The sequence below is a fragment of the Pseudodesulfovibrio sp. lm2024 genome, assembly GCF_051175575.1.
In the GTDB taxonomy this organism is placed as follows: domain Bacteria; phylum Desulfobacterota; class Desulfovibrionia; order Desulfovibrionales; family Desulfovibrionaceae; genus Pseudodesulfovibrio; species Pseudodesulfovibrio caledoniensis.
On record NZ_CP195092.1, the window covers coordinates 2,766,471 to 2,823,462 of the forward strand.

General features: G+C 64.4%; 50 protein-coding genes and 1 tRNA gene (1 of these 51 running past the window's edge). 20 read left to right on the forward strand and 31 right to left on the reverse strand.

What is annotated here, in order from left to right:
• Positions 1–45: 45 nt before the first annotated feature.
• From ACR42D_RS13135 to ACR42D_RS13155, 5 genes are all read right to left on the reverse strand, one after another.
• Positions 46–525, reverse strand: coding sequence for a GNAT family N-acetyltransferase (locus ACR42D_RS13135; RefSeq protein ID WP_484567240.1), 480 nt, complete (start codon positions 523–525; stop codon positions 46–48).
• Between the two features lie 3 nt (positions 526–528).
• The gene (locus tag ACR42D_RS13140; protein WP_484567241.1) at positions 529–1,368 is read right to left on the reverse strand and encodes a DNA polymerase III subunit delta'; all 840 of its coding nucleotides are present in this window, start codon (positions 1,366–1,368) and stop codon (positions 529–531) included.
• 12 nt (positions 1,369–1,380) lie between these two features.
• Positions 1,381–2,643: an adenylosuccinate synthase gene (locus ACR42D_RS13145; RefSeq protein ID WP_484567242.1), complete on the reverse strand. Its 1,263-nt coding sequence runs from the start codon at positions 2,641–2,643 to the stop codon at positions 1,381–1,383.
• Positions 2,644–2,754: 111 nt separating this feature from the next.
• A complete protein-coding gene (locus tag ACR42D_RS13150; protein WP_484567243.1) occupies positions 2,755–3,150 on the reverse strand; it encodes a hypothetical protein in 396 nt (131 codons plus the stop codon).
• Between the two features lie 153 nt (positions 3,151–3,303).
• Positions 3,304–4,989, reverse strand: a complete 1,686-nt coding sequence (locus ACR42D_RS13155; protein WP_484567244.1) for a methyl-accepting chemotaxis protein — start codon at positions 4,987–4,989, stop codon at positions 3,304–3,306.
• 243 nt (positions 4,990–5,232) lie between these two features.
• Between ACR42D_RS13155 and ACR42D_RS13160 the strand changes: the two genes are divergently transcribed.
• On the forward strand, positions 5,233–6,507 hold the full coding sequence (locus tag ACR42D_RS13160; protein WP_484567245.1) for an IMP cyclohydrolase: 1,275 nt from the start codon (positions 5,233–5,235) through the stop codon (positions 6,505–6,507).
• A 55-nt stretch (positions 6,508–6,562) separates the two neighbouring features.
• Here the strand turns inward: ACR42D_RS13160 and ACR42D_RS13165 are convergent, their stop codons facing one another.
• On the reverse strand, positions 6,563–6,859 hold the full coding sequence (locus ACR42D_RS13165; RefSeq protein ID WP_484567246.1) for a SemiSWEET family sugar transporter: 297 nt from the start codon (positions 6,857–6,859) through the stop codon (positions 6,563–6,565).
• An 87-nt stretch (positions 6,860–6,946) separates the two neighbouring features.
• Between ACR42D_RS13165 and ACR42D_RS13170 the strand changes: the two genes are divergently transcribed.
• The 4 genes from ACR42D_RS13170 to ACR42D_RS13185 all read left to right on the forward strand — a co-directional run bounded on the left by ACR42D_RS13170 (position 6,947) and on the right by ACR42D_RS13185 (position 11,300).
• Positions 6,947–9,001 carry a ribonuclease catalytic domain-containing protein gene (locus tag ACR42D_RS13170; RefSeq protein ID WP_484567247.1) on the forward strand — a complete coding sequence of 685 codons (2,055 nt, stop codon included), beginning with the start codon at positions 6,947–6,949 and terminating at the stop codon, positions 8,999–9,001.
• 70 nt (positions 9,002–9,071) lie between these two features.
• Positions 9,072–9,659: a glycerol-3-phosphate 1-O-acyltransferase PlsY gene (gene plsY / locus ACR42D_RS13175; protein ID WP_484567248.1), complete on the forward strand. Its 588-nt coding sequence runs from the start codon at positions 9,072–9,074 to the stop codon at positions 9,657–9,659.
• 4 nt (positions 9,660–9,663) lie between these two features.
• The gene (locus ACR42D_RS13180; protein ID WP_484567249.1) at positions 9,664–10,635 is read left to right on the forward strand and encodes a cation diffusion facilitator family transporter; all 972 of its coding nucleotides are present in this window, start codon (positions 9,664–9,666) and stop codon (positions 10,633–10,635) included.
• Between the two features lie 95 nt (positions 10,636–10,730).
• Positions 10,731–11,300 carry a hypothetical protein gene (locus ACR42D_RS13185; protein ID WP_484567250.1) on the forward strand — a complete coding sequence of 190 codons (570 nt, stop codon included), beginning with the start codon at positions 10,731–10,733 and terminating at the stop codon, positions 11,298–11,300.
• A gap of 15 nt (positions 11,301–11,315) precedes the next feature.
• Here the strand turns inward: ACR42D_RS13185 and hflX are convergent, their stop codons facing one another.
• The 3 genes from hflX to ACR42D_RS13200 all read right to left on the reverse strand — a co-directional run bounded on the left by hflX (position 11,316) and on the right by ACR42D_RS13200 (position 14,922).
• Entirely contained in the window at positions 11,316–12,923 is a 1,608-nt protein-coding gene (hflX, locus tag ACR42D_RS13190; protein ID WP_484568467.1) for a GTPase HflX, read from the reverse strand.
• A gap of 380 nt (positions 12,924–13,303) precedes the next feature.
• A complete protein-coding gene (locus ACR42D_RS13195; protein ID WP_484567251.1) occupies positions 13,304–13,900 on the reverse strand; it encodes an IMP cyclohydrolase in 597 nt (198 codons plus the stop codon).
• 458 nt (positions 13,901–14,358) lie between these two features.
• Positions 14,359–14,922, reverse strand: a complete 564-nt coding sequence (locus ACR42D_RS13200) for a tetratricopeptide repeat protein (RefSeq protein ID WP_484567252.1) — start codon at positions 14,920–14,922, stop codon at positions 14,359–14,361.
• Between the two features lie 434 nt (positions 14,923–15,356).
• Between ACR42D_RS13200 and flgB the strand changes: the two genes are divergently transcribed.
• The 7 genes from flgB to ACR42D_RS13235 are packed head-to-tail and all read left to right on the forward strand — an operon-like array spanning position 15,357 to position 21,357.
• The gene (flgB, locus tag ACR42D_RS13205; protein ID WP_484567253.1) at positions 15,357–15,767 is read left to right on the forward strand and encodes a flagellar basal body rod protein FlgB; all 411 of its coding nucleotides are present in this window, start codon (positions 15,357–15,359) and stop codon (positions 15,765–15,767) included.
• On the forward strand, positions 15,768–16,208 hold the full coding sequence (gene flgC / locus ACR42D_RS13210; protein WP_484567254.1) for a flagellar basal body rod protein FlgC: 441 nt from the start codon (positions 15,768–15,770) through the stop codon (positions 16,206–16,208).
• Positions 16,209–16,225: 17 nt separating this feature from the next.
• Entirely contained in the window at positions 16,226–16,555 is a 330-nt protein-coding gene (gene fliE, locus ACR42D_RS13215) for a flagellar hook-basal body complex protein FliE (protein ID WP_484567255.1), read from the forward strand.
• Positions 16,556–16,605: 50 nt separating this feature from the next.
• Positions 16,606–18,198 carry a flagellar basal-body MS-ring/collar protein FliF gene (gene fliF, locus ACR42D_RS13220; protein ID WP_484567256.1) on the forward strand — a complete coding sequence of 531 codons (1,593 nt, stop codon included), beginning with the start codon at positions 16,606–16,608 and terminating at the stop codon, positions 18,196–18,198.
• 3 nt (positions 18,199–18,201) lie between these two features.
• Positions 18,202–19,200 (forward strand): flagellar motor switch protein FliG, encoded by a 999-nt coding sequence (gene fliG, locus ACR42D_RS13225; RefSeq protein ID WP_484567257.1) that lies wholly within the window; start codon positions 18,202–18,204, stop codon positions 19,198–19,200.
• On the forward strand, positions 19,187–19,936 hold the full coding sequence (locus ACR42D_RS13230; protein ID WP_484567258.1) for a FliH/SctL family protein: 750 nt from the start codon (positions 19,187–19,189) through the stop codon (positions 19,934–19,936). The genes fliG and ACR42D_RS13230 overlap by 14 nt, the downstream gene beginning before the upstream one ends.
• 2 nt (positions 19,937–19,938) lie before the next feature.
• A complete protein-coding gene (locus ACR42D_RS13235; protein ID WP_484567259.1) occupies positions 19,939–21,357 on the forward strand; it encodes a FliI/YscN family ATPase in 1,419 nt (472 codons plus the stop codon).
• On the opposite strand, the gene ACR42D_RS13240 is transcribed toward ACR42D_RS13235, so the two are convergent.
• From ACR42D_RS13240 to ACR42D_RS13280, 9 genes are all read right to left on the reverse strand, one after another.
• Positions 21,354–23,507 carry an AsmA family protein gene (locus ACR42D_RS13240; RefSeq protein WP_484567260.1) on the reverse strand — a complete coding sequence of 718 codons (2,154 nt, stop codon included), beginning with the start codon at positions 23,505–23,507 and terminating at the stop codon, positions 21,354–21,356. The two genes, ACR42D_RS13235 and ACR42D_RS13240, sit on opposite strands and share 4 nt — an antisense overlap.
• A 26-nt stretch (positions 23,508–23,533) precedes the next feature.
• The gene (locus ACR42D_RS13245; protein WP_484567261.1) at positions 23,534–23,842 is read right to left on the reverse strand and encodes a MerR family transcriptional regulator; all 309 of its coding nucleotides are present in this window, start codon (positions 23,840–23,842) and stop codon (positions 23,534–23,536) included.
• Positions 23,843–24,183: 341 nt separating this feature from the next.
• A complete protein-coding gene (gene pheT / locus ACR42D_RS13250) occupies positions 24,184–26,586 on the reverse strand; it encodes a phenylalanine--tRNA ligase subunit beta (protein ID WP_484567262.1) in 2,403 nt (800 codons plus the stop codon).
• Between the two features lie 235 nt (positions 26,587–26,821).
• Entirely contained in the window at positions 26,822–27,874 is a 1,053-nt protein-coding gene (gene pheS, locus ACR42D_RS13255) for a phenylalanine--tRNA ligase subunit alpha (RefSeq protein WP_484567263.1), read from the reverse strand.
• Positions 27,875–27,877: 3 nt separating this feature from the next.
• Entirely contained in the window at positions 27,878–28,231 is a 354-nt protein-coding gene (rplT, locus tag ACR42D_RS13260; protein ID WP_484567264.1) for a 50S ribosomal protein L20, read from the reverse strand.
• Positions 28,232–28,411: 180 nt separating this feature from the next.
• A complete protein-coding gene (rpmI, locus tag ACR42D_RS13265) occupies positions 28,412–28,609 on the reverse strand; it encodes a 50S ribosomal protein L35 (RefSeq protein WP_163810283.1) in 198 nt (65 codons plus the stop codon).
• A gap of 41 nt (positions 28,610–28,650) precedes the next feature.
• The gene (gene infC, locus ACR42D_RS13270; protein WP_484567265.1) at positions 28,651–29,181 is read right to left on the reverse strand and encodes a translation initiation factor IF-3; all 531 of its coding nucleotides are present in this window, start codon (positions 29,179–29,181) and stop codon (positions 28,651–28,653) included.
• A gap of 1 nt (position 29,182) precedes the next feature.
• Positions 29,183–31,120: a threonine--tRNA ligase gene (gene thrS / locus ACR42D_RS13275; RefSeq protein WP_484567266.1), complete on the reverse strand. Its 1,938-nt coding sequence runs from the start codon at positions 31,118–31,120 to the stop codon at positions 29,183–29,185.
• A 219-nt stretch (positions 31,121–31,339) separates the two neighbouring features.
• Positions 31,340–31,414, reverse strand: a tRNA-Val gene (locus tag ACR42D_RS13280).
• A 198-nt stretch (positions 31,415–31,612) separates the two neighbouring features.
• Between ACR42D_RS13280 and ACR42D_RS13285 the strand changes: the two genes are divergently transcribed.
• Entirely contained in the window at positions 31,613–32,014 is a 402-nt protein-coding gene (locus ACR42D_RS13285) for a VOC family protein (RefSeq protein WP_484567267.1), read from the forward strand.
• 135 nt (positions 32,015–32,149) lie between these two features.
• Here ACR42D_RS13285 and ACR42D_RS13290 read toward each other — a convergent pair whose 3' ends face one another.
• The 5 genes from ACR42D_RS13290 to ACR42D_RS13310 all read right to left on the reverse strand — a co-directional run bounded on the left by ACR42D_RS13290 (position 32,150) and on the right by ACR42D_RS13310 (position 35,226).
• On the reverse strand, positions 32,150–32,839 hold the full coding sequence (locus ACR42D_RS13290) for a DVU0298 family protein (RefSeq protein WP_484567268.1): 690 nt from the start codon (positions 32,837–32,839) through the stop codon (positions 32,150–32,152).
• Between the two features lie 85 nt (positions 32,840–32,924).
• Positions 32,925–33,551 (reverse strand): tetratricopeptide repeat protein, encoded by a 627-nt coding sequence (locus tag ACR42D_RS13295; RefSeq protein ID WP_484567269.1) that lies wholly within the window; start codon positions 33,549–33,551, stop codon positions 32,925–32,927.
• Between the two features lie 15 nt (positions 33,552–33,566).
• Complete coding sequence (locus ACR42D_RS13300; RefSeq protein WP_484567270.1) at positions 33,567–33,932, reverse strand: hypothetical protein; 366 nt, start codon at positions 33,930–33,932, stop codon at positions 33,567–33,569.
• A 2-nt stretch (positions 33,933–33,934) separates the two neighbouring features.
• Positions 33,935–34,753, reverse strand: a complete 819-nt coding sequence (locus ACR42D_RS13305; RefSeq protein ID WP_484567271.1) for a YkgJ family cysteine cluster protein — start codon at positions 34,751–34,753, stop codon at positions 33,935–33,937.
• A gap of 284 nt (positions 34,754–35,037) precedes the next feature.
• A complete protein-coding gene (locus ACR42D_RS13310; RefSeq protein ID WP_066802455.1) occupies positions 35,038–35,226 on the reverse strand; it encodes a ferredoxin in 189 nt (62 codons plus the stop codon).
• Positions 35,227–35,509: 283 nt separating this feature from the next.
• Here ACR42D_RS13310 and ACR42D_RS13315 point away from each other — a divergent pair, with 283 nt between their 5' ends.
• On the forward strand, positions 35,510–36,712 hold the full coding sequence (locus ACR42D_RS13315) for an aminopeptidase (RefSeq protein ID WP_484567272.1): 1,203 nt from the start codon (positions 35,510–35,512) through the stop codon (positions 36,710–36,712).
• Between the two features lie 295 nt (positions 36,713–37,007).
• Positions 37,008–38,969: a molybdopterin biosynthesis protein gene (locus ACR42D_RS13320; RefSeq protein ID WP_484567273.1), complete on the forward strand. Its 1,962-nt coding sequence runs from the start codon at positions 37,008–37,010 to the stop codon at positions 38,967–38,969.
• Here ACR42D_RS13320 and ACR42D_RS13325 read toward each other — a convergent pair.
• From ACR42D_RS13325 to ACR42D_RS13340, 4 genes are all read right to left on the reverse strand, one after another.
• Positions 38,966–39,196, reverse strand: a complete 231-nt coding sequence (locus tag ACR42D_RS13325; RefSeq protein ID WP_484567274.1) for a cold shock domain-containing protein — start codon at positions 39,194–39,196, stop codon at positions 38,966–38,968. The genes ACR42D_RS13320 and ACR42D_RS13325 overlap by 4 nt on opposite strands.
• A gap of 95 nt (positions 39,197–39,291) precedes the next feature.
• On the reverse strand, positions 39,292–39,450 hold the full coding sequence (locus ACR42D_RS13330; protein ID WP_484567275.1) for a hypothetical protein: 159 nt from the start codon (positions 39,448–39,450) through the stop codon (positions 39,292–39,294).
• A 103-nt stretch (positions 39,451–39,553) separates the two neighbouring features.
• Positions 39,554–39,820: an RNA recognition motif domain-containing protein gene (locus tag ACR42D_RS13335; protein WP_071544271.1), complete on the reverse strand. Its 267-nt coding sequence runs from the start codon at positions 39,818–39,820 to the stop codon at positions 39,554–39,556.
• Positions 39,821–40,066: 246 nt separating this feature from the next.
• On the reverse strand, positions 40,067–41,563 hold the full coding sequence (locus tag ACR42D_RS13340) for an ATP-binding cassette domain-containing protein (protein ID WP_484567276.1): 1,497 nt from the start codon (positions 41,561–41,563) through the stop codon (positions 40,067–40,069).
• Between the two features lie 78 nt (positions 41,564–41,641).
• On the opposite strand from ACR42D_RS13340, the gene ACR42D_RS13345 reads away from it, so the two are divergent.
• Genes ACR42D_RS13345 through ACR42D_RS13355 form a run of 3 tightly spaced genes read left to right on the forward strand, consistent with a single transcriptional unit; the run spans position 41,642 to position 45,641 of the window.
• Positions 41,642–42,565, forward strand: coding sequence for a DUF362 domain-containing protein (locus ACR42D_RS13345; protein WP_484567277.1), 924 nt, complete (start codon positions 41,642–41,644; stop codon positions 42,563–42,565).
• 40 nt (positions 42,566–42,605) lie between these two features.
• Positions 42,606–44,924 carry a carbamoyltransferase HypF gene (gene hypF, locus ACR42D_RS13350; RefSeq protein ID WP_484567278.1) on the forward strand — a complete coding sequence of 773 codons (2,319 nt, stop codon included), beginning with the start codon at positions 42,606–42,608 and terminating at the stop codon, positions 44,922–44,924.
• Between the two features lie 9 nt (positions 44,925–44,933).
• Positions 44,934–45,641, forward strand: coding sequence for a DUF3298 and DUF4163 domain-containing protein (locus ACR42D_RS13355; protein WP_484567279.1), 708 nt, complete (start codon positions 44,934–44,936; stop codon positions 45,639–45,641).
• A 56-nt stretch (positions 45,642–45,697) separates the two neighbouring features.
• On the opposite strand, the gene ACR42D_RS13360 is transcribed toward ACR42D_RS13355, so the two are convergent.
• From ACR42D_RS13360 to ACR42D_RS13370, 3 genes are all read right to left on the reverse strand, one after another.
• On the reverse strand, positions 45,698–47,854 hold the full coding sequence (locus ACR42D_RS13360) for a methyl-accepting chemotaxis protein (RefSeq protein ID WP_484567280.1): 2,157 nt from the start codon (positions 47,852–47,854) through the stop codon (positions 45,698–45,700).
• A 164-nt stretch (positions 47,855–48,018) separates the two neighbouring features.
• Positions 48,019–49,203: a phosphoglycerate dehydrogenase gene (locus tag ACR42D_RS13365; protein WP_484567281.1), complete on the reverse strand. Its 1,185-nt coding sequence runs from the start codon at positions 49,201–49,203 to the stop codon at positions 48,019–48,021.
• A gap of 123 nt (positions 49,204–49,326) precedes the next feature.
• Positions 49,327–50,466, reverse strand: coding sequence for a pyridoxal-phosphate-dependent aminotransferase family protein (locus ACR42D_RS13370; RefSeq protein ID WP_484567282.1), 1,140 nt, complete (start codon positions 50,464–50,466; stop codon positions 49,327–49,329).
• 268 nt (positions 50,467–50,734) lie between these two features.
• On the opposite strand from ACR42D_RS13370, the gene ACR42D_RS13375 reads away from it, so the two are divergent.
• Both ACR42D_RS13375 and ACR42D_RS13380 read left to right on the forward strand, forming a co-directional pair.
• Positions 50,735–52,675 (forward strand): methyl-accepting chemotaxis protein, encoded by a 1,941-nt coding sequence (locus ACR42D_RS13375; protein ID WP_484567283.1) that lies wholly within the window; start codon positions 50,735–50,737, stop codon positions 52,673–52,675.
• A gap of 136 nt (positions 52,676–52,811) precedes the next feature.
• Positions 52,812–56,333 (forward strand): FAD-binding and (Fe-S)-binding domain-containing protein, encoded by a 3,522-nt coding sequence (locus ACR42D_RS13380; RefSeq protein ID WP_484567284.1) that lies wholly within the window; start codon positions 52,812–52,814, stop codon positions 56,331–56,333.
• A 9-nt stretch (positions 56,334–56,342) separates the two neighbouring features.
• Here ACR42D_RS13380 and ACR42D_RS13385 read toward each other — a convergent pair whose 3' ends face one another.
• A protein-coding gene (locus ACR42D_RS13385) for a DUF2235 domain-containing protein (RefSeq protein WP_484567285.1) crosses the window boundary here: on the reverse strand, positions 56,343–56,992 show its 3' portion. Its footprint extends 388 nt past the window's final position; only the last 650 of its 1,038 coding nucleotides appear in the window; its start codon lies beyond the right edge, outside the window; it ends in the stop codon at positions 56,343–56,345.

Here is a 56,992-nt window from a genome sequence, read left to right on the forward strand (position 1 = left end):
TAGAGTTCAACCACCTATGCGTCCATACCATGCGGGGGATAAAAATCAAAAGCGGAAGCGGTAGTATTTGACGTCCACGTCCATGAGCGGGACCGAGTCCGGGACCTCATGCCGGGCGATCTCGACGAAGCCGGATTTCTCGTAGAAGCGGTGCGCCGCGTGGTATACGTCCACGGTACCGAGGTATATGTCGCGCACGCCGCGCGTCCGGGCCCAGTCGAGCAGGGTCCGCATGAGCTTCGCGCCCACGCCGCGCTCCCTGCCGCGATACGGTTTTTTCACGAACATCTTGCGCAGGGCGCAGACCCCGTCGCCGACATCCTTCAGCGCGATGGTCCCGATGAGCTCATCGCCCTCGAAGGCGAGCCAGAAGTTGCCCGCGCCGTGTTGGTAGAATCCGGGGATGTCCCGCAGGTCCGGCTGCTTCTCGGCCGAGGTGGCCACGCCGAATTCCGCGATCTGGATGGTGGTGATGAGTTCGACGATAGCGTCGGTGTCCTGCCCGTTATATTCGATGATGCGCAAGAATTAAACCATCCTGGTCGCGACCCAGTCGAGGACCATGGTCGGATTGACCGGAACCTGGGTGTTCAGGGCGTCCTGGGCCTGTTCGAGGACCAGGCCTATGCGCCGCAGGTCGGCCGGGCCGTACGCCCGGGCCATGTTCGCCGACAGGGGCGTGGAGCATGCGCCGGACAGTGCCTCGCGCAGTTCGCGCTGCATGCCGATGACCACGTCCATGGCCAGATTGCGGTCCACCGCGCCGCGCACCTGGGTGCGCTCGAACCAGCCCCGGCCGGTCTGCCAGAAGCTGACCAGGGCCGTGGTCCATTCGGTCACCTCGGGCGGGTTCACGCGCACGTCCGGCCAGGACAGGGTGACCACCCAGGAACGGGAGACCAGGGTCTCCAGGAGCCGTTCGCGCTGGGGCGCGGCCAGGACGAAGACGTTGCCCGGCCTCGGCTCCTCCAGGGACTTGAGCAGGGCATTGGCCGCCTCGGTCATGAACATCTGGGCCTCGGCGAAGATGGACACGCGGTAGCCGTCGCCGTGGGGCGGCTGGCCCCAGGTGGAGCGCTTCTCGCGCACCGAGTCCACCTTTATCAGCCCCTCGCGGCCGTCGAAGAAAAGCAGGTCGTTGAAGGCCAGGTCCGCGATCTGCCTACACGCCGGACACTGGCCGCAAGGCACGGAGCCGGACGCGCAGTTCAGGCGCATGGCCCAATACAGGGCGAGGGCGACACGGGACTCCGCGTCGCCCCCCTCGATGACAATGGATTGGGGCGGATCGTGGGCGATGGCGTTGAGCCGCCGGACCGCGTGCTCCTGCCCCACCAGGGCGGCCAGCGGATCGTCGTTCAGCGTCATGCCCGCCACTCCCTAAAAGGTCTGTACCCGGTCCGGGCCCACGGAGACGATACCGATCTTGACGCCGGAGATCTCCTCGATGCGCTTGAGGTACTTGACCGCGTTCTCGGGCAGGTCGTCCCAGCTGCGCGCGCCGGTGATGTCCTCGTCCCAGCCTGGCATGGTCTCGTAGACCGGGGTGACGTAGGCCATACCGTTCTGTTCCTGGGGCGGGTAGGCGATGGTCTCGCCGTTGTATTCATAGCCCACGCAGAGCTTCACTTCCTTGAGGCCGGACAAGACGTCCAGCTTGGTGATGGCCAGTTCGGTGGGGCCGTTCAGCCGGGCGGATTCCTTGAGGACCACCAGGTCGAGCCAGCCGCAGCGGCGCTTGCGCCCGGTGGTGGCCCCGAACTCGTGGCCGTGGGACTGCAGGTAGTCGCCGTCCGCGTCGAGCAGTTCCGTGGGGAACGGGCCGCTCCCCACGCGGGTGGTGTACGCCTTGACGATGGCGATGATCCGGTCGAGCTCGCGCGGCGAACAGCCGGAGCCCGAGGCCGCGTTGGCCGTGACCGTGTTGGACGAGGTGACGAAGGGATAGGTGCCGTGGTCGATGTCCAGATGCGTGCCCTGGGCGCCCTCGAACAGCACGCAGTCCGCGGCCTGGATGGCCGAGGACACGTCGCCGAGATACGGCACCAGCCGTTCGGCCACGGGCATGACCTTGTCGAAAATTTCCTGGGCGTCCACGGGCTCGGCGCCGTACAGGTGCTGGAAGAGCACGTTCTTCTCTTCCAGGGCCTTGACGATCTTGTCCTTGAGCAGTTCGGGATTGGAGAAGTCGCCGGCGCGGATGCCGCAGCGGTTCATCTTGTCCTCGTAGCACGGGCCGATGCCTCGGCCGGTGGTGCCGATCTTGCCGTCCGCCGACTTGGAGGACTCGCGGGCCGCGTCCATGAGACAGTGGTACGGCATGATCACGTGGGTCTTCTTGCTGATCATCATCCGGGAGGGAGACACGTCCACGCCCTTGGCGGCCAGCTTGTCCAGCTCCTGGCAGAACACGAACGGGTCCAGGACCACGCCGTTGCCGATGAGGCACTGCTTGCCGGGGTGCAGGATGCCGGAGGGGATCAGGTGCAGGATGCACTGCTCACCGTCGACCACCAGGGTATGCCCCGCGTTGTTGCCGCCCTGGAAACGGACGATGGCGTCCGCCTTTTCGGCCAGCATATCGACGACCTTGCCTTTACCTTCGTCTCCCCACTGGGAACCGAAAACCACCATATTGGACATTGTTAGCTCCTTGAAATACCGGGATTGCGGTCCCCGGCCGGGGATGCGCGCACAAACGGTTATGTTCCGTAAATATAAACGGGTGCCTATGTCAACCGGCCTGTGCGGCGGCTACTTGCCGTTCTTGGGCGTCAGGGTGAGCAACTTGCCGCGCCGGTCCTTCTTGTCCGGCCCGGCCCCGTGCTCCTGATCCCGGGCCGATGCGAGATCGCCGTTCACCGGCCCGGAGCCCTTTTCCGGCGCGGTCAGGGCGGCCAGGTCGATCTCCACGGGCCCGTCACCGGGCTGGCGCGACTGCGCCCAATTGTAGTTGAAAAGCTGGTTCTTGAGGCGGGTGGACTGGATGAGATTGAACACCAGGACCGATTCCTCCCACCGTTTGGTCGGCTCGAAATGGCGGACTTTTTCCGCGTATTTTTCCCAAAGGCTCATGAGCGAGGCCTCGTCGTAGGCGTTGATCTGACGGGCGAGCTTCAAGAGCGCCTTTTCCATGTAGCTTTCTGACATCGGTGTTCCTTGATTGATGAAAAACGCATGCCGGGATTTTCTGCATAGCAAATATTGAGCTCCCCCGCCAAGGCAAAATCACTGCCCTCCCCGAACAAAAAAGACCGCCCGGAGAACCGGGCGGCCTTGTCATTCACAGGAGGCGTCGTCAGATCAGAAGCGCTCGAAATCACCGTCGTCCACATTGTCCATATCAAGGTCCATCCCGCTGTCGGACGCGGATGCGGCCGGTGCCGCGGCGACTGGCCTGGCCGCGCCCTTGCCGATGGCCTTGGGCTTGGTCTTGGGCACCTTGACCTTGTTGGCGGCCGGAACATAGGCGGTCCCGCCGAGCTTGAAGAAGCTGATGACCTTCTGCAGCTGCACGGCCTGGGACGAGAGTTCCTCGGCCGTGGATGCCACTTCCTCGGACGCGGCCGCGTTCTGCTGGATGACCTTGTCCATGTCCTGGATGGCCGCGTTGACCTGGGAACCGCCCGCGTTCTGCTCGTTGGTGGCGGCGGATATCTCCTGGACCAGTTCGGCGGTCTTCTGGATGTCCGGCACGATCTGGGCCAGCAGGTTCCCGGCCTCTTCGGCCACTTCCACGCTGGACGAGGACAATTCGCTGATCTCTGCGGCGGACGCGCCGCTGCGTTCGGCCAGCTTGCGGACCTCGGCCGCGACAACGGCGAACCCCTTGCCGTGCTCACCGGCGCGGGCCGCCTCGATGGCCGCGTTGAGCGCCAGCAAGTTGGTCTGGCGGGCGATCTCCTCGATGATCGAGATCTTCTCGGCGATCTGCTTCATGGCTCCGACCGTCTTGGTCACGGCCTGACCGCCGGACTCGGTGTCCCGGGCCGCCTTGTTGGTCATGGTATTGGTGGTCTGGGCGTTTTCCGCGTTCTGGCCGATGGACGAGGTCATCTCCTCCATGGCCGCCGAAACCTCTTCAACCGCCGAGGCCTGTTCCGTGGCCCCGTGGGACAGGTCGATGGCCGAGGAGGCCAGCTCCTCGCTGCCCGAGGTGACCTGCTCGGAGGCCAGGCTGACCTCGGAGACCACGTTGCGCAGGGCCTGGAGCATGTTGGACATGGCCGAGGTCAGTTGGCCGACCTCGTCCTTGCTCCGGGAAACGATATCCACGGTCAGGTCGCCTTCGGCCATGGCGTTGGACACGGCCACGGCCTCGCGCAGCGGACGGATAATGCCGCGCAGCACCCAGAAAACGATCAGGATGAGGATGCCCATGCCGACCACGGTGGGAATGAGGATCTGCCAGCGCAGGGAGGAGACCTGGGCGTCCACGTCGTCCACGTAGATGCCCGAGCCCACGACCCAGCCCCAGGGCTTGTACAGCCTGACGAAAGATACCTTGGGCACGGGCTTTTCCGAACCGGGCTTGGGCCACATGTAGTTGACGAACCCCTGGCCCTTGTCCTTGGCCACCTTGACCATCTCCTGGAAGAGGAACACCCCGTGGGGGTCCTTCTTGTCCGTCAGATCCTGGCCGTTAAGGGCCGGATTCACGCCGTGAACCACGATGACCTGGTGGAGATCGTTGACCCAGAAATACTCCTGCCCATGATAGCGCAGCCCTGCGATCTCCGCCTTGGCGGCTTCCTGCGCCGCCTCCTTGGTCATGGCTCCGGACGCCGCCTTGGCCGCCCAGGACTCGATGGTCCCGTAGGCCACATCAACCACGCCCTGGGTAGCCATCCGCTTCTCCTGCATGAGGGAAACGCCCACCACAGGCAGGAAATAGCCGAGCAATCCCGCCAGGATCAGGACCACGATAGCCAGGAAAAAGCTGAGAATCTTGCTCTGCAGCCCCCAGTCCTTGAAGTTGAGTATACGCATAACGCCTCCTGTTCGCTAAAGAATTGCCATGGCAGCTTCGGCGCCGAGCGAAAATCGTCTTCATCGTGAAGGATTTTCGCCTGATTCAATCTTACTCCCTCATAGCATTAGAACAATTATAATTCAGCGGAAATTTCAAACGGATGCTTGACTTTCGGGGCGGCCCGGCCTCCAGTCATTGCCCGCCAGATGAAGGTGTGTTATGACCGCCCCCTCACACGGCAACAACAGGGAGTCCAAGCGATGAGCGATTTGAAAAAGATGTACCACACCTTGCAGCAGGACCCGTTTCCGGCGGACATGAAACTGACCCTGGGCGACCAGGAGATGGTCTTCAGGAAGCGGACCTGGGAGATCGACGGCGAGACCAAGGGGTTGCGCTACGGCGAGAACCCGGACCAGCCCGCCGCGCTCTACGAGCTGGCCCAGGGGCAGCTTGAAGTCGGCGGCGTCAAGTTCATCGGCGCGGGCCAGGGGCTCGTCTCGGCCCTGACCGAGGAGCACATGCTCCAGGCGGGCAAGCACCCCGGCAAGACCAACCTGACCGACGTGGACAACGCCCTGAATATTTTGCAGTACCTGTCCGCCAAACCGGCTGCGCTCATCCTCAAGCACAACAACCCGTGCGGTGCCGCCTGGACCGACGAGGGCGTGGCCGTTGCCCTGAAACGGGCGTTCGAGGCCGACCGCATCGCCGCCTTCGGCGGGGCCGTGGTGGTCAACCGCAAGCTCGACCTGGCCACCGCCGAGCTGATCAACTCCGTATATTTCGAGGTCGTGGCCGCGCCCGAGTTCGACGCCGACGCCCTGGCCGTTCTCAAGAAGAAAAAGAACCTGCGCATCCTGGAGATTCCGGGCATCACCGAGCTGGAATCCCTGTCCAGGACGCCGTTTCTGGACATCAAGTCCCTGTCCGACGGCGGCATGGTCCTGCAGTTCTCCTTCCGCAACGCCATCCTCACCGCCGACGACTTCATTCCGGCCGAGGCCGAGAAGGACGGCAACGCCTTTGTCGCCCGCGCCCCCTCCAAGCAGGAGGCGGACGACCTGCTCTTCGCCTGGGCCGTGGAAGCGGGCGTGACCTCCAACTCCGTGATCTTCGCCCGCGACGGCGTGACCACCGCCATCGGCACCGGCGAGCAGGACCGCGTGGGCTGCGTGCTCCTGGCCGTGACCAAGGCGTACATCAAGTACGCGGACCTGCTGGCCTCCAAGGAACTGGGCATGTCCCTGTTCGAGCTCAAGCTCAAGGCCATCAAGGACCCGGAGATGAAAGCCAAGCTGGCCGACATCGACAGACGCACCGAAGAGGCGCGCGGCGGCCTTCCCGGCTCCGTGGTGGTCTCGGACGGGTTCTTCCCGTTCCGCGACGGCGTGGACCTGTGCATAGACCAGGGCGTGACCGCCATCGCCCAGCCCGGCGGCTCCATCCGCGACCATGAAGTCATCCAGGCGGTCAACGAGGCCGAGCCGCAGGTGGCCATGGTCTTCACCGGGCAGCGCTCCTTCAAGCACTAGTTCGGAACAAACGTAAAGGAATGGGCTTCGCCGGGCAGGAGTTCGGCGAGGCCTTTTATTTGGGACGGTGGCCGCTCCCCTTGCGGGAGGGGTTGTCGAAGACGATCTTCATGATCAGGATGGACGCGGCCAGAACCAGGGTGACGCCGTTGGCCAGGGTCACGGCCAGCGATCCGATGCGGATGCCGTAGACCAGCCAGAGCACCACTCCCAGAGTGAACAGCAGGTACATGCGCAGGGACAGATCCGCCACGGAGCGGGTCCGCCAGGTGTGCAGGACCTGCGGGAAAAACGCCGCCGTGGTGCAGCAACCGGCCGCCAGGCCGATGAGTTCCAGATAATCCATCTGCATGCATTTCCCATACGCGCACGGACTTACCCTGACAACCGTTTCATGCTAACCGAACCGTTAGCGCAACGAAAAAAAATCGACTGATATATGGCTAAAACAACCCCGCTCGGCCCCACGATCCGCCCCGGCACGGTGGTGGAATTCATGCACGGCGATCAACCCCAGCTCGCCTGGGTGCTTGAGGAATCGTCCGGCAAACTCCGCCTGCTGACCATCAACAAGCGCGAGATGAAGCTGCCCGCCGCCCGGCTGCTGCCGTGGCACGGCCCGTTGCTGTCGGCCGACGCCTCGCGCCAGGACATCCAGAACATCCTCAACGAACGCCAGGAAGCGCGCGGCGAGATTCAGGCCGGGCTCAACGTCATGGAATTGTGGGACCTGGCCCAGGGAGAACTGGAATCCGCGCCCCTGTCCTGGTTCGCCGACCTGCTCTGGGAAGAGTGGGACGAGGACCGGCTGGCCGCGCTGGGCCGGGCCATGCTCCAGGCCAAGACCCACTTCAAGTTCCGCCCGCCCGTATTCGAGATATGGCCCGCCGAGAAGGTCGAGCTGAAGCTGCGGCAAAAGGCCGAGGAAAAGGAACGCGAGGCCATCACCGGCGCGGGCCAGACCCTGCTCAGGGACCTCTGGGCCGCCCACGGCCAGGGCCGCAAGCCGAACCTGCCCGACCTGGACCCGGAACTGGCCAAGGGGCTTGCCCGCATCCTCAGGGGCAAGGTGGGCGAGAACCTGGACGAGAACGACCGCAAGATATGGACGGCCATCTCCAAGGGGCTGCCCGACGTCCCGCACCTGGCCCTGCTCCTGGCCCAGACCTGGGGTGTGCTGCCCGTCCACCACAACTACCATCTGGACGAGGCCGACTACGCCTGGGGCGACGAGTGGGCGCAATCCTTCATCAGTGAAATCGAAGAGATAGAAAACCGTTTTTCCAATCAGGCCGAGACGCCCGAGATCGAGGACCTGGTCTCCATCGACGCCAGCACCACCCGGGACATCGACGACGCCTTCCGCATCGAGAAGCACGGGACAGGCTACAAGCTGTCCATCGTCCTGGCCCGGCCCGAGGCCCACTGGACCTTCGGCTCCCCCCTGGACAAGGCGGTCCTGCACCGGGCCACCAGCCTGTACCTGCCCGAGGGCACCAGCCACATGATGCCCGAACGGCTGGGCACCAATCAGTACTCCCTGCTGCAGGGCGAGGCGCGCCCGGCCCTGGTCGCGGACTTCTTCCTGGCGGCCGACGGCACCCTGAACAGGGTTGAGCCGCGCGCGGCCTGGGTCCGGATCAAGGCCAACGTCACCTATGAGGACACGGACCGGGCCATCCGCGAGCGGACCGACGAATCCCTGATGCTGGCCCACGACCTGGCCACCCATCTCCTGGAGCGGCGGCTGGCCTCGGGCGCGTGCGTCATCCGCAAGCCCGAGCCCATCGTTACGCTCACCGGCAGCGGCGCGCAGGCCTCGGTCAACATCGAGCTGAAGACGCCCAGCCCGCGCTCGGAGCTGGTCATCAGCGAGTTCATGATCCTGGCCAACTCGGGGTTGGCCCTGTGGGCGAGGGACAACGGCGTGCCCCTACTCCACCGCACCCAAGACATCGCCCTACCCCCGGAGGCCGCTGGCATCTTCACCGAGCCCGCCGAGATTCTGCGCTCGGTCAAGCTGCTCCTGCCCCCGACCCTGGAGACCGCGCCCAAGCGGCACGCGGCGCTCGGCGTTCCGGCCTACGCGCCGATCACCTCGCCGCTCAGACGCTACACGGATTTCATCAACATGGCCCAGGTCAGCTCCTATCTGGCCACGGGCGAACCGAGGCTCGACCGCGACGAGCTGGATCAGCTGATCACCCACCTGAACATGCGCATCCAGGCAGTCAGCGCGGTGCAGCGGTTCCGGCCCCGATACTGGAAGCTGGTCTACCTGGCCAAGCGCCGCCGCGAGTTCCAGCCCGCCGTGCTGGTGGACGAGACCGGGCCCATGGCGACCCTGGCCATGCCGCACCTGCAGGTCAACGTGCGCGCGCCCAAAAAGATGCTCGGCGACAAGCTCTACCCGGGCCAGCGGTTCCAGATCAACTTCTCGCGCATCGATCCGCTGACCAACGAGATCCGGCTGAGCGAGGTCCTGGAAGAATAAGCGTGCTTTTCAACTTGCCGCAAAATCTGTAGTATCACGCAGCAATCGCGATTTATCAGGAGAAATCACCATGACCTTCATTTTCTGGGCCCTGCTCGCCTATGTTCTCGGCTCCATTCCCTTCGGGCTGGTCATCGCCAAGTCCGCGTGCGGCATCGACCCGCGCAAGGATGGCAGCAGGAACACCGGGGCCACCAACGTGGCCCGGCTGTGCGGCATGAAATTCGGCATCGCCACCCTGGCCTGCGACCTGCTCAAGGGGCTGCTGCCCGTGGTCTTCGCCGGCGCCTGGGTCGACTCCCCGTTCGCCCTGTCCCTGGTCGCCCTGGCGGCCATCCTGGGCCATGTCTTTTCCTGCTTCATGGGCTTCAAGGGCGGCAAGGCCGTGGCCACCACCGTGGGCGCGTTCCTGGGGCTGGCCTTCTGGCCCGCGCTCGTCTGCATCGTCCTGTGCCTGCTCATGGTCTGGCTCACCGGCCACGTGTCCATGGGCTCGCTGACCTTCGCCCTGTCCCTGCCCGTGCTTATGTTCCTGTCCGGCAACCTCGCCTTCATCCCCGTGGCCGCAGTGGTCATGCTCGTCCTGTTCTGGCGGCACAAGGAGAACATCCGCCGCCTGGCCCGGGGCGAGGAAAACCCCTGGCTCAAGAAGGGGTAGCAACGTGCAAAAGTCATCCCCCAAGCGATACGCCGTCTACTCCATCGGGGCGTCCATCGTGACCCTGGTGCTGAAGTTCGGCGCCTGGGGGATGACCGGTTCGGTCGGCCTGCTCTCGGACGCCACCGAATCCCTGGTCAACCTGACCGCGGGCGTGCTCGCCCTGACCGCCATCACCATAGCCATGCGCCCGGCCGACGCGGACCACGCCTACGGCCACGGCAAGGCGGAATATTTTTCCAGCGGCATCGAGGGCGTACTGATCATCGTGGCCGCCTTCGCCATCGCCTACGCGGCCGTGGACCGTTTTCTCTCGCCCCAGGACCTGCGCCACCTCGGCCCCGGCCTGCTCCTGGCCCTGGTCTCCTCGGCCGTCAACTTCCTGGTCGCACGGATCATGCTCCGCGCGGCCGACCGGTTCGACTCCATCACCCTGGAAGCGGACGCGAAGCACCTGCTGACCGACGTCTGGACCTCGGTGGGGCTGGTGGCCGGTCTGGCCGTGATCATCGTCATGCCCCAGTGGAAGATCCTGGACCCGATCATCGCCGTGATCATGGCCGTGAACATCGTCTTCACCGGGATCGGGCTGCTCAAGCGGTCCGTGGGCGGGCTCATGGACGACGCCCTGCCCGAGGACGAGCTCAAGCTCATCGCCAACGCCATCCACAGCTACGCGGGCACGGAATCGTCCTTCCACGGACTGCGCACACGCAAGTCCGGCCCCAAACGATTCATTGACTTTCATCTTTTGGTGCCCGGCTCCATGACCGTGCACGATTCCCATGAACTGTGTGAACTCATTGAAGAACTTATCCACTCCAAGCTGCCCCGCGCAGAAGTGACCATCCATGTCGAGCCGCTGGAAAGCGACACATCCTACGACGGGAGAGACGTGGGCGGTGCCTGCACGGCCAGTCTTGGCGGAGAATGTCCCATGATGTCGCCTCCTCTGACGGACAAATCGGGCGAGTAGACGCTGCTCCCCCGCCTCTTTCGAGGTCCATGGGCTCACGCCCATGTCTTTTGTCACGTCCTTAACCGGCCCTGTGGCCGGACACGAGGTAACACATGGATATTCTGCTTCAGATATGGGGCGGGTCTTCGTACCTGCTCAACAAGATATGCTTTTCCCGGGCGGAGCGCAGCGCCACCCCGGACTCCAACAAGGCCTGGCGGCTGCGGTCGTGGGCCATCTACCTGGCCGGTCTGCCCGCCTGGGTCACCGTCTTCATCCTGGAACACAACTGGATCGCCGCCGCCGTGGAAGCGGGCGGCGCGCCGGCCATGCTCATGGGCTTTATCATCGCCCTGCGGGGAGACGGCCGCGAGCCGAGATGGCTCGACTACCTGGCGCGCTGCTCCGTGTTCTTCGGATTGGCGGCAAGCCTGTATGATTTCGGCGGGATAACGACCCTGACACAGGTCTTCGAGCTGTCCGTGGCCGCCGGGTTCCTGATCGGCACCTACCTGTCGGCCAAGAGCAACGAGAACGGCTACTTCGGGTTCATGCTGGGCAACCTCGGCTGCGCGGCCCTGATGGGCGGCCAGGGATATTACATCCTCATGGCCCAGCAGCTGGTCTCACTGATATTCGTGGCCGACGCCTACCGCGCCCGCCGCAGGGCGGGACGCGGGTAATGGCCCGGAAGGGCGTCAGGCCCCCTGCTTCTCCCACGGCAGATTGCCGAGGATGGCCTCGACCACCGGCTCCAGGGAGGCGCGGTCCACGGCCACGGCCGGGATGCCTTCGGGGAAGACGCGGGACATGGCCTCGCGCCCTTCCTCGTCGAGCCGGTCCCACTTGTTCAGGACCAGGATGGACGGGATCTCGGCCAGCTCCATTTCGTCGAGAATGGCGCGGACCGCCTCCACCTGCTCCTCCACCTCCGGGTGGGAGGCGTCGCAGACGAGCACGAGCAGGTCGGCGGAGTCCAGCTCCTCCAGGGTGGCCCGGAAGGCCTCCTTGAGGTCCGGCGGCAGGCGGCGGATGAAGCCGACCGTGTCGGTCAGGACCACCTCGCGCTCCTCGGGGAAGCGGATGCGGCGGCTGGTCGGGTCCAGGGTGGCGAAGAGCTTGTCCTCGGCCAGGACCTTGGATTGGGTCAGGGTATTCAGCAGCGTGGACTTGCCCGCGTTGGTGTAACCCACCAGGGAGACGATGGGCAGCCCGGCCTTGGCCCGGCGTTCGCGGGTCTGGGTGCGGTGCCTGCGGACCTGCTTGAGTTCGGCCTTGAGCCGGGTCAGCCGGTCGTTGGCCCGGCGGCGGTCGATCTCGAGCTTGGTCTCGCCCGGCCCGCGCCCGCCGATGCCGCCCATGAGCCGGGACATGGCCCGGTTCTTTCCCACCAGCCTGGGCAGGGTGTACTTGAGCTGGGCCATCTCCACCTGCAGCTTGCCCGATTTGCTGGTGGCGTGCTGGGCGAAGATGTCCAGGATGAGCTGGGTGCGGTCCAGAATCTTGCGCTCGGTGATCTCGGCCAGGTTGCGCATCTGGGTGGGCGACAGCTCCTGGTCGAAGATGATGATCGAGGCGTTGGCCTGCAACGCCCGGACCTCGAGGTCGGCCAGCTTGCCCTTGCCCATGATGAACTTGGGATTGCGCTTGCGCACCCGCTGGATCATGGTCCCGGCCGCCACCAGCCCGGCGGTGTCGGCCAGCTCGGCCAGCTCCTCCAGGGAAAGCTCCTGCACCGGGCGCGGGGTCTCGTCCACGCTGACCAAAAGCGCCCGGTCCTCGTCCGAACCCAACCCCTGCCCGTCCGCCTGGCGGCCGAACTCGTCCTCGATGGCCGTGGTGATGGCCCCCAGATCGTGGTCGAAGCGGTCCCAGCGTACGGGCGGGAAAAGTTCATAGCTCTTCTCGTCCGGGTTGGGCGGCAGCAGGTGGGCGGCCTCCACGGCCACCGGGAATCCCTCGCGCACGGTCAGGGCGGCCACGGAATCCAGGCGCAGGAAGACCATGTCCATGAGGTCCTCCTGGCTCAGGCTCTCCTCGGCCAGGTGGGTGTGCAGCAGGCGCAGGCCGCGCAAACGGCCCGAACTCATCCGCGCACGCGGCAGCTCCGGGATGTAGATGGACCGGTTGTCGCCGACCAGGACCATGTCCACCTTGCCCTGGCGGTCGATGAGCAGGCCGAGCTGGCGGCCGGTGTCCGCGGACAGCTCGGCCAGTTCGCGGGCCTGCTCGTTGGTGTAGGCCGTATCCACCGGGAACTGGCGCTGGTACAGACGGGACAACCGCTTGATCTGGCTGGGCTTCAACCCTTGCAGGTTGCCCTTGGGCTTCTGGGCTATGATGGCGCTCCTGGATAAAAGTGGTCGCGGCAAGGCCGGTACAGGCCGCCGCAGCCGGGAAATTTCCGTAATCCAATTGTCGATCAGGGAGTTGGGACCGCTGATCCCAACTCCCTGACCGGAGTGATTCGACTATGCACCCTCTTGCGCCGCGCGGCAATCCCCCCGACGCCGCGCGGCGCCCCCCTGCCACATATTCCTCGAATGACGCCTCAAGGCTTGGGAGAGTGGGTCGACTGTGCATTTTCTCGGGCGAAGCTCAACCGGAGGCGTAGCCGCCTACGTTGAGGATTGAGCGAAGCCCGAAAAATGTGCAGGCGGCCCGCTATCGCAAGCCGCCGCAAGTGCTAGGCGTCGTTTTCGCTGAGGTATTTCGTGATCATGGCGTCGTATTCGCTGGTCAGCTTGAAGGTCAGGGTGGCCATTTCCTTGCGGAATTCCAGGGTCAGGCCGCCGTGCTCCTCAATCTCCTTCTCCACGGTCGCGTAGTACTTGGGATCCGGGACCACGCAGATGGAGTGGAAGTTCTTGGCCGTGGCCCGAAGCATGGTCGGACCGCCGATGTCGATCTGCTCCACCGCCGCCTTGAGGTCCAACCCCTTGGCCACCGCGTCGGCGAAATTGTACAAATTGACGCAGATCAGGTCGAAAGGCTCGATCCCAAAGTCGCGCAGGGTCTCCATGTGCGCCTCGTCGTCCTTATCGGCCAATATGCCGCCGTGGATGTGCGGGTGCAGGGTCTTGACCCGGCCGCCCAGGATCTCGGGGAAATCGGTGACGTCGGAAACCGAGGTGACGGGCAGCCCCGCTTCCTTCAGCATCTTCTTGGTCCCGCCGGTGGACACCAGTTCGCAATCCCGATCCACCAGGAATTTCGCGAACTCGGCCAGACCGGTTTTGTCGGTAACAGATAGTATGGCTCTTTTCACAGGCAACAGATTCATCGCAACCTCACTTGATGTTTTGAGTGCCTCTGCCAGATTTGCCGCCCGAACGCAAGGCGCGGAAGGCCATGGTTTCCGGCGAAAATCGGCCCGATCGGCCGCTGGTTTTCCACAGGTGTGTATAACGACGGAAAGAGCGAATCCGGGAAAACCGGAAAAACAGGGCGCTGGCCGGACGGCACGCGACCGGGCCTGGATACGCAAGGATCGGCCAACCCTGGAAGATCACAAACGAATACGCCGAGAAAGCCATTTCCGGGCAGGACTGGATGGGACGGACCCGCCGCGGGCGCATGGGGAAATGACGCGAAAAAGACGACAAGGCCGCGCGCAGGCTCGTGCGCAAGCGGTTGCCGGGAGGGCGGCGGCCGGGCCGCCGGACGGTCTCAAGGCTGATTTCCCGCCCCGCTTCCGCAAGGGTTGCGGGACGGGAAATCAACGGGGAGGGGAGACCGTTATCAGGACCGGAACTGGTCGAGCATTTCCTTGGCCGGCGCGTTCTCGGGATCCTTTTCCAGGATCGTCTCGAGTTCCTTGACGGCCGCGTCCTTCTGCCCGACGCAGGCGAGGCACCCGGCCAGGGAATAACGCACTTCGTGCTTGGCCGGATCGATTTCGAGATAGTTCTCGAGGTGCGGAATGATTTCGCCGATGCGTTCCAGCTCATGGCCGAGCCTGATCAGGCTGAACAGGGCGACCATGTTTTCGGGATTCATCTCGATGGCCTCGACGAACAGGGAAAAAGCCTGGTCCCTGTCGTTGTTCTCCATGCGGATGAGCGCTATCCCGGAAAGACTCTTGTCCGAAGGCGCGATCTTGTGGGCCTTCCTGTACATCAGTTCGGCGTCTTCCAGGTCGCCGCGCTGAACGGCTACCGTGGCCAGCCCGAGGTACGGGTCCGGGTGGACGCCGTTGGAGCTGACGGCCTTCTTGTAGTACTCCTCGGCCTTGTCCAGCTCACCCATGAACAGGTAGCATTCGCCGAGTTCCTTGTTGATTTCGTAATCCAGATGACCACTCATAGTTCCCCTCCATTTCTCCTTTGCCCGAGGGCCGGGCTGAAAAGATCTCCATGGCCGATTCGGCCGATACCGATCTAGCAATCAATGTGCCAAGGGGGCCGTGCGCATTTTTCCTCTCTGGGGCCACACGGTCACAACATACTGTAAAAACATAATTTATCTACACACTCGGCAGCGCACCCCACAGACCGCCCTCCGGCCGGAACCGGTCGGAATGGAAGAAACTACCCTGTTTTTCCGCCCTCCCGGTCGGCAGAGGACCAAGGCTCCCGTCCGGGAGTCTGACGCCCGCACAGGTCCCATTTCATAAATCCTCTTCGATTTCAAGGTGTTGTTTGATTGGAACGGGAGTTGCTAAGTCTCCTGCGGACCCGGCGGAAAAACATGCCTCCACCGGCCCAGAAAACGACAAGAGAACGCAGGAGGAGCAAGGAATGCGAGGACTTTTCGAGCATCACCTCAACCTAACGGCAAAGGTCATGGACCTGCGCCTGCAACGTCAAAATATCGTCACGGGCAATATCGCCAACGTGAACACGCCGGGCTACCGGGCCCGCCGCCTGGAGTTCGAGAACCAGCTCCAGGCCGCCCTGAACCAGGACGGACTGGGCAAGCTCACCCGCACCAAGCAGGACCACCTGCCCGCCACCTTCGATCCCGACGGGTTCAAGGGCGAAGGGCTGGACAACTTCCGGGCCCGCGAGGTCTGGGGCCAGGACGAGGTCAGCCTGGAAAAGGAAATGGCCACCAACACGAAGAACACCATGATGTACAACGCCCTGGCCTCGGTCATCAAAAAGAGCTTCGACGGCATGACCAAGGTCATTCAGGAAGGGAGCAAGTAAATGGATATCATGACCGCCCTCGACATCGGCGCGTCCGGGCTCACGGCCCAGCGGGCGCAGCTGAACGTCATTTCCATGAACATGGCCAACATCCGCACCACCAAGACCGAGGCGGGCGGCCCGTACCAGCGCAAGTCCGTGTCGTTCGAGGCCACGCCGGTCTACTCGCCCTTTGACCAGGCCATGCACGACCAGCTCAACCGCAACCTGGAAGGGGTCAAGGTGCTCGGCGTGATCCGGGACGAACGCCCCTTCAAGCAGGTCTACGACCCGGGCCATCCGGACGCCAACGACCAGGGGTACGTTTTCTACCCGGACATCAACGTTGTCGAGGAAATGGCCAACATGATGCAGGCCATGCGCGGATACGAGTCCAACGTCCAGACCATCGAAAGCGCCAAGCGCATGTTCCAGAAGGCCCTGACCATCGGACAGGGTTAGGAAAAGGAGAGTAGAAAATGGTCGTCAAAAGCGTCGCATTCAATGCCTACCAGAACGCCATGGACATCCGCCGCCGCACGGTGGACACCAAGGTCGCGGAAAGCCTCAAGAAGCCCCAGGCACCCGTCACGAGCTTCCAGGACACCCTCAAGTCCTCCCTGGTCAAGGTCAACGACCTGCAGGAGACCAAAGAGGTGATGATCGAGGAGTTCGCCTCCGGCAAGACCCAGAACGTGCACGAGCTGATGATCTCGATGCAGAAGGCGGGCATGGCCATGCAGATGACCGGCGCCGTCCGCTCCAAGATCATGACCGCGTACAAGGAAATCATGCAGATGCCCTTCTAGGCGTCGCAAAAACCGGATCACACCGCCAACGCAAGCTGGAGAAATAGAAGATGCCGCCGTTCGTCAACGAATACTGGACCAAAATGCAAGGGCTCTGGACCGACCGCACCGTGTCGCAGCGCATTCTCATAGGGGGCCTGGCCGCCGCCGTGGTCATCTCGTTCGCGCTGATGATCTACTGGATGAACAAGCCGGACTACCGGGTCCTGATGACCAACCTCTATCCTGAGGACGCGTCCCGGGTGGTGGGCATGCTCCAGGCCCAGAAAGAGGACTACAAGCTCGAGAACAACGGCACGACCATCATGGTCCCGGCCGACCGGGTCTACGAGCTGCGGCTCAAGGTGGCGGGCGAAGGCAACCTCCATGGCCAGGGCATCGGCTTCGAGATCTTCGACGAGGTCCAGATCGGCCAGACCGACTTTGTCCAGCACGTCAACTACCAGCGGGCGCTCCAGGGCGAACTGGCCCGCACCATCACCGAATTTCCCATCGTGGACAAGGCCAGGGTGCACCTGGTCATCCCGCAGAAGTCCCTGTTCATCGAGGACCAGATTCCGCCGTCCGCGTCCATCGTCCTGCAGCTCAAGGGCGACGGCAAGCTCGAACCCGACGAGGTCAAGGGCATCGTCAACCTGGTATCCATGGCCGTGGAAGGGCTTGAGCCCAAGAGCATCACGGTCACGGACATGAAGGGCCACCCCCTGTACACCCCGGAGGACGAAACCACCGGCCTGGCCATGTCCAACGCCCAGCTCGAGCACAAGGCGGGCGTGGAGGCCAAGCTGCAGCGCCGCATCCTCGAACTCCTCGGACCGGCCGTGGGCCCGGAAAAGGTCATCGCCCGGGTCAATGCGGACCTCGATTTCAGCCAGCGCACCGTGCGCAAGGAGACCTACGACCCGGCCAGCGCGGTGGTCCGCTCCGAGACCCGCAACGAAGAGACCACCAACGGCGCGGCCAACCTGGCGGGCGGCGCGCCGGACACCAACTTCCGGGGCGACGGCTTCACCGGCACCCAGACCACCCAGGACTCCACCCGCGAGTCCCGGACCACCAACTTTGAGATCGACAAGCAGGAAGAAAATATCGTAGCCCCCGTCGGGGAATTGAAACGTTTGACCGTTGCGGTTATCGTGGACGGGACGTGGCAGGCCGACGCCGACGGCAATCAGGTCTACGTGCCCCGCACCGCCGAGGAGATCAACCGCATCCGCACCCTGATCGAAAACGCGGTAGGCTTTGACGAGACGCGCGGCGACACCATCGAGGTCAGCAACATCTCGTTCGGCGAACCGCAGCTGGCCAGCGGCGATTCCCTGATGCGGACCATGCTGGAATACGCCCAGCGGCTGGGCAAGCCGTTCCTGAACGGGCTGCTGATCTTCCTCTTCCTGATCCTGGTCGTCCGCCCGGTGGTCATGGCCCTGATCCGGCCCAGAGTCGCCGAGCAGGAGATCGAGGAGATGGCCGGGCTGCCCGGTTCCGAGCGGCTGGCCCTGGAGGATGACGAGATGGACGAGGAGGCCCTGGACACTTCCCGCCGGCTCGAAAACGCCAAGAACCACGCCATCCAGCTGTCCGACGAGAACATCGACCAGGCGGTCCACCTGCTCAAAACCTGGCTTACCCAGGAGGCGTAAGACATGGCAGACTTCACCGGCCCCCAGAAAACGGCCATCGTGCTCCTCGCCTTGGGCGAGAAGTTCACGGCGGAGGTGTTCAAGCGCATGGAGCGCAACGAGATCGCCGCCGTGTCCAAGGCCATGCTCGAAACCGACGCCGTGCCCAAGGAGGAGGTCCTGGAAGTGCTCAAGGAGTACAACGAGTCCCTGGCCTACGGCGCGGAGCTCCTGGTGGGCGGACCGGAACAGGTCAAGCGTCTGCTGACCCAGTCCCTGGACGCGGAGACCGCCAAGTACATCATGGATTCCCTGGACCTGGACACCGGCCCCACGCCGTTCCAGGAGCTGGAGAACGTCAGCCCGCGCATCCTGGCCCAGATCCTGCGCAACGAACACCCGCAGACCCTGGCCCTCATTCTGGGCCACCTGCACCCGGACCAGGCCGCGGAGCTCATCCAGAACCTGCCCGCCGGCGTGCGCGCCGAGGTGCTCATGCGCTTGGCCAAGCTCGAAGCCGTGGCCGAGGAGATGCTCATGGAAGTGGACAAGGTCCTGCAGAGCCAGCTCATCGCCATGGGCGGCAAGGAAGGCAAGAAGGTCGGCGGCGTCAATTCCGTGGCCGAAATCCTCAACGCCGTGGACCGCAACACCGAGGAAGAGGTCCTGTCCGAGATCGAGGAGGAGTCCACCCAGATGGCCGAGGACATCCGCAACCTCATGTTCGTGTTCGAGGACGTCAAGGGCATCGACGACATCGCCATCCGCGAGCTGCTGAAAGAGGTCTCCAACGAGGACCTCACCGTGGCGCTCAAGGGCGCGAGCGAGGACCTGCGCGAGAAGTTCTTCAAGAACCTGTCCGAGCGCGCCTCGGCCATGATCAAGGAGGACCTGGAGATCATGCCGCCCAAGAAGCTCTCCGAGGTGGAGGCCGCCCAGCAGTCCATCGTCAAGACCGTCCGCCGCCTGGAGGACGAGGGCAAGATCGTCATCAGCCGAGGTGGCAGCGATGTCTTTATCTAAATTGCAGAGCCGCCGTCCGCGCATGACCGGCAAGGTCGTGGTCGGTATGGACACCCCCGGCCCGGATGAAATGACCATCCAGGAGCTGGAGGGCAAGCGCCAGCTGATCTGGGACGACTCGACCAACGAGGAGTACCTGGCCCGCGTGCGCGAAAAGGCCCGCGAGGCGGCCAAGGAGATCAAGATGCTGGCCGAGCTGGAGGCCGAGGCCCTGCGCGCCACGGCTCGGCACGAGGGATTCGCCCAGGGCATGGCCGAGGCCCAGGAGTTCGTGGACCAGCACATCCACGACGTCTCGGCCAAGGCCGAGGCCCTGTTCACCCAGCTCGGGGCGCAGGGCAAGAACATTTACGAAACCAGGCGCGAGGACGTGGTCATGCTCATCCGCCTGGCCCTGAAAAAAACTCTCAAGGTGGAGCTGGACGAGAAGCGCGGCGAGGCCCTGAAAGTCCTCATGACCGAGGCCCTGGACCGCATCGAGTCCCAGCGGCGCATCGAGATCCGCTGCCACCCCGAGGAGACCGCCGAACTGGACGAGTTCGTCAAGATCATCCAGGACCGCAACCCCACCCTCAAGTACTGGACCGTCAAGGGCGACGCATCCATCGAGATGGGCGGCGTGGTCATCGAGGCAGAGGGCGGCAAGGTGGACAATACCATCGACACCCGCTGGAAGCTCGTGGAACCCATCTTCGACCAGCTGGCCGAGCAGATCACCGCCGGCGACAAGGAGTAGGCATGGATTCGCGGCTCGGACTGCTGGAAGAGCTCGATCCCTGCCAGACCTTCGGCAAGGTCACCAAGGTGGTCGGCCTCATTGCCGAGGGGCACGGCATCAAGGCCCCGCTCGGCTCGGTCTGCTACCTCCTGCCCACGGGGCACGATCCCATCCCGGCGGAAGTGGTCGGCTTCCGCGACGGGGCCTGCCTGTTCATGCCCTACTCGGACATGCGCGGCATCGGCCCGGGTTCGCTCATCCAGAACTCGGCCACCCCGCCGCACATCCCGGTGGGCAACGCCCTGCTCGGCCGGGCCGTGGACGCCTTCGGCGCTCCGCTGGACGGCAAGGGCGCCATCCACGCCGACACCTTCGCCCCCCTGCACCGCGAACCGCCCAATCCGCTGGAGCGCCCGCGCATCAACGAGCCGCTCGACGTGGGCATCCGCTCGGTCAACGCGCTTTTGACGCTGGGCAAGGGCCAGCGCGTGGGCATCATGGCCGGTTCGGGCGTGGGCAAGTCCACCACGCTGGGCATGATGGCCCGCTACACCAAGGCAGACATCAACGTCATCGCCCTGGTGGGCGAGCGCGGCAGGGAGGTGGTCGAATTCATGGAGCGCGATCTCGGCCCCGAGGGCATGGCCCGGTCCGTGCTGGTGGTCGCCACCTCGGACAAGAGCCCGCTCATCCGCATGCGCGCGGCCTACGCGGCCACGGCCATCGCCGAATATTTCCGGGACCTGGGCAAGGACGTGCTGCTGATGATGGACTCGGTCACCCGTTTCGCCATGGCGGGCCGCGAGGTCGGCCTGGCCGCGGGCGAACCGCCCACGCGCGGCGGCTACACCCCGTCGGTCTTCGCCCACCTGCCCCAGCTGCTGGAGCGCGCGGGCAAGAACCGCAAGGGGTCCATCACCGGCATCTACACGGTCCTGGTGGACGGCGACGACTTCACCGAACCCATCGCGGACTCCACCCGCTCCATCCTGGACGGGCACATCGTCCTGACCCGCGATTTGGCCGACATGGGCCATTATCCGGCCATCGACGTGCTCAAATCCATCAGCCGTCTGCGCAGCGACATCACCACCAAGCAGGCCCAGGCGGACGGCCGCGCCCTGCTGCGGCACATGGCCACCTTCAAGCGCGTGGAGGACATGGTCAACATCGGAGCCTACCAGAAGGGAGCCAACGCGGAAGTGGACAAGGCCATCGCCATGGTCGGCCCCATCAACCGTTTCCTGCGCCAGCTGGTGGAGGAACAGGAGACCCTGGACGGTTCGTTCACGGCCATGCACGAACTGGTGGGCGAGAACGCCGCACCGGCTGCGCCCAAGAAACCCGCCGCACCGGCGGCCAAGTCCAGGCAGCAGCTCAAGAAGGTGCCCCGCCAGAACGCGGCGTCCCCGGCCGACATCAAGATGAAGGCCCGCTAGAATATTCCGAGAAACTTCCTGCGCTCGGGCTTGCCCGTCTCCGAGTCGTCCTCGCAGCAGGCTTTGTCCAGGGCCGAGCCCACGCCCTTGACCACGCTCTTCACCCCGCCGAGCACCGTGCCCACGGTATCGATCACCACGCCGCCCAGCGCCTTGACATACTCCGGGATCGAGACCCAGTAGCGCGGCCTGTCGATGATGCCGGTCACGTGGATGGGGACCATGACCCCGATGAGGTCCTCGGACGGTTTGCCGCCCTGCCCCTGGGACGTGGCCACCAGCTTGGCCCGGACCATGTAGTCGATCTCGCGGGTGACCAGGGAGACCGCGCCGTGTCCGGTGGCGCGCAGCCCCGGGGCCTTGACCTCCAGATCATTGTTATGGACCACGCCGTCCCTGACGGTCCCGGTGCCCGAGATGGAGCCGAACCGGGTGGAGCCGGTCCCCGCGCCTTCCACCGTGCCCTGCTTGTTTTTGGCCGAGTGTGTGGACCGGGTCAGGCCGATCAGGTCCACGCCCGGGAACACGCCGTCAGACAGCTTGAAGGAAAACTCGCCGCCCAGGCTGGACAGCAGATCGCGCACGCGCTCGCCCCGCGCGTTCATGGAGGAAGCGTAGTCCGCCAGTCCCGCGAACTCGGACTTGCCGGTCACGTCGCGGGCCAGTCCGGCCACGTCCAGATGCGCCACCTCGCTGCGCGTCCGGACCACGGGCGCGCCCTGACGGGCGTCCACCGTGCCGGTCAATTTGACAGTGCCCCCGTACGCCTCGGCGAACAGAGGATCGACCGTCACCAACCCGTCCGCGCCGCTGGCCGCCACGGCCACGTTCTCAAAACGCGCCCCGCCCAGCTTCAGCTTGGCGACCTTGGCGTCCAGGCTGAAATCAAGCCGCCGGATCAGCTTGCCGGGCAGCACCGTGTCGTCCAGCTCCCCGGACTGCGCCTTCTCCCGGGCAACCTCCCCGGACGCCCCATGCCCCGGGGGCAGGTAACGGTCCAGGTCCAGGTCGCCCACGTCCGCCCGGACCGCAAACCGGGGCCACGCTTTGCCGCGCTCCACCGCCCCCGCGCCCTCGATGCGCGTCCCGTCCAGAGACAGCTCCACATCATCAAGGGCCAGCCGCCCTGCCTTGAAATCCACCCGGGCCGTGCCGCCCACCTCGGACAGCGCCTTGGCGTCCTGGGTTTCCGGCACCGCGCCCCCCAGGGCCGCGAGCACCGCGCGCAGGTCGGCCGGTTTCACGGTCAGGCTGGCCGAGGCCACTTTGAGCCCGTCCGTCAAGCCCTGGAAAGTGCCGTCCCCGAGCAGCGTGACCCCGTAGGCCGAGCACGCCAGCCCCGTGATCTGGGCCGTCTCCTTCTTGAAATCAAGCGCCAGGGACTGAAACGACAGGGTCCCGTCCAATTTGCCGCCGGGGATGGACGCGCCTTCTGCCCGGATGGCCGCCTGCATGTCCATATGGCCGTACCGGCGCTCCGCCAGATCCAGGGAGGATTGCCCCTCCAGGGTCAGCGAGCCTTTGGCGTCCGGGTTGCGGCAGTCGAAATGCATGGCCAATTTCACCGGGAACACCCCGCCCTTGCTGATCGCGCCCGTGGTCGCGTCCAGGCCGCCCAGCACGAACCGGACATCCTCCCTGCGGTCGTCCCAGGTCAGTTCGCCACCGGTCACGGCCACGCCCGCCACGTCCAGGTCAAAGGACCGGCCGTGGCCTTCCTTGTCCTGGCCGTCCTTTTCCTGCTCGCGCCCCACCAGGTCGTTCCAGTTGAATCTGCCCTGCGCGTCGCGGCCCAGGTGCAGAACCGGCCCGTCCAGTTCCAGCCGCCCGAACCGGACCTTGCCCATGAGCAGGGGCAGGAGGCGCACGGTCACGCGGGCCGAACGCACCGAGACCATGGGCTCGGGCCCGAACCCTTCCGCGTTGCTCAGGGAAAGCCCGCCCAGGCGAACGCCCGGGCTCGGGAAAAACGTCACCCCGATGTCGCCGTCAAAAGTCAGGGTCCTGCCCGTCTCATCGCGCACGGCCCGGCTGATGCGATCCTTGTAATCGTTGGGGTCGAACACAGCCATGAAGACCACGGCCGCGACCACGAACAGGACCAGGCATACGCCCAGGCCGATCAGCCCGAATTTCAGGAGGTTGCCCATGGCCCGCCCCTTTGCGGATGGTCCCGCTATCTTCTCAGGAGGTTGCGGATGGCCAGCAGTTCGTCGCGCACCTCGCACAGGATATCGCTGTGCTCGCGGCTGCGCAGTTTCTTCTTGGCCCCGTCGATGGTCAGCCCCTCGTCATACAGGAGCCGCTTGATTTCACGGATGATCTCCATGTGCTCCTCGGTGTACAGCCGCTGGCCGCTCTCCGTGCGGATCGGGTCGATCTCGTCGAACTCCCCTTCCCAAAAACGGAGCACGTAGGTCTTGACCCCGATGGCCTTGGCCGCCTGCCCGATCTTGTACCGCTTGAATTCCTGCAAATCTTCCATCCCCTACGTCTACCAAATACCCCCGCCGCCTTCAACCATGTTTGGGAGGAAGATGCCTCCCCCTTCCCCCCTGGACCCCCAACCCCCTCTCACCCTCCTAAACTTCTTGTAGCCGCTTCGCGGATGGTGCGAGCTTGGAAATACCCCACATTCACTCACGCTTGCGCGCACATACGGCCCTGCCGAAGGCACACAAGAAGTTTTGGAGATTCTCAAGAACCTTTTTCAAAAGGTTCTTGAGCGGGGTCCGGAGCAGCGCCCCGGCCGCCGGAGGCATCCACACCGCACAAAAAAGGCCCCGTTCCTTTCGGAGCGGGGCCTTGGCGTTCTTGTTCGGGAGGTTAGAACCGGATGGGCAGGTTCTTTTCCAGGGCGTCCAGGATGTTCTTGTGTTCCTTGTCGACCTGCTTGTCCTTGAGGGTCTTGGTCGGGGAGCGGTAGGTCAGGCGGAAGGACAGGTTGCGTTCCTCCTCCTGGCCTTCGGGCACGAACTCGGCCACCAGTTCCACGGACTCCAGGATGTCCACGCCCGCGGACAGGATAGTCCCGCGGATGGCGTCGGCGCTCAGGGTGACGGGACCGATGACGGTCACGTCGCGGCGGCTGGGCGGGAAGACCGGCAGCGGCTTGAAGTCGATCTTGTGCGCATCGACCATCTCGCGCAGGCCGTCCAGGTTGAAATCGGCCAGCCAGACGTCCTTGCGGGCGTGGTAATAGTCGGCCATTTCCTCGCGCACCCGGCCGATGACGCCCACGGGCTCGCCGGACACGGCCACCTGCACGCAGGGCGTGAGGTAGGGATGCTCGCCCTCGGCCACGGTGAAAACCGGGGCTTCGAGCTTGAGGGTGTCGGCCAGCAGGTGTTCCACGTGGCCCTTGATGTCCAGGTAGTCCACGTCGCCGTGGGCCCAGGGCCATTCCTCGGCGTGGCGCGGGCCGTAGAGCAGGATAGCCAGCCGGGTCTGCTCGCGGGTCTCGGTCTCGGAGGTCTCGTCAAAGACGAACTGCTTGGCCACCTCGAACAGTCGGATATGGTTGTTGCCCTTGGACAGGTTGTTTTTGAGCGTGTTGAGCAGGCCGGGGGCGAGCTCGGTGCGCATGACGTTCTGTTCCTCGGACAGGGGATTGGCGATGTAGACGCGGCCCTCTTCGGGCAGGGAAAGGCGGTCGAGATCCTCGGAGCCGGTGAAGCTGTAGTTGATCGCCTCGTTCAGCCCCACGCCGCGTCCCCACAGCTTGACCCGCCTGATGAATTCGTACTCCGGAGTTTCGCCCATGCCCTCCAGAGGCTTGGCCACCCGGGGCAGCACCGCCGGGATGCGGTCCAGGCCGTAGACCCGGCCCACTTCCTCGTAGAGGTCGACCTCGCGCTCGAGGTCCAACCGGTGGGACGGGGAATCCACGATCCAGTTGTCCGGATCGGAATCGTTCACAGTGCACCCTTCGAGCTCGAAGACCTTCTTGGCGAAGGCCGGTTCCAGGTCCAGACCAAGCAGCGACATGCACCGCTTGTGGCGGTAGCCGTGGGTGCGGTCCTGCCAGGGGCGGGGCTCGTTGGTGACCACGCCCTTCATGACCGTGCCGCCCGAGGTCTCGGCCATGAGCTGGGCCGCGCGGTCGATGCAGAAACGGTTGAGCTGCTGGTCCACGCCGCGCTCGAAACGATAGGACGCCTCGGACGGCAGGGCCAGACGGCGGGCGGTCTTGCGGATGGTGCCCGGACGGAACACGGCGGCCTCAAGCAGGACGTTGGTGGAACCGGCGTGCATCTCGGTGTTGGAGCCGCCCATGACGCCGGCCAGGCCCACCGGACGCTTGCCGTCGCGGATGAGCAGGTCGTTGGCCGTAAGCGTGCGCTCCACGTCGTCCAGGGTGGTGAACTTCATGCCCTCTTCGGCCAGGGCCACGCGCAGGGTGGCGTCCTCGACCAGGTCGAGGTCGTAGGAGTGCATGGGCTGGCCCAGCTCGAACATGATGTAGTTGGTCACGTCCACGATATTGGAAATCGGGCGCTGGCCCAGGGCGAGCAGCTTGAAGCGCATCCAGTCCGGGGCCTTGCGGGTCTCCACGCCCTTGATGACGCGGCTGTTGAACAGCGGGCAGTACTCGGGGTCGTCGATCAGAATCTTGATCTCGTCGGCGGCATTGCCGCCGCTCTCGACCAGGTTCAGCTCGGGCATGGTCAGGGGCAGGTCGAAGGCCAGGGCGGTCTCGCGGGCGAAACCGAGGATGGAAAGACAGTCGGCACGGTTCGGGGTGATGTCGAAGTCGAAGACCACCCGCTCCAGGTTCAGGGCGTCGACCAGCTTGTCGCCCACCTTGAGCGAGTCGTCGAGCACCCAGATGCCCTCGTGGTCCTCGGAAAAGCCCAGCTCGCGCTCGGAGCAGATCATGCCCATGGACTTGACGCCCCGGAGCTTGGCCTTCTTGATCTTCATGCCGTCGGGCATGGTCGTGCCGACCATGGCCACGGGCACCTTCTGGCCCTTGCCCACGTTGGGCGCGCCGCACACGATGGTCAGGGTCTCGGGGCCGCCCACGTCCACGGTGCAGACCGACAGGTGGTCGGACTCGGGATGCGGCTCGCGTTCGGCAACAAAGCCGACCACGATATCCTGCACGGCCTCAAAGGGATCGGTGATGCCGTCCAGCTCGAGGCCGAGCATGGTCAACTTGTCCCCCAGGACCTGGATGTCCCCCTCGTAGGGGACGAATTCACGCAACCAATTCAAGCTAACTAACATGAGTGCCTCCGGCGGCCGGGGGAAGGGGAAGAGGGGAAGCCTTTGAAAAGGGCTTCCCCTCTTCCCCTTCCCCCGGACCCCATCCCCATCTCCCCACCTAAACTTTTTGCATGCGCAATGCGCGCGTATCGGAGGGGGTGGAAAAGTTGTCTTCGTAAGGGGTGAACTCGGTGGAGTTCAGCATGTCAAAAGGGGCACGCGGGAAGGCTTGCGCCCTCCCGGGCCGCCACAATATCTAGGCGAACTGTTCCAGGAAACGGACGTCGTTCTCGAAGAACATGCGCAGGTCGTCGATGCCGTACTTGAGCATGGCCATGCGCTCGATGCCGACACCGAAGGCGAAGCCCGTGTAGACCTCGGGGTCGTAGCCCACGGCCTTGAACACGTTGGGATCGACCATGCCGCAGCCCAGGATCTCGACCCATCCCGTACCCTTGCAGACGCGGCAGGTCTTGCCGTCGGTCTCGCCCTTGCCCCCGCACATGACGCAGGAGATGTCCACCTCGGCGCTGGGCTCGGTGAACGGGAAGAAGCTCGGACGGAAGCGGACCTCGGTCCTGGGACCGAAGACCGCGCGAACGAACGCGGTCAGGGTGCCGCGCAGGTCGCCCATGGACACGTTCTTGTCGACCAGCAACCCCTCGATCTGGTTGAACATGGGGGTGTGGGTCAGGTCCGAGTCGCGGCGGTAGACCTTGCCCGGCGCGATGACCGCCACGGGCGGTTTGCGCTTGAGCATGGAGCGGATCTGCATGCCCGAGGTATGGGTGCGCAGGACGATCTTCTCCGACATGTACAGGGTGTCCTGCATGTCGCGGGCCGGGTGGTCCGGCGGCATGTTCAGGGCCTCGAAGTTGTGCCAGTCGTTCTCCACCTCGGGTCCGGCGGCGTGCTCGAAACCGAGCCCGACCAGGACCGAGGCGACCTCGTCCATGACCAGGGTCACGGGGTGCAGGGAACCGGCCCACGGCTTGCGGCCCGGCATGGAGGGATCGAAGCGCGACAGGGCCTGGCCCGCCTCGGCGGCGTGCAGCTCGGCCTCCCAACCGTCGATCAGGCCAGTGATGGCCTGCTTGACCTCGTTGGCCTTCTTGCCCGCGGCGGGCTTGTCGGAATTGTCGAGCTTGCCGAGCTTGCCCATGATCTGGGCGAGCTTGCCCTTCCGGCCCAGGAACTCGATGCGGAGTTCCTCCAGTTCCTTTAACGAACAAGCCTGGCCCTTGCGCGAAGCGCAATCCTGGGCCAGGCTGTCGAGTCCTTCAAGGAAGGACTTCAATTCACTACTCACGATTTAGCTCACTTTGGCCTTGGCTGCCTCTGCGATCTTGGCGAACACCTGCGGATCGCGCACCGCCATATCGGCCAGAACCTTGCGGTTCAGCTCGATGCCGGCCTTCTTCAGGCCATTCATCAAACGGCTGTAGGACATGCCGTTGATGCGGGCGGCGGCGTTGATGCGCATGATCCACAGCTTGCGGAACTCGCGCTTCTTGCGCTTGCGGTCCTTGTAGGAATGGCACAGGGCCTTTTCGACGCGCTCACGGGCGGTGCGGTACAGGCGGGAACCCGCGCCGCGGTAACCCTTGGCCATTTTCAGATATTTGTTGTGACGCCGCTTGGCGGCAACTCCACGCTTTACTCTCATGGTAAAACCTCCATCGCTTTTACCTCCCGGGCCGGACGGACTCCCCCGGCGAGGTGGATTGCTTTATAGGGTTAATGGGATCAACGGGCATCTCGTCTGGGCGCAACCGGCGTACGTGCGAGTCGGGGCCATTCCCCTCCTCTCTTGTGACGCCGCCGGATGGCCGTATCAGGCGGATTGCTAGCCGTTGGGCAACTGACGACGGACAGCCTTCATGTTCGCGGTGTCCACGGTGGTGGACTGACCGAGGCGGCGCTTTCTCTTGGCATTCTTCTTGGTCAGAATGTGCCTGAGATTCTTGCGGCGGCGCTTGAACTTGCCGGTAGCGGTCTTGGAGAACCGCTTGGCGGCTGCACGGCGGGTTTTGATCTTGGGCATAGTATCCTCCTAGAATGGGACCAGGGTCCCTTCTCAAGTCTCTATTTTTTCACCGGAGCGAGCATCATCGTCATGGTCCGTCCTTCCGACATGGGCTTGCTCTCGACTTTGGCTAAATCCTGGGTGTCCACCACGACCCTTTCGAGCATGGCCAGCCCGCGGTCCTTGTGGACTATCTCGCGTCCCCGGAAGAAGATGGTCACCTTGCAGCGGTCGCCGCCTTCCAGGAACTTTACAATTTGTTTGAGCTTGGTCAGGTAATCGTGCTCGTCGGTCTTGGGCCGGAATTTGACTTCCTTGATCTTGATTACGGTCTGCTTCTTCTTCGCTTCCTGCAGCTTCTTCTGCTGCTGGTACTTGAACTTGCCGTAATCCATGATCTTGCAGACGGGCGGGTCGGCGTTGGGCGCGACCTCCACAAGATCGAGACCCTTCTCCCGGGCGCGATCAAGCGCGTCGCGGGTTGCCATGACACCGAGCTGCTCACCGTCATCGTCCACGACCCGCACCTTGGGGATGCGGATTCTCTCGTTCCGCCGGACCAGATCTTCCCTCTTCTGATCCCGGCGCATGTTACCCCGAAAAGCTATAGCTCATTCCTCCTGCTTTGAAGGGCGCCTTTGCAGCATCCAAAATCAACTGCGCGGCTTCCTCCAGTGTCACCATCCCGGGGTCTTCTCCGTCTCGTGAACGGATATTGACGCACCCGGCCTCAACCTCTTTGTCACCGATTACCAACATATACGGGATCTTCTCAACCTGAGCTTCCCGTATCTTGTAGCCGAGCTTCTCGTTGCGGATGTCCGCTTCGACGCGGATCCCCTTGGAAACGAGGAACGCTTCGGCTTTCTTGACGAAATCTGCCTGCGCATCGGTCACGTTCAGCAAACGCGCCTGCACGGGCGCCAGCCAGACAGGATACGCACCTGCACAGTGCTCCGTCAAGACGCCGATGAAGCGTTCGATGGAACCGAGCATGGCACGATGGATCATCACGGGCCGGTGCCTCTCACCGTCCTCGCCCACATATACTATGTCAAAGCGCTCTGGCAAGGTGAAATCCACTTGAATTGTGCCGCATTGCCAGCTTCTGCCTATGGAATCCCGCAGGTGGAAATCGATCTTCGGGCCATAGAACGCGCCGTCGCCTTCGTTGATGGCGTACGGCATGCCCGATTTGTCGAGGGCCTGGCGCAGTCCTTCGGTGGCCAGTTCCCAGTCGGCATCCGAGCCGATGGACTTCTCCGGCCGGGTGGAAAGCTCCACGTCGAACTCGTAGTCAAACAGGGCGTAGATGTCCTGGTAGAACTTGATCAGGTTGAGGATCTCCTCCTCCACCTGGTCCGGGCGGCAGATCAGATGCGCGTCGTCCTGGGTGAAGGTGCGCACGCGCATCAGACCGTGGAGCACGCCGGATTTCTCGTGGCGATGGACCACGCCCAGTTCGAAGTAGCGCTGGGGCAGATCGCGGTAGCTCATGATCTTACGCTTGTAGATGATCATGTGCGCCAGACAGTTCATCGGCTTGATGCCGTAGGCCTGCTCGTCGATCTCCGTGAAATACATGTTCTCGCGGTAGTTGTCGTAGTGGCCGGACTTCTCCCACAGCTCGCGCTTGAGGATGATCGGGCCCTGGACCAGCTGGTAGCCGCGCTTGAGGTGCTCCTTGCGCTCGAAGTCCTCGAGGATGGCGCGCAGGAGCATGCCGCGCGGGTGCCACAGGGACATGCCCGGGCCGACCTCCTCGCTGAACGAGAACAGGTCGAGCTGCTTGCCGAGCTTGCGGTGGTCGCGCTTCTTGGCCTCTTCCAGGCGGGTCAGGTACTTCTTCAGGGCCTTGGGGTCCTGCCAGGCCGTGCCGTAAATGCGCTGCAGCTGCTTGTTCTTCTCGTCGCCGCGCCAGTAGGCGCCGGCCACGGAGAGCAGCTTGAAGGCCTTGATCTGGCCGGTGCGGACCACGTGCGGGCCGCGGCACAGGTCGGCGAAGTCGCCGTGGGTATAGATGGAAAACTCGTCGCCGCCCAGGTCGTCCATGATCTCGGACTTGTAGGTCTCGCCCATGGACTCGAAGAGCTTCTTGGCCTCGGCCTTGGACATGACCGAGCGCGTGAAGTCCTTGTTGGCGCCCACCGAGGAGAGCATCTCCTTTTCGATGGCCTCCAGGTCCTCGGGCGTGAACGGACGCTCATAATCGAAATCGTAGTAGAACCCGTCGGTGATGGACGGGCCGATGGTCACCTTGGCGGTGGGGAACAGCTTCTTGACGGCCTCGGCCATGACGTGGGCCGCGGAGTGGCGGATGACGCCGAGCCCTTCCTCGCTGTCCGCGAAGACGGGCTCGATGGTAGTGCAGGTCTCGGTAACGGGAGTGCTCAGGTCCACGATCGCGTCGCCGCATTGGGCGGCCACGACGTTCTTGAACTGTTTCTTGGACAGTCCTTCCTGGAGGACGTCGGCGCAGGACGCGCCGTCGGCCGCTTCAACCTGTTGACCGGAGATTTCAACCAACACTTCATCTCTCCCTTGTCCGGCCGTGGCCGGATTCTTTGGACGCGCCTTGCGGCGGCGCCGTGTGACATCTGTTCCGTTCCGCCGGTGCGGTTCGCGTTCGACTCCGGAAAGGTAGGAACGGAACCCGGGGCCGTCAATGGGGAGACGGCCCGGACCGGCGTTTTCGCTTCAACCAAAAAATGGAAGGGAGGCCACTAGGCCTCCCTTCCGGGGATGTTCTGGTAGGCGCGGAGGGATTTGAACCCACGACCCTTTGCACGTCAAGCAAATGCTCTCCCCCTGAGCTACGCGCCTTCTCGTCGAAGCGGAGTGGAAAGTATATGGAGGTCGGTTGGTTGTCAAGCACGTTGTGTGGATTTTTTCTTTTTTTTGCGTCCCGTTTCCGCCGCCTGCCCGAAAGCCCTTTGCCCGCGCCGATCTCACGCTTCGGTATGGCGCAACCGCCCGATTTGCCGTACAGGTTTATGAACGCCAATTCCAAGGAGAACAACCATGCATCCCATAGACATATCCGCCACCATCGTCGTGGAGGACCTGGACAAGGCCCGGGACTTCTACACCACGTATCTGAACGGCCGCCTGATCTTCGACTGCGGCTGGTACATCGGCCTCCAGTTCGGCGAGAACGGCCCCACCCTGCACTTCATGCAGCCGCAGTCCCCGGACCACCAGCTCTACCAAGGCGGCCTGACCTACAACATCAAACTCAAGGACGCGGCCGAGGTCGACGCGGCCCACGACCGGACCGTGGAAGCGGGCCTGCCCATGGTCATGCCCCTGGAGGACCACCCCTGGGGCGACCGGGGCTTCTGCACGCTCGATCCCTACGGCGTGGCCCTATACGTGTATGTGGACATCGAGCCGAGCGAGGAGTTCAAGCAATACTACTTGTAACCAGCCCCCCAAGAGGCCGTAGCACTCCCCCGGTCGACGGCGGCTGGCCCCAGGCCATTACGCAGGCTCTCCGCCCACGCAAAAAGCACAAAAAAGCCGCCCTTTCAGGCGGCTTCTTTTTTTGGGCGAAGGGTTCTAGCCCAGATCTTCCAAGGCCACCCGCACCAGTTCGCCCACCGTGGTGTCTATGATCTCGCGGTGGTGGAAGGTGCGGATCTCGGCCGGATCGTCCTTGAGGGACTCCAGCCGGGGCCGGGCCCCCTCGGCCCTGATCAGGCCGAGCACGCGGGCCGCGTAGGCGCGGTTGTAGGCGTCGGGGTCGTCCAGCCCCACGAGCAGGAACCGCTCGCCGTGGGCCACCAGCTCGGGCCGGTACTCGGCCAGGCGGACCAGCCCCCAGTAGACGTCACGCCGCAGCTCCGGGTGGTCCAGGAAGTTGCCGTCGCACTCCTCGTCGCAGAATATGTAGGAGACCAGGATCTTGTGAAATTCCTTGGCGATGCGCTCGCTGTTGACCATGGCCTCGGCCATGAACAGCGGAATTCCCCAACCCAGGTTGCCGGACTCCTCGTTCATGTACCACATCAGGGTGCGCATGATCACCCGCGCCTTTTCCATGGACGCCTCGGCCATGCGGGCCGCGGTCAGGCCGAATGCCGTGGCCGAACGCCAGCGCACGGTTTCCAGCCGGTCCAGGCGCAGGTTGAGCAGCGGCGGGACCAGCTCGGCGGGACGGAAACCGTCCAGCTCGGCGAGCCGGGCCTGCCAATCGTCGTCGGCCAGGATATCACGGACGGACTTCTTGACGCTGCGGAATCGGGACATGACACTCCTCCAAGAAAAACAAGGGAGCTGTCTGCTGACAGCCCCCTTATTGTAATCATCTTTTCGGGATGGGCAACAGAAACGCTTACTTCGCGACCTGCTCCAGCACTTCCTTCTTGAAATCCTCGGGCACCTCGAAACCGGATTCCTCGGCCTTCTTGATGCACACGGCGGCCTCGGACCAGTTGCCGCGCCCGGCCTCGATGATCGCCTTGTTGTTCCAGCCCGGACCGAAATGGGCCTGCTTTTCGAGCAGGGTCTTGAGCAGCTTGTCCGCCTCCTCATAGTCGCCCATGGCGATGAGCACGCTGGACATGGTCGCCTGGGCCTGGGCGAACTCGGGATCGAGCTTCAGGGCCTTCTTCAAGGACTTGTGGGCCTTGTCGTTGTCGCCCTGCTGCATGTAGACGAAACCGATGTTGCCCCAGGGAACGGCGAAGAACGGGCGCTGCTGGGTGGCCTGGACGTTGTAGCTCAGGCAGGAGTCCAGGTCGCCGCGCTGCAGGGCGATGCCGCCCAGCTGCACGTAGGCCTCGGCCATGCGCGGGGAATGGGCCACGGCGTCCAGGAACTCGCGCTCGGCCTCCATGAAGTCGCGGCGGGAAAGATAGGCCACGCCCAGGTTGTAGTGGGTGTTGCCGCAGGACGGGTTGTCGCGCAGTTTGGATTTGAGATCGGCAATGTAATCTTCAATATTGTCGAAGTGTTCCATTTGAATATCCTTGCTTTATGGCTGGACGCCGTGTTTCTTGCAGTGCTCCGCGTACCAGAGGCAGAAGTCGTAGACCGGGCGGACCTTCTCGAAGTTCATGACCAGCATCACGTTGAACTCGTTGATCTGGTCGATGTACTCCTGGTTCACGTGCTTGCCCGACTCGCGGATGAACAGTTGGGTCAGCTGGGTCTGGGTCAGGCCGGTCTTCTCCACGCGGATGTCGATGGGGTCGAACGGCGCCTGGAACGGGTCCCAGTTCTCGTAGCCCATGCGGTCCACGAACTTGCGCCGCCGGGGCGACATCTTCTCGTACATGAACTTCTTGCGGGCCTCGACCTCATGGTCCGGCATGTCCTCGTAGTTCACCGTCTTGGTCATGGCTACTCCTTGCCGCCCAGGACAATGGACTCGCCGCAGGACGAACAGGCGGACTTGGACTCGGTGCAGGAGGCGCAGGCCGAGGACTTGGCAGGCTCCTTGGCCGCCGCCGGGGCGACGATCTCGCGGGGCTGCTCCTCTTCCTCGGGGCTCTTCTCCTTGAGGGCGGTCTTCTCGCCCACGCCGAGGTAGGTCTCGTCGTAATCGGTGACGATGGCCATGGACACGGGCAGGAGCATCTCGCCCAGTTCACGGAACCGGGAGCCGATGCCGGACTGGAGCTCCTTGCCGATGGCCAGGAGGCGGTCCAGGACGATGTCCATGTTCACGGTGGGGTACTTCTCCCCGCCCTTGAAGCCCGCCTTGTTGCAGGTATGGGCCTCGCCGCCGATGGAGGTGGGCACGCCGTACAGCCTGCAGGTGATGGGCCGGCTCTCGTAGATGGAGCACAGGTCGTCGTCGCCGAGCATGGGACAGCGCACCCGGGCCTTGGCCACCTCAAGCAGGATGTCGTTGACCGGGCGGCCTTCCTGGCTCGCCTTGTAGACCTTGCGCTTGAGCTTGTGGATCTCGCGGTCGGCCTTGTCGGCGCGGTCCAGGATGGCCGAACGCTCCAGGCCGGAAAATTTCTCGTTGAACTTGGCGTTGATGTACATGCCCTCGACCAGGGTCACGTCGAACAGGGCGTAACAGCAGTCGCTGCACCCCTTGCCGCACTTGACCAGGTCCGGCATCTCGGTCTCGAATTTCTTGAAGACCGCGTCGACCTCGGCCACGATGGCTTCGTATTTTTTGAAATACTCCGTAAAATCAAGGGCCATTATCTGCTCCTGGACCGGTCCGGCGAAGACGCCGGCCATGGGTGGTGTTTCGCTTGGGACCAATTAAGTCGTGATTCGGCGCCGTCAACCGCGCTGCCGCAAAAAAGGAAGGGACTTACCCTGGAAGATTGAGGCCTTCGAACGACGGCTTCGGCGGAAAGAAAGCGGCCGGGAACGTTTCCACGTGGCCGCGCCCCGTAGCGCGGCCACCGTCCGGCGGCCTCAAAAATGGAACGGGAGCGGCGGATATCCGCCGCTCCCGTAACCATATCAGATCGTAAAGACTAGTTCTCTTCGACAGTGATGGCGTCGTTCTCACAGACCTCGACGCAGGACTCACAACCGAGACATTCGTCTTCGTTGACCGCAACGGCTTTGCCGTCCTGAAGTTCGTAAACTTCAACGGGGCAAACATCCACGCATTCGCCGTCGCCGGTGCACTTGTCGGTGTCGATAGTGATAGTGTAGCCCATTTTTCCCTCCAGAAAATAATTTGGGATGCCCACTTTGGGGCTGTTTCTCGCGGTGCCCGTTCGGCCTGCGACCGGGGGAGCCACGACATTTCAAAGTACGATTCCGGCCACGCGGGACCGGGCACGAACTTGCTGATATATTCATGCCAGCCCTGTGTCAAGCCATGAAAGCGCTTTTCCAAAGCCCTACAAAATCGTGATCTGAGATGGCGGCTTGTGATGCGGGCCGGAGTCGTTTACCTTACGGCCTGAAATCACGAGACCAACCAAACGAGGTACTCATATGTTCACAAACGACGAATTGAAAAAATATGCCGAAACCCTGTGGTGGGGGCTGTCCACCGCGCGCACCAAACCCTATGAACCCGGCGACTTCGTACTCCTGCGCTTCGACCCGGACGCCCTGCCCCTGGCCGAGGCCATGTATGACCTGCTCATGGACAAGGGCATCAACCCGATCCCGCGCCAGAACCTGTCCTCCAACATGGAGGTCTCCTTCTACGGCAAGGGCAGCGACAGCCAGCTGACCGCCATCCCGTCCGGCGACCGCGAGTTCATCGGCGGCCTGAACGGGCTCATCTCGCTCATCGCCCCGGCCTCCCTGACCCACCTGCAGGACATCGACTCCAAGCGCATCGGCCAGGCCGCCGTGGCCCGCAAGTTCATGCGCGACATCATGGAGAAGCGCGAGCAGTCCGGCGACTTCGGCTGGACCCTGTGCATCTACCCCACCGACGCCCTGGCCAAGGCGGCCAAGCTGTCCATGGCCGACTTCAAGGCCCAGGTGGTCAAGGCCTGCTATCTGGACGACGACAACCCGCCCGCCCGCTGGAACGAAATCTTCGAGGAGGCCGAGAAGGTCAAGGCGTGGCTGAACAGCCTGGCCATCGAGCACCTGCGCATCCAGTCCAAGGACACGGATCTCATCGTGGTGCCCGGCGAACAGCGCCGCTGGCTCGGCGTGTCCGGCCACAACATCCCGTCGTTCGAGATATTCCTCTCCCCGGACTGGCGCGGCACCGAGGGCGTGTACTACGCCGACCAGCCCTCCTTCCGCTCCGGCAACTTCGTGGAGGGCGTGCGCCTGACGTTTGAGAAGGGCGTGGCCGTCAAGACCGAGGCCAAGACCGGCGGCGATTTCGTGGCCAAGCAGCTGACCCTGGACGACGGCGCCAACCGGCTGGGCGAGTTCTCCCTGACCGACCGCCGCTTCTCCAAAATCAACGCCTTCATGGCCAACACCCTGTTCGACGAGAACTTCGGCGGCCCCCAGGGCAACTGCCACGTGGCCGTGGGCGCTTCCTACGCCGACACCTTCTCCGGCGACCAGTCCACCCTGGACGAAGGGCTGAAAAAGGAGCTCGGCTTCAACGACTCCGCCCTGCACTGGGACCTGGTCAATACCCAACAGAAAACCGTCACCGCCACCCTCAAGGGCGGCAAGGAACTCGTCATCTACGCCGACGGCGAATTCCAGTACGAATAAGGAATGCCTCCGGCGGCCGGGGGAAGGGGAGAGGGAAACCCTTTGAAAAGGGCTTTCCCTCTCCCCTTCCCCCGGACCCCCATCCCCTCTCCCATCCTAAACTTCTTATGCCGCTTCGCGGGATACGACGTGCCGGAACGGAATATTCGGAAAGGGTTTGCCTTTTTTCCCGCCGGAACGATACATCTACATATGTTTGATAACGTCGCGAAGCGCGCCAAAAAGTTTTGAAGGGGAGTCCAGAGGGGAAACTTTCTCGAAAGTTTCCCCTCTGGCCGCCGGAGGCAACCTCACCATGAGCAAACGCAATATCTATCTGAAGACCGTTCCGCCCGAAGAGGCGGTGGCCCTGGCCAAGGCGAACCTGGACCGCGACGCGCTGCTCGGCACCGAGCGGGTGCCCACGCACGAGGCGGCAGGCCGGGTCACGGCCGGTCCCATATACGCCAAATACTCCTCGCCCACCTTCCACGCGGCGGCCATGGACGGCGTGGCCGTGGTGGCCGAATCCACCTTCGCGGCCCGCGAGGACGCGCCCGTGACCCTGGAGCACGGCGAGGGATTCCTGTTCGTCAACACCGGCAATCCCCTGCCCGACGGCAAGAACGCGGTGGTCATGATCGAGAACGTGGTCCAGAAGGACGAGGCGACCGTGCTCATCGACGGGCCCGCCTTCCCTTGGCAGCATGTCCGCCGCATCGGCGAGGACATCGTGGCCACCGAGCTGCTCATCCCCCAGAACCGGGAGTTGACGCCGTCGGACATCGGCGCGCTCATCTCTGCGGGCATCTATGAGGTGGAGGTCCGCGACCGTGTCCGGACCATCTTCCTGCCCACGGGCGACGAAGTGCTGAATTTCCTGGACAAGCCCGAGCCCAGGGCCGGGCAGGTCATCGAATCCAACTCCCAGGTCTTCCGGGCCTATGCCAAGGGCTGGGGCATCGACGCCCAGTGGTCCGCGCCCGTGCCGGACGATGAGGACGCCCTGCGCGAGGCGGTCCTGGACGGACTGCGCAAGGGGTGCCACATGGTCGTGGTCGGCGCGGGATCGAGCGCCGGGAGCAAGGATTTCTCCAAGAAGGTCTTCGAGTCCATCGGCACGGTCCTGGTCCACGGCATCTCGGTCATGCCGGGCAAGCCGAGCCTGCTGGCCGTGACCGATGAGCGCAGCGGCCATCCGGGCAGGCTCCTGGTGGGCGCGCCGGGTTATCCGGTGTCGGCCATCGTCTGCCACGAAAAGATTCTCGCGCCCGTGGTCCACTGGCTCATGGGCAGGTCCGCGCCCGAGCGGATCGAGGCGGACATCGTCCTGGCCCGCAAGACGCCGTCCCGGCCGGGCATGCGCGAGGCCATCCGGCTGGCCGCCGGACGCATCGGCGACAACATCGTGGGCGCGCCCCTGGCCCGGGGTGCGGGCATGATCTCGACCATGACCAAGGCCCAGGCCGTGACCTACATCCCCGAGGACGTCGAAGGCGTGGAACAGGGCGAGACGGTCCGGGCCGAGCTGCTGGTCCACAAGGGCGACTTGGACCGGGTGTTGGTCCACGTGGGCAGCCACGACAACACCCTGGACCTCTTGGCCAACGAGCTGATGGGGCTGTCCGATCCTCTGCGCCTGGTCTCCAGCCACGCGGGGTCCATGGGCGGCCTGACCGCGCTCAAGGCGGGTTCGGCCCTGTTCGCGGGCGCGCACCTGTTCGACCCCGAGACCGGGGACTTCAACTTTCCGTTCATCAAGAGGTATCTGAACGGCCTGCCGGTGACCGTGGTCAACCTGGCCATCCGCCACCAGGGACTCATCGTGGCCAAGGGCAACCCCATGTCCATCCGGGGCGTGGAGGACCTGACCCGCGAGGACGTGATCTTCATCAACCGCCAGCGCGGGGCCGGGACGCGCATCCTGCTCGACCACCATCTGAAGAAGGCGGGCATCGACCCGCGCAAGGTGGCCGGATACGAGAACGAGGAATTCACCCACATGGCCGTGGCCGTGAACGTGCTCACCGGCGCGGCCTCCTGCGGGCTGGGCATCTACGCGGCGGCCAAGGCGCTCGGCCTGGACTTCGTGCCCCTGGCCCACGAGCGGTACGACCTGGTCATCCCGGACAAGCACATGGACGACCCGCGCATCGAGACCCTGCTGGCGGTCATCGCAGAGAAGTCCGTCCAGACCAGGATCAAGGCCCAGGGCGGATACGAGACGAATCTGACCGGCCGCATCATGGAGCCGGGCATGGGTTTGGGACAGGATTAAAGCAGGGAGGCGGGCTTGGCCTCTTCGGCCGGGCGGACCTCGACGGCCTTGGGGCCGGTCTCCTCGTCGGTCAGGCCGAAGGTGACCATTTCGCCGGGCTCAAGGGTCTGGAACCCGTCGCGGACGATCTCGGTGTAGTGAACGAAGACGTCGCGGCCGTCCTCGCCGGTGATGAAACCGAAACCCTTCTGTTCGTTGAACCAGGTCACTTCGCCCTTGTGTCGCATGGCTTCCTCCGCATGCCCGTGCATGTAATTTGTCCGATACTACCCGCTGGCCGGGGTCTTGGCAATGCGCAGGCCACCCCGGCCCGACAATGAAATCAGGACGCCTCGCCGTCGTCGCCGTCCGCTTCCGCGTCGTCGTCCGGGTCATAGTCGTCCTGTTTCTTCAACTCCTTGCGCTTGAGTTTTTCTTCTTTCTTCTTTTTCTTCGCCAACTCTTTCTGCCGCTTTGCGAACTTGTAATTCGGTTTGGCCAAAACAACTCCCGGTTATAGGTGACCGGCCGGACGCCGGAGAATAAAAAACCCGTCCCTCCCTTGAGAGAGACGGGCACAGCTGCCTTTTAAGGGCGGGTACGGACTACCAGCGGGGGCGCTCCGCACGGGGTTTGGCTTCGTTGACCTTCAGGTTGCGGCCGCCGAAATCCTTGCCGTCCAGCGCCTCGATGGCGTCCAGAGCGGCGGAGTCGTCGTCCATTTCCACGAAACCGAAACCGCGCGGGCGGCCGGTCTCACGGTCTTCGATCAGTTTAACGGAAGAAACCTGGCCGTGAGCTTCGAAAGCGGCGCGGACTTCGTCTTCGGTGGCGGACCAGGGCAGATTGCCGACATAGATATTCTTGGACATAATATTCACTCCTGGTGAATGCAATTTGATGCTTTCGCATCGATGAAATAATAAGAGAAGCAGCGTACACGATGCGCACACTGCTTCTCGATATACCTGTTTCCTTTCCCCAGTCAGCGTCGGCCGGAAATGAGACCGTCCCCTAAGGGTCCCGCTGACACACTAATGGGCACATTTTCCCAAAAAACAGAATAAGTCAAGGGGTTTTTTTAAATTTAAACGGAATTAAATAGCGGGGTTCCAATTTCACCCCCTGGACATATCCGCCTCGAACCCGCTCAGGTCGCCGCAAAAGCGCTGTCGCCCGTCCGCCAACACCAATATCCGGTTGACCGCGGGCACCCGGTCCTCAGGGTAGTGGGAGACCATTATCAGCGGGGTTCCGGCCTCTGCCAACCGCTGGATGAGGCCTATGGTCAGCCCCCTGGAGGCCGGGTCCAGACCGGAAAGCGGTTCGTCCAGAAGCAACAGCCTCGGCCCCGGGGCCATGGCCCGGGCCAGGAAGACCCGGCGCTGCTGGCCGTAGGACATATGCCGCAGCCGCCGTGAGCCCAGCCCGTGCAGGCCGACGATGTCCAGCCACTGCCCGGCCCCGAGCCGTTCCCGGCTGGTGGGCTCGTCGAGCATGCCCACCGAACCCCGGAACCCGGACATGACCGTCTCCTCGGCGGTCACCTCCCAGCCCAGTTCGCGGGCGTACCCGGCCTGAAGGTCCGGGGAGACCACGCCGATGAGCGGCCTGGCCTCGTCCATGGTCATGCCGCCGAACCGCTCCACCGTACCCGTGCCCCGCTCGCCGTCGGCATAGGGGGCGATGTGGCTCAGGATCAACTTGAGCAGCGTGGACTTGCCCGCCCCGTTCTCGCCGAGCACGAGCCAGTTTTCGCCGGGCAGGACCCGCCAGTTGATGTCGTGGAGGATGCGTTTGCCGTCGGCCACCACGGACACGTTGTCCATGCGCAGAAGAAATTCATAGGACTCGGGCGTGGACACGGGCGGCAGGTCACAGGCGACCACCTCCGGCGCGGTCTCGCACAGGGCGCGCTCGGCCTGTTCGCGCTCCCCTTCGGCCAGTACCTCGCCGTGATCCAGCGCCAGGGCGTGGCGCACGCAGTCGGGCAGATCCCCCGCCCGGTGGGCGGCGCAGACCAGGGTGGTCCGCTCCCCGGCCCGGTTGAGCAGCTCGACCACCTCGGTCCGCGATTCCGCGTCCAGCCCGTCCAGAGCCTCGTCCAGGAGCAGGATATCCGGCTCCGGGGCCAGGGCGCGGGCCACCAGGAGCTTGCGCACCTGGCCTGTGGAAAGTGTGCGCAACTCGCTCTCGGCCAGTTCGCGGATGCCGAGCCGGTCGATGACCGCGTCCGCCGCGGCCTCCTCTTCGGGCTCCACCCTGTCATAGAGGATGGGGGTGTCGTAAAACCCGGCCAGGACCACGTCGCGGCCCTTCACCCGGGGGGTGTGCAGGAAGTAGAAGTCCTGCATATCGGCCGAGACCAGGCCGATGCGCTGGCGCAGGCCGAGCACGGTTCGTTGCGCGCCCTCGCCGAAGTCGTAGACGCGCTCGCCGCCGATGTCCGGGGTGATCTCGCCGCGCAGCAGCTTGAGCAGGGTGGTCTTGCCCGAGCCGTTGCGCCCGGTCACGGCGGTGTGACGGCCGCGTTCAAGCCGCCAGGTCACGGGACCGAGCAGCCGCCTGCCGTTGCGGCTCACGGACACGTCGCTCAGGGAAACAAGTGGATTCATTCGGCTATTGTCTCCTTTCCCGGCCCGGCTGGCAAGCCCCGACTTGTCAACCCCGCACGCCGGGCCTATGCTCACCCCATGCCCGAAACCGTCGCCATACTCCATGTCCCGGAATACCGGACCAAATCCCTTGGCCAGGCCGTGGCCCGGCTCCTGGACGCCATCGGATTCGACCCCGCGCCCGGCGACCGGGTGCTGGTCAAGCCGAACCTGGTCAACGGCAGCAACGCGGCCCGCTGCACGACCCACCCCCTGGTGGTCCGGGCGACCTGCGTATGGCTGCTCGACCACGGCGTGAGAGTCACCGTGGGCGACTCCCCGGCCTTCGGCCCGGCCTCCCACGTGGCCCGCGCATCGGGGCTGGAGGCGGCCCTGTCCGACCTCGGCCTCAAGGCCCAAAGCCTGGGCCGTCCCGCGCCCCTGCCCCTGACCCTGGGCGGGACCATCGGATTGTCCCGCGACGCGGCCGAGGCAGACCATATCCTCAACCTGCCCAAGCTCAAGGTCCACTGCCAGATGACCGTGTCCGGCGCGGTCAAGAACCTGTTCGGCTGCGTGGTCGGGTTCCGCAAGGCCTACGCCCACCACCGGCTGGGGCACAGTCACGCGGTCTTCCGGTCCATGATCATGGACGTGTACCGCGCCCTACCCCGGACCGTGCACCTCGTGGACGCGGTCGAACCCATGCACAAGGACGGCCCGATCAAGGGCGAACCGTTCCCGCTCGGCATGCTGGCCGCAGCGAAAAACGGCGTGGCCCTGGACACCATGGCCTGCACCCTGCTCGGGCTCTCGCCGGAACAGGTCCCCCTGTGGGAGGAGGCATGGACCCGGGGAATGGAAGGCGCGGACCCGGCCCGGCTGGCCTATCCTTTTGAATCATTAGACGGGTTTGACACCGCCGGCTTCATGTTTTCCGAGGTCCGCGAGCTGTCCTTCGCGCCCATGCGGCTGATCCGAGGACGAGTACGCAGCCTGTTGAAACATCTTGCAAAAAATTGATTCCACTTGCGTAAAATAGCCTTGAACGGTATGGACAGCCATGACAATTCGGCAGCGTTTCACCATCACCGGCCAGGTGCAGGGAGTGGGGTTTCGACCCTTTGTCTACCGCATCGCCCTTGACCACGGGGTCACCGGCTCGGTGAACAACTCCTCGGACGGGGTGCTCATCGAGGTGCAGGGCGACGCCGGGCAAGTGGGCGGGTTCGCCGAAGACCTGACCGGCAAACTGCCGCCCCTGGCTCGCATCGTCACCCTGGATTTCGAGGAACTGGACGCGGTGGACGCCGAAGACGGCTTCATCATCCTCGAATCCACCAAGAGCGCGGGCCATTCCGTGCTCATCAGCCCGGACGTGGCCACCTGCCCGGACTGCCTGGACGACATGCGCGACCCGGCCAACCGGCGATACCGCTACCCGTTCACCAACTGCACCAACTGCGGGCCGCGCTACACCATCACCCGGTCCATTCCCTACGACCGGCCCCAGACCTCCATGGCCAAATTCGCCCTGTGCCCGGAATGCGGGGCCGAATACACGGACCCGCTGGACCGGCGCTTTCACGCCCAACCCAACGCCTGCCCGCGCTGCGGCCCCAAGACATGGCTGACCGACCGCGAGGGGCTGGTCATGGCCCAGGGAGACGAGTCCCTGCGCCGTCTGGCCATCGAACTGGCGGCGGGCAAAATAGCGGCGGTCAAGGGACTCGGCGGCTTCCACCTGGTCTGCGACGCGGGCTCAAGCGCCGCCGTGGACGAGTTGCGCCGCCGCAAGCGCCGCCCGGACAAGCCGTTGGCCGTCATGGTCGCGGACATGGACACGGCCCTGCGGCTGGCCCACGTCTCCCCGGCCGAAGAGGAGTGGCTGACCGGCATCCGCAGGCCCATCGTGCTGGCGGCCAAGAAGCGCCCGTTCCCCCTGGCCGGGAGCGTGGCCCCGGACACGGACTTCGTCGGATTGATGCTGCCCTACACCCCGCTGCACCACATCCTGCTTGGCGACTACGCCGGGCTCAAGGGGCCGGAGGCCGCCCTGGTCATGACCTCGGGCAACATGAGCTCCGAGCCCATCTGCCTGGACAACGACGAGGCCCTGGACCGGTTGACCGACATCGCCGACATCTTTCTGTTCCACAACAGGGACATCCTCATCCGCACGGACGACTCCGTGATCCGGGTCAACCCGGACACGAACGAGCCGATCTTCATGCGCCGGGCGCGCGGCTTCGTGCCCTCCCCGGTCTTCCTGCCGGTCAAGGGCAAGACCGTGCTCGGCGTGGGCCCGGAGCTGAAGTGCACCCTGACCCTGACCAAGGGCGAGCAGGCCTTCACCAGCCAGCACATCGGCAACATGTCCAACCTGGAGACGCTGGAGTTCCACAACGAGATTCGCGCCCACCTCGAAGACATTTTACAGGTTGAGACCGGGCTCATCGTCCGCGACCTGCACCCGGACTACATGACCACCTCCCTGGCCGAGGAATTGGGCCGGGAACGGGGCGTGCCCGTGGCCGCGCTGCAGCACCACTACGCCCACATCCACGCGGTCCTGGCCGAGAACAAGTTCGATGGGCCGGTCATCGGCCTGGCCCTGGACGGCACGGGCTACGGCGAGGACGGGACCATCTGGGGCGGCGAGTGCCTGCTGGTGGACCCGGCGACCCTGGACCACCAGCGGCTGGCCCACTTCGCGCGCTTCCGGCTGCCCGGCGGCGAGGCCGCGGTCAGGGAGCCGTGGCGTATCGCCCAGGCCGCCCTGTGGGAGATCGGCGTGAAGGAGCCGGGCCGGTACGCCTGGCCGTGGCTCGACCGATACGAGACCGAGAGCCGCTTCCTGCCGCGGATGCTCGAAAAGGGGCTCAACGCCCCGCTGACGTCGAGCTGCGGGCGGCTGTTCGACGGCGTGGCCGCCCTGTGCGGACTGACCTCCGCCATCACCTACGAGGGACAGGCGGCCATCCTCCTGGAAAAGGCCCAGGACATGGAGGAAACCGGGGCGTATCCCTGCCCGCTCAAGTCCGACGATCCGGTGGCACTGGACACCCTGTCCCTGGTGGCGGCCGCCCTGGACGACCTGGAACGCGGCGTCCCCGTGGGCAGGATCGCCCGGCGCTTCCATCTGGGCCTGATCAACGGGCTGACCGCGATGGCCTTCTCCTTTTCCATGCTCCTGGACATCCACCACGTGGCCCTGTCCGGCGGGGTCATGCAGAACCTGACCCTGGCCCGCGAATTGCCCCTGGCCCTCCGGGGCGCGGGTCTGCTACCCTTGGTCCATACCCAGCTGCCGCCCAACGACGGATGCATCTCCCTGGGCCAGGCGGCGTGGGGACTGCGCAACCTGCTCAACGAACCATAGGGAGGGACCATGCCCCGGACACTGACGCTGCTGACCATCCTCTTCCTCCTGCTCGGCCCGTCAACGCTCCGGGCCGCCCCGCCCTGCTCCCCGCCGGTCCTGGGCGCGGTGACGATCAAGGAGCAAACGCCCGGCTTCACGGTGGACGCCGAATACCCGGTCCTGTGCCGGGCCGAGTCCACCCGCGCCGTGCGCGACTACGTGTCCGCGATCCTCCACGAATTCAAGAAGACCGACCCGGACCACGACCTGCGCCGCTTTCCCCATCCCTACGAGCTGATCACCCGGTACGCGGTATGGCCCGCGCCCGGCGGCCGCTACGTCTCGGTCAAGGTGCACGTCATGGCCTACACGGGCGGAGCCCACCCGAACAACTGGCCCATGACCTGGGTCTTCGACATGGAGGACGGCGACGAGATCACCCTGGACCGCCTGTTTCCGGACCGCGAGGCCGCCCTGGCCAGGGTCTCGGGCATATGCCGCGAAGTCCTGTCCGGGTCGCTGGGCGACATGCTCGTGCCGGACATGCTCGACGCGGGCCTCACGCCCACGGCCGACAACTTCAGCCGCTTCGTCCTGACGAGCGAGGGCGTGGCCTTCTTCTTCGGCCCCTACCAGGTGGCCCCCTACGCGGCGGGCGAACAGGTGGTGACCATCCCCTACGACCGCCTGGGACCGTTCCTGAACCCAGCGCTGCTACGGAATCTTCCGCACTGACGCGCACTCGACAAAAAAGGCCCGGCGCATGTCGGACCTTTTGGCGCGTCCCTATATCAAAACCGTTCGAGATCGTCTTCCGGGCCGGAGTCCGCGCCGGGCAGCGCCCTGGACGGCCCGTATCCGCCGTCTCCGACCACGTCCCGCAGGTCGAAGTAGCCGATGGCCCGGTGCAGCTGCCGGGCCTGGCCGGACAGTTCCTCGGCCGTGGAGGCCAATTCCTCGGAGGCCGAGGCGTTCTGCTGGATGGCCTGGTCCAACCCCTGGATGCCGCTGTTGACCTGGGCGGCCCCGTGGGACTGCTCGGTGCTGGCCGCCGATATCTCCTGGATCAGCCCCGAGGTGCGCAGGATGTCCGGGACCATCTTGGCCAGCATGTCACCGGCCTTTTCGGCCACGGCCACGGAGTTGTTGGACAATTCGCTGATCTCGGCTGCGGCCAGGCCGCTGCGCTCGGCCAGTTGGCGGACCTCGGCCGCGACCACGGCAAACCCCTTGCCCTGCTCCCCGGCCCGGGCCGCCTCGATGGCCGCGTTCAAGGCCAGGAGGTTGGTCTGGCGGGCAATCTCCTCGATGATGGATATCTTCTCCGCGATGTCGCGCATGGCCTGCACGGTCTCGCCCACGGCCCGGCCTCCTTCCTCGGCGTCGCCGCTGGCCTGGCGCGAAATGGTCTCAGTCTTGGCCGCGTTCTCGGAGTTCTGCCGGATGGAGACCACGATCTGCTCCACGCTGGCCGAGACCTCCTCCACCCCGGAGGCCTGCTCGTTGGCTCCCTGGGCAACGGCCTCGGCCGTGGCGTTGAGCTCCTCGGCCCCGGAGGCCACGTTGGCGGACGCCTCGGACACGTCCGTGACCACCCCGACCAGCCGCTCGACCATGGAACGCATGGCCCCGTAGACCGAGCCGCCGTCCCGGGCCGCATCGAAGCACACGCCGAGCCTGCCGTCCGCGATGAGCCGGGTGATGCGCACCAGCTCTATGGGGTCGGTGCCGAGCTGGCCGAGCACGCTGCGCACAATGAACACGGCGAAGACCAGGCTCAGGACGATGGCCAGCAGCCCGATGGCCATAGCCGTGTTGCCCAGCCAGACGGCCCTCGCACCGACCTCTTCGGCCCGCTCCCCGGCCAGCCGCGCGCCCTCGCTTGAAAGATACTCCACCAGGGGCTCGATAGCGTGCACGGCCGTGCGCATCCGTTCGGTGACCTCTTTGATGTGCGTGTCCTCGGCTACCAGGGCGTCAAAGGCGGCGGCATACGATTTGACCATCTCTCCGGCCTCCCGCACGTACTTCTCGTCCGCCCCGGACCGCTCGAAGGCGGCAAGCAGCTTGTCCAGGCTGGCGTGGGTCTTGTGCACATACTTTTCCCGGCCGCGCAGCAGATAGTCCTTTTCGCCGCGCCGGACCATGAGCAGGAGCCCCTTGACGTCGGGCACGAAGACCGAATCCAAAAGCTTCTCCACGGTCCCGGCGGCCTCGCGCACCGCCTGGTAGTCGGGTTCGGAACGGGAGGCGCGGAAACGGTCGAAGGCCGCGCGGTAGGTGCCCAGGGCCGCGCCCGCGTCGTTAAGCAGCGCGCTCTTTTCCTTCAGGTCCAGGTCGTGCTCGAAGCGGTCCATGGCGTACAGCAGCCGGTTCAGGTAGCGGTCCGCGCCGGTACGGTGGAAGTCCTTTTCCCAGCGGCGCATGAAAAGCATGTCGATGTACAGGTCCTGGACCTGATGGCGCTCGAAGGCGGCCTCGGCCGCGTGGACCACGTCCCGGAACGTCCCCTGGAGCCCGGTATCCGGTGTCAGTCCGCGCCGCTCCCAGGCCGCGACCAGCTCAAGGAAGGCGGCCCGGTACTCGGCGGCCGCCGCCTCCACGGAACGCGCCTTGGCCGCCAGGTCCGGCTTGCCGATGGCCTGTGCCAGGGGAACGACGGCGGCCGCCTGCTCGTTCACCAGGGCCAGATTGGACTCGAAGTCCGACAGATACTTCCTGTCCAGCCGGAGGAGGAAATCCTTCTCGTTGCGGCGGCATTGCAGCATGACGACCTCGGCCTGCCGGGCGTGGGCGCTGATGGCCACCTGCTCGCCCAACAGCCGGTCGAAGTTCCGCACCGAGGCGGTATTGGCGTATTGGTAGAGGCCGACGACGACGAGCAGCAGCAGGCTGGCCGTGCCGAAGCCGAGCAAGAGTTTGGTCCTGAGCTTCAGGGCGTGAAACATGAAAATCTCCTTCCTTGGGAATGACTATGGTATCGATCATTCATCGGGCAGGGACTCATCTCCATCCATTATTTTAATGTTACGATACGGTTACGGAATATTCGGGCACAAAAAAAGGCCGGGGGAAATCCCCCGGCCCGTCCGGTTTCGAATGCCCGCCATGGTCAGATGGTCACTCGGTTCACGCCCTCGATGGCGCTCAGGGCCATGCGCACCTTCTCGTCGGGCTTGGCGTGGACCATGTACACGGTCTGGACCTGTTCGCCGAGCTTGCGGGAATTGTTCTCGCGGATATTCACGCCCATCTCGCCCATGAGGGTGCCGAACTTGCCGAACATGCCGGGCTTGTCCTCGTGGGTGATGAAGATGGTGTAAACGACGGTCCCTTCCTCCTCCACGGTCTCGCCCACGTTCACGGAGTTGCCGTACTCGCCGCGCTTGAGGTAGCCGGTGACCACCTCGGCTATCTCCAGCCCGGTGCGGATGGTCGCGTTGTTGGTGGACGCGCCCAGGTGGGCGGACATGACGATGTTGTCCAGCTCCTGGAGCTTGTTCACGAAGGGCAGCCCCTCGCGCTTGGGCTCGGCCTCGTAGCAGTCCAGCGCTGCGCCCGCTATCTGCCCGGTCTTGAGGGCGTGGTACAGGGCGTCCTCGGACACGTTCTTGCCGCGCGAGGCGTTGATCAGAAAGGCGGTGTCCTTCATCAGCGCGAGCTCCGGTTCGTTGATGACCGGGTCCGCGCCGCCGCAGTGCAGGGACACGAAGTCGGACTTGCCGAGCAGCTCCGGGATGGTGTCCACATAGGTCAGGGGCGCGTCGATGGACCGGTAGAGGTCATAGCCGAGGACCTTCATGCCGAGCGCCGAGGCCTTGGCGGCCAGGGCCTGGCCGATGCGGCCGCAGCCGATGATGCCCAGCGTCTTGCCGAACAGCTCCACGCCCCGGAACCGCTTCTTGTGCCAGGTGCCGCCCATGAGGGTGCGGTGGGCGAACGGCACCTTGCGGGCGATGGCGAACATCAGCCCCAGGGCGTGCTCGGCCGTGGCGTTGGTGTTGCCGTTGGGCGCGAACTTGACGATCACGCCCAGTTCCTTGGCCGCTTCCAGGTCGATGTTGTCCGTGCCCACGCCGCCCCGGCCGACGATCTTGAGCTTGCCGCCGTCCTTCACACCGGCCTCGAGCAGGGCCCGGGTGACCTTGGTGGCCGACCGCACGAGCAGGGCGTCGAAGGAGCCGATCTCGCTGAGGAGGTCGTCCTCGTCGCGCTTCTCGGCCTCCACGGTGAAGCCCTGCTGTTTCAAGTACTTCTGCGCCTCCTCCACAATGCCGTCGTTGGCAAGTATCCGCATACCCTCTTCCCCTTCATATGCTTAAGGTTGGCAGCCGTTGCGCGTGCTTCGCTGAATCAGATAGAACTTCCTCGAATAGGTTGGAGTGTGATGGAAAAAAGGACCGCGCCGCCTTGAGATCGGTTAGAGCTTCTTCAGTTCGATCTCGAGCTCGCCCAGATATTCGGCGAGCATGCCGGGCGTGATGTCGCCCATGTGGCCCACGCGGAAGACCATGCGGCGGCCCGCCTCTTCCAACAAGTTGTTCAGCTTCATGTAGCCGGGGTCCATGAGGTACCCGCGAGCGCGCATCGCTTCCTTGATCGTGCTTTTGAGCTGCGCGCCGGTCACGCCCTCGGGGCAGACCACGGTGGACACGGTGGGCGAACGGTAACCTTTGGGAGCGAACATGTCGAAGCCGTCCAGCCCGGCTACCCACTTCTCGACCATGCCGCGCATCTCGATGTGCCGCGCGAAACGGTTTTCGATCCCTTCCTCGTTGACGATGCGGTCGAGCTGATACCACATCATATTGGCCAGGGTGGTGTTGGGGGTGGTCAGGGTCTGGTTCTTGCGCGCCCTGCCCAGGTGCTTGGTGATGTCGTGGTGATGGCCCTTGTTGGTCACCTTCTCGGCCTTTTCCTCGGCCTCCTTGGAGACGAATCCGATGCCGAACCCGGCGGGCAGGCCCAGCGACTTCTGGGTGGCCGTGGAATACATGGCCGCCCCGGACTCGGACAGGGCAATGTTCGCTCCGCCGAAGATGGACACGCCGTCCACGAGGGGCATGGCCCCGTATTGGCGGATGAGCGAACAGACGGCCTTCATGTCGTTGACCACGCCGGTGGAGGTTTCGTTGTGGGTGAAGGAGACCACCTGCGGCTTGAGTTCCTTGAGCTTGTCCTCGAGCACGTTCAGATCGATGGCCTGGCCGTAATCGAACTTGAGGTTCTCGGCATTCTTCCCGTTGCTGACGGCAATGTTGTAGTACATGTCGCCGAACGAGCCCACGGAAACGTTCAGGATGGTCTCGTCCTCGGCCACCAGGGAGCGGATCGAGGTTTCCATGGCCATGGACCCAGAGCCCAGGCAGAGGATGGGCTCATAGTCGCCGCCGCACCCGGCGAGCGTGCGCAGGTTCTCGCGGATTGGCGCGAAACGCAGGTCGTTCTCCGCGTCGCGGTGCCCGAACTCGGGCAGCAGGCCCGCCTCCTTGACGTCCTGGCGGATGTAGGTCGGCCCGGTGATGAACAGTTTCAAAGGCGCAAAATTCGGCTTGCTCATAGTCTCTACCCTTCAGTGATTGTGACGAAAAAGAAAGTCAGCCCCATACCATGAAAAATGTTTTCGATCAGTATAACGGGCCGGACCGAAAGGCAAGACGGACGGGAGCGCCCGGTCTATGACGGTCCGCCCTTTTGCGGGATGACCGGCCGCATGCGGACAATATGCAATTTATAATACCGCGCCTCAGCTTTCAGGAAGACACTATGCCCATTACGGCGACATACGCCGGATCCATACAACCGCCAATCCCTCCGGGAGAATCGTCATGTTAAAAAATCTTCGCTTGGGCATGAAATTGGGCATCGGCTTCGGAATCGTCCTCATACTGACGGCCGCCATCGCGGCCATCTGCCTCCAGGGAATGTCGTCCATCCGGGACCGCGTGGACAAGGCGGACGACGCCAACCGGCTGGTCCGCTTCATCCTCGAAGGACGCATCAAGGAAAAGAACTACATCATCCGCAAGGACGCCAACCTTCTCGAGGGACACGTGGCCACCCTCAAGGCCCTGTTCGCCCAGGCCGACGCGACCAGCGAAAAATTCGTAAACCAGGCCAACAAGGACCAGATGTCCGCGACCGTCGAGGCGGTGCGCAACTATGAAAAGGCGTTCGCCGACTACGTGGACCTGGAGCGCAAGAAGGCCGCCAACCTGATCCAGATGCGCGACAGCGCCAAGGCGGCCCTGACGCTGGCCGAGGAACTGCGCAGCGAGCAGAAGGGACAGTTCTCGGCCCTGCTCGCCGGGGGCACGGCTCCGCGCAGCGAACTGGAATCCAAGCTGGCCAAGGCGGACGACGCCAACCGGATCATCAAGTGGATGCTGGACGCGCGCAAGAACGAGAAGGAGTACATCGTCTCCAAGGACAACGCCTACCGTGACGCCAACCTGAAGGACATGGAGAACATCCTGGCCCTGACCGCCGACCTGGAAACCCGCTTCAACGACCAGCGCAACATCAACCTGCTCAAGCGCGTGGGCGAGGCCGTGACCCGCTACCAGACCGAATTCGAAACCTTTTTCCAGTACGTGCAGAGCCAGACCGTGGCCGAGGAAGGGATGGTCAGGGCCGCCCGGACGGCCGACGAGGTCTGCCGCGCCGCGCGCGCCGAGCAGAAGCAGGCCATGCTCAGCGACATGGAATGGGCCAACCGCCTGAGCCTGGGCACAGCGGGCGTGTCCCTGCTCCTGGGCCTGGCCGCCGCCATCCTGCTGACCCTGTCCATCACCCGGCCGGTGGCCAAGGGCGTGCGCTTTGCCGAGGAAATGGCCAACGGCGACTTCACCAAGTCCCTGGACGTGGACCAGCGCGACGAGATCGGCGTGCTGGCCACGGCCCTGAACAACATGGTCGTCAAGCTGCGCCAAGTGGTCCAGTCCGTGGGCGCGGCCTCGGAGAACATCGCCTCGGGCAGCGAGGAGTTGTCCGCCTCGGCCCAGGCCCTGGCCCAGGGGGCCACGGAACAGGCCGCGTCCATCGAGGAGATATCGTCCTCCATGGAGCAGATGGCCTCCAATATCAGCCAAAACGCCGACAATGCCCGGCAGACCGAGGACCTGGCCAACAAGGCGGCCGCGGACGCCCGCGAGAGCGGCGAGTCCGTGGTCATGACCGTGGAGGCCATGAACAGCATTGCCGAGAAGATCTCCATCATCGAGGAAATCGCCCGGCAGACCAATCTGCTGGCCCTGAACGCGGCCATCGAGGCGGCCCGGGCCGGTGAACACGGCAAGGGATTCGCCGTGGTCGCGGCCGAGGTGCGCAAGCTGGCCGAGCGCAGCGGCGTGGCCGCGGCCGAGATCAGCGACCTGTCCGCGAGCAGCCTGGCCGTGGCCGACAAGGCCGGAAGGATGCTGCAGCAGCTGGTCCCCGACATCGAAAGGACCGCCTCCCTGGTCCAGGAGATCACCGCGTCGAGCAACGAGCAGAACGCGGGCGCCAGCCAGGTCTCCAAGGCCATCGAACAACTCGACACGGTCATCCAGCAGAACGCCTCGGCCTCCGAGGAGATGGCCTCCACCAGCGAGGAACTCTCGGCCCAGGGCCAGGAACTGCAGACCACCATGGCCTTCTTCAACGTGGAAGAGGGCCAGACCACCACGGTCCGGGCCATGCCCGCCCGCCCCAAGCCCCTCCCCGGCACCGGGGCCGGACACGCCCCCCAGGCCCTGACGAGCGGCGACGGGGACTTTGAGCGGTTCTAGGCTGAAGCTGTCGGAACAAATGAAAAGCGCGGCACCGCGAAGGCGCCGCGCTTTTTTCGTTTTTTGTGAACTTGCCAACCGGGCCAAAAGGTCTTACTCCTCTTCCCTTCACCGACCACCCATGGAGTAATAAGACATGGCCCAGCTTGGACCCCATATATCCATTTCCGACGAGCAGCTCATCACCCGCGCCTTTGGCGTGGTGGACATGGAGCAGTTTCAGCACTGGCCCGAGAAGGTCAAGAAGCTCGCCTCGAACCTGGCCGCCGAACTGTTTCTGGTGCGCTACAACCCGTTCATAGACCCCGAACTGGTCAAGACCGCGGTGGAGCGGCGGCTGAACATGTCCCGGCCCATGCTGGACCGCGAGTTCGCCACCATCCTGACCAAGGGTGTGGAACTGTTCTGGGAGCGCCACGACAACGAGCTGGCCTTCCGCGACGACGTGGTCTCCCGGCTGAAGAAGTTCATGCCCGAGAACGCCATCGGCAACGAGCCGCACTCGCGCATCGAGTCGGCCACCGACGCCACCGACCTGCGCATGGAACTGCCCATGCTCGTGCTCTTCCCCGAGGACGAGGGACAGATCCAGTCCATTGTCCGGCTGGCCAACGAGATGCGCTTCGGGATCATCCCGCGCGGCGGCGGCACGGGCGCGACCGGCGGGGCCATCCCGGCCGAGGCGCGCTGCGTGATCCTGTCGCTCTCCCGGTTCAAGAAGATTCTCGACATCGACCCGGCCGAGCGGACCATGACCGCCCAGTCCGGCGTGATCACCCTGAACGCCATCCAGGCCGCGGCAAAGAAAGGACTGCTCTTCACCGTGGACCCGGCCTCCAAGGCGGGCTCGTCCCTGGGCGGCAACATCTCCGAAAACGCGGGCGGGCCGTTCGCCTTCGAATACGGCACGACCATCGACAACATTTTGAGCTACCGAATGGTCCGGCCCGACGGGACGCTCATCGAGGTCCGGCGCAAGGACCACCCGCGCCACAAGATCTACCCGTTCGACACCGCCGTGTTCGAGATCCTCGACCAGGGCGGCAAGCTCCTGGACACCGTGACCCTCAAGGGCGACGAGATCCGTGGCCCGGGCCTGGGCAAGGATGTGTCCAACAAGTACCTGGGCGGCCTGCCCGGCGTGCAGAAGGAAGGCACGGACGGGATCATCACCACGGCCACCTTCGTCTGCTACCCCACCCTGGCCCACTCCCAGGTGCTCTGCCTGGAGTTCTTCGGCCGGTCCATGGGCAACGCCATGCTGGTCATCAAGGACGTGGTCAGGATGCGCGACACCATCCGCGAGGAGGGCGACCTGGTCAAGATTTCGGCGCTCGAGGAGTTCGGGCCCAAGTACGTCCAGGCCATCGAGTACCAGACCAAGTCCACGCAGTATGAGGGCGACCCCATCTCGGTCATCATCATGCAGCTGGACTCGGACGACAAGGACGCCCTGGACGCGGCCCGCCAGACCGTGCTCGCCCTGGCCCAGCCCTACGACGGCGTGGACATCTTCGCGGCCCGCGACGAGCGCGAGGCCGAACTCTTCTGGGAGGACCGCCACAAGCTGTCCGCCATCGCCCGACGCACCTCGGGGTTCAAGATCAACGAGGACGTGGTCATCCCCATGGAGGTCATCCCGCAGTTCTCGGAATTCCTCGAGGACCTGAACCTCATCTACCTGGCGAACATCTACGCGACCACCCTGGACAAGGTCGTGGACCTGGAAGGAGTCAACCCGGACGACAAGGACATCAAGGAGGCGCGCGAGCGCATCCGGGCCATCCAGGGCCGGGAGATCACCTCCAAGGACTTCTCCGACGTGGAGCAGGAGGCCCAGTGCCGGTTCCTGTTCCTCAAGCTGCGCGACACCTACCCCAAGCTCGACCGCGAGATTAAGGCGCTGTGGCAGGAGCTGCAGCTCAAGCGCATCGTCATCGCCAACCACATGCACGCGGGCGACGGCAACTGCCACGTCAACCTGCCGGTCAACTCCAACGACGCCGAGATGCTGGCCGCCGCCCACCAGGCGGCGGACACGGTCATGAGCAAGGTCCTGGAGATGGGCGGCCAGGTGTCCGGCGAGCATGGCATCGGCATCACCAAGATCGGCTTTTTGAGCGACGAGAAGATCAAGGCGCTGGGCGAATACCGCAAGCAGGTGGACCCGAACGGGGTTTTCAACCCCGGCAAGCTGACGTCCAAGACCCTGCCGAGCACGCCGTTCACCTTCTCCTTCAACCGGCTCATCCACGACCTGGACGGCACGGCCCTCAAGGACAAGGAAGCGCTCATGGGGCTGTTGAAGAACATCCAGACCTGCACCCGCTGCGGCAAATGCAAGCAGGTCTGCCCCATGTACCAGCCCGCGCGCGGCCTGATGTACCACCCGCGCAACAAGAACATCGCGCTCGGCGCGCTGATCGAGGGCATCTATTATTCACAGATCCAGACCGGCGAGCCCGCCCACGGGCTGATGAAGGAGCTGCGCGACCTGATGGAGCACTGCACGGCCTGCGGCAAGTGCCAGGCCGCCTGCCCGGTCAAGATCGACTCGGCCGGGGCCGCCCTGTCCATGCGCTCGTTCCTCGATTCCAAGGGCAAGTCCGGCCATCCGCTCAAACAGATCGTGCTGCGCAACCTGGCCAAGAACCCGGCCCAGACCTTGCCCGTGGCGGCCAAGGTCCTGTCCATCGGCCAGTCCATCCAGGACAAGACCCTGGGCATGATTCCGGCCCGCTGGCTGTCGCGCATCCAGTCGCCGGTGATCAAGCACCACACCCCGGACATGGACTACCGCAACCTGTCGGAAAAGCTCCACCTCGAAAAGGGCTCGGTGTTCAAGAACCCGGGCGCGGACCGCGACCAGACCGTGCTCTACTTCCCGGGCTGCGGGGCCTCGCTCTTCTCCCGGTCCATCGGCATGGCCTCGGTCTACCTGCTGCTCAAGAGCGGGGTGAACGTGGTCCTGCCCGACCACCACATGTGCTGCGGCTACCCCCTGCTCGCCTCGGGTTGTGAAGAGGCCTACAAGACCAACCGGCACCGCAACGTACAGGAATTCCTGGACCTGCTGGTCAAGACCGGCAAGGCGGGCCTGAAGGCCACCACCCTGCTCACGGCCTGCGGCACCTGCCGCGAGTCGCTGGAGAGCTACGACTTCTCCTCGGAGCTGGCCGACCCGCTCAACCACCTGGACGTGGTCCAGTTCCTCATGGAGCGGCTGCCCGCCATGCGCCAGACCGAGTCGGTCCTGTACCACTCGGCCTGCCACATGGAGTGGACCGGCGTGCCCAAGCTCAAGGCCCCGGAGATGTACCGCACGGCCCTGTCCAAGCTGACCGGCACGGAAGTGGACCTCTCCCCGGGCTGCTGCGGCGAGTCCGGCATGGGGGCCATGACCAGCCCGGCCATCTACAACCGGCTGCGCGAGCGCAAGCAGGAACAGCTGCGCGAGGACCTTGGTTTTGATCGCCAGCGGCCCATCGTGGTCGGCTGCCCGTCGTGCAAGATCGGCATAAAGCGGTCCATGCTCCAGATGAAGCGGCCCAACCGGGTGCTGCACGCCGTGGAGTACCTGGCCGAGTGCGTGGGCGGCCCCAGGTGGGAGAAGGAGCTCATGAAGATGCTCGAATCCGTGGAGCGCAAGGGCGCGTAGCCCACTCCCCTAGGGTTTCGGCCCCAGGACGTGGCGCAGGTTCTCCGGCTTGTAGGTCGGGTCCTCGCGGTATTTCCTCTCCAGCGAGGGGTGCAGGGACTCGTTCGCGTTTTCCGTCTGCATCACCTTGCGGTGGTGGGGCGGGACGACCCGGTAGAACCCCTTCCACGATTCATGGCGCGGCGCCATGGGGTCCGGTTTGGGTCCCGGCTTGAACGGAGAAAATTCCAAACCGCAGGACTTGGCCTTGTCGATCATCCACTTCAGCGGGATGTCCGACAGGCCGTTTTGCGGGTAGCCCCCGCCCACATCCGAATGCACCCCGGCGAACCAGACCTGCTCCAGGGTCTGTCCCTTGGGCGCGGGATTGTCCTGGACCCACAGGCTGTCCATGAAATGCCTGCGCTTCTCGTCCACGGCCAGGGCCTGGAAGGCGTTCTCGACCTTGGAGCTCAGGGACGTGTCGTGGAACGAGTTGCGGCGGCTGAGCGGGCTGCGCAGCCAGGCCGGGTTGCCCAGGGCGCCGACCGTGTCCCAGACCCCGATGAACTTGATCGGGGTGACGTCCTCGAAGGCGTAGGTCTTGCGGAACAGGACCGCCTCCCGCGCCCGGGGATGCGAATCCACGCCCCTTGAGCGGTACAGCTTGTAGGCCATGG

Excerpts from the sequence above, each read along its gene's own strand:
- ACR42D_RS13315 (WP_484567272.1), top strand. The coding sequence starts at position 35,510 with ATGTTCACAAACGACGAATTGAAAAAATATGCCGAAACCCTGTGGTGG.
- ACR42D_RS13185 (WP_484567250.1), top strand. The coding sequence starts at position 10,731 with ATGGATATTCTGCTTCAGATATGGGGCGGGTCTTCGTACCTGCTCAAC.
- ACR42D_RS13370 (WP_484567282.1), bottom strand. The coding sequence starts at position 50,466 with ATGAGCAAGCCGAATTTTGCGCCTTTGAAACTGTTCATCACCGGGCCG.
- ACR42D_RS13235 (WP_484567259.1), top strand. The coding sequence starts at position 19,939 with ATGGATTCGCGGCTCGGACTGCTGGAAGAGCTCGATCCCTGCCAGACC.
- ACR42D_RS13195 (WP_484567251.1), bottom strand. The coding sequence starts at position 13,900 with ATGAATCTGTTGCCTGTGAAAAGAGCCATACTATCTGTTACCGACAAA.
- flgC (WP_484567254.1), top strand. The coding sequence starts at position 15,768 with ATGGATATCATGACCGCCCTCGACATCGGCGCGTCCGGGCTCACGGCC.
- fliF (WP_484567256.1), top strand. The coding sequence starts at position 16,606 with ATGCCGCCGTTCGTCAACGAATACTGGACCAAAATGCAAGGGCTCTGG.
- infC (WP_484567265.1), bottom strand. The coding sequence starts at position 29,181 with ATGCGCCGGGATCAGAAGAGGGAAGATCTGGTCCGGCGGAACGAGAGA.
- ACR42D_RS13160 (WP_484567245.1), top strand. The coding sequence starts at position 5,233 with ATGAGCGATTTGAAAAAGATGTACCACACCTTGCAGCAGGACCCGTTT.
- ACR42D_RS13305 (WP_484567271.1), bottom strand. The coding sequence starts at position 34,753 with ATGGCCCTTGATTTTACGGAGTATTTCAAAAAATACGAAGCCATCGTG.
- ACR42D_RS13245 (WP_484567261.1), bottom strand. The coding sequence starts at position 23,842 with ATGGAAGATTTGCAGGAATTCAAGCGGTACAAGATCGGGCAGGCGGCC.
- ACR42D_RS13375 (WP_484567283.1), top strand. The coding sequence starts at position 50,735 with ATGTTAAAAAATCTTCGCTTGGGCATGAAATTGGGCATCGGCTTCGGA.
- ACR42D_RS13230 (WP_484567258.1), top strand. The coding sequence starts at position 19,187 with ATGTCTTTATCTAAATTGCAGAGCCGCCGTCCGCGCATGACCGGCAAG.
- hypF (WP_484567278.1), top strand. The coding sequence starts at position 42,606 with ATGACAATTCGGCAGCGTTTCACCATCACCGGCCAGGTGCAGGGAGTG.
- ACR42D_RS13300 (WP_484567270.1), bottom strand. The coding sequence starts at position 33,932 with ATGACCAAGACGGTGAACTACGAGGACATGCCGGACCATGAGGTCGAG.
- flgB (WP_484567253.1), top strand. The coding sequence starts at position 15,357 with ATGCGAGGACTTTTCGAGCATCACCTCAACCTAACGGCAAAGGTCATG.
- ACR42D_RS13380 (WP_484567284.1), top strand. The coding sequence starts at position 52,812 with ATGGCCCAGCTTGGACCCCATATATCCATTTCCGACGAGCAGCTCATC.
- plsY (WP_484567248.1), top strand. The coding sequence starts at position 9,072 with ATGACCTTCATTTTCTGGGCCCTGCTCGCCTATGTTCTCGGCTCCATT.
- fliE (WP_484567255.1), top strand. The coding sequence starts at position 16,226 with ATGGTCGTCAAAAGCGTCGCATTCAATGCCTACCAGAACGCCATGGAC.
- ACR42D_RS13295 (WP_484567269.1), bottom strand. The coding sequence starts at position 33,551 with ATGGAACACTTCGACAATATTGAAGATTACATTGCCGATCTCAAATCC.
- pheT (WP_484567262.1), bottom strand. The coding sequence starts at position 26,586 with ATGTTAGTTAGCTTGAATTGGTTGCGTGAATTCGTCCCCTACGAGGGG.
- ACR42D_RS13165 (WP_484567246.1), bottom strand. The coding sequence starts at position 6,859 with ATGCAGATGGATTATCTGGAACTCATCGGCCTGGCGGCCGGTTGCTGC.
- ACR42D_RS13345 (WP_484567277.1), top strand. The coding sequence starts at position 41,642 with ATGCCCGAAACCGTCGCCATACTCCATGTCCCGGAATACCGGACCAAA.
- ACR42D_RS13320 (WP_484567273.1), top strand. The coding sequence starts at position 37,008 with ATGAGCAAACGCAATATCTATCTGAAGACCGTTCCGCCCGAAGAGGCG.
- ACR42D_RS13335 (WP_071544271.1), bottom strand. The coding sequence starts at position 39,820 with ATGTCCAAGAATATCTATGTCGGCAATCTGCCCTGGTCCGCCACCGAA.
- ACR42D_RS13150 (WP_484567243.1), bottom strand. The coding sequence starts at position 3,150 with ATGTCAGAAAGCTACATGGAAAAGGCGCTCTTGAAGCTCGCCCGTCAG.
- ACR42D_RS13340 (WP_484567276.1), bottom strand. The coding sequence starts at position 41,563 with ATGAATCCACTTGTTTCCCTGAGCGACGTGTCCGTGAGCCGCAACGGC.
- ACR42D_RS13240 (WP_484567260.1), bottom strand. The coding sequence starts at position 23,507 with ATGGGCAACCTCCTGAAATTCGGGCTGATCGGCCTGGGCGTATGCCTG.
- ACR42D_RS13145 (WP_484567242.1), bottom strand. The coding sequence starts at position 2,643 with ATGTCCAATATGGTGGTTTTCGGTTCCCAGTGGGGAGACGAAGGTAAA.
- ACR42D_RS13355 (WP_484567279.1), top strand. The coding sequence starts at position 44,934 with ATGCCCCGGACACTGACGCTGCTGACCATCCTCTTCCTCCTGCTCGGC.
- fliG (WP_484567257.1), top strand. The coding sequence starts at position 18,202 with ATGGCAGACTTCACCGGCCCCCAGAAAACGGCCATCGTGCTCCTCGCC.
- ACR42D_RS13170 (WP_484567247.1), top strand. The coding sequence starts at position 6,947 with ATGGCTAAAACAACCCCGCTCGGCCCCACGATCCGCCCCGGCACGGTG.
- ACR42D_RS13285 (WP_484567267.1), top strand. The coding sequence starts at position 31,613 with ATGCATCCCATAGACATATCCGCCACCATCGTCGTGGAGGACCTGGAC.
- ACR42D_RS13140 (WP_484567241.1), bottom strand. The coding sequence starts at position 1,368 with ATGACGCTGAACGACGATCCGCTGGCCGCCCTGGTGGGGCAGGAGCAC.
- ACR42D_RS13290 (WP_484567268.1), bottom strand. The coding sequence starts at position 32,839 with ATGTCCCGATTCCGCAGCGTCAAGAAGTCCGTCCGTGATATCCTGGCC.
- ACR42D_RS13325 (WP_484567274.1), bottom strand. The coding sequence starts at position 39,196 with ATGCGACACAAGGGCGAAGTGACCTGGTTCAACGAACAGAAGGGTTTC.
- ACR42D_RS13360 (WP_484567280.1), bottom strand. The coding sequence starts at position 47,854 with ATGTTTCACGCCCTGAAGCTCAGGACCAAACTCTTGCTCGGCTTCGGC.
- ACR42D_RS13310 (WP_066802455.1), bottom strand. The coding sequence starts at position 35,226 with ATGGGCTACACTATCACTATCGACACCGACAAGTGCACCGGCGACGGC.
- rplT (WP_484567264.1), bottom strand. The coding sequence starts at position 28,231 with ATGAGAGTAAAGCGTGGAGTTGCCGCCAAGCGGCGTCACAACAAATAT.
- ACR42D_RS13200 (WP_484567252.1), bottom strand. The coding sequence starts at position 14,922 with ATGAGTGGTCATCTGGATTACGAAATCAACAAGGAACTCGGCGAATGC.
- ACR42D_RS13365 (WP_484567281.1), bottom strand. The coding sequence starts at position 49,203 with ATGCGGATACTTGCCAACGACGGCATTGTGGAGGAGGCGCAGAAGTAC.
- rpmI (WP_163810283.1), bottom strand. The coding sequence starts at position 28,609 with ATGCCCAAGATCAAAACCCGCCGTGCAGCCGCCAAGCGGTTCTCCAAG.
- ACR42D_RS13155 (WP_484567244.1), bottom strand. The coding sequence starts at position 4,989 with ATGCGTATACTCAACTTCAAGGACTGGGGGCTGCAGAGCAAGATTCTC.